General features: G+C 63.5%; 52 protein-coding genes, 1 tRNA gene and 1 pseudogene (2 of these 54 only partly in view). 11 read left to right on the top strand and 43 right to left on the bottom strand.

Annotated elements, in window-relative coordinates; genetic code table 11:
* The 3 genes from NLY37_RS21085 to NLY37_RS21095 form a co-directional block, all read right to left on the bottom strand.
* Nucleotides 1-939, bottom strand: partial view of a 4-hydroxyproline epimerase gene (locus NLY37_RS21085; protein ID WP_023742231.1) — the 5' portion only. 63 nt of this gene lie to the left of the window's left edge; 939 of the gene's 1,002 nt are visible here — the first part of the coding sequence; its start codon is at nt 937-939; the stop codon falls past the left edge of the window.
* Between the two features lie 13 nt (nt 940-952).
* Nucleotides 953-2,185 (bottom strand): NAD(P)/FAD-dependent oxidoreductase, encoded by a 1,233-nt coding sequence (locus NLY37_RS21090; RefSeq protein WP_084558990.1) that lies wholly within the window; start codon nt 2,183-2,185, stop codon nt 953-955.
* Between the two features lie 150 nt (nt 2,186-2,335).
* Nucleotides 2,336-3,229 carry a dihydrodipicolinate synthase family protein gene (locus NLY37_RS21095; RefSeq protein WP_023742229.1) on the bottom strand — a complete coding sequence of 298 codons (894 nt, stop codon included), beginning with the start codon at nt 3,227-3,229 and terminating at the stop codon, nt 2,336-2,338.
* Nucleotides 3,230-3,298: 69 nt separating this feature from the next.
* Here NLY37_RS21095 and NLY37_RS21100 point away from each other — a divergent pair, with 69 nt between their 5' ends.
* A complete protein-coding gene (locus NLY37_RS21100) occupies nt 3,299-3,988 on the top strand; it encodes a GntR family transcriptional regulator (protein ID WP_050588433.1) in 690 nt (229 codons plus the stop codon).
* Nucleotides 3,989-4,026: 38 nt separating this feature from the next.
* On the opposite strand, the gene NLY37_RS21105 is transcribed toward NLY37_RS21100, so the two are convergent.
* Entirely contained in the window at nt 4,027-4,326 is a 300-nt protein-coding gene (locus NLY37_RS21105; RefSeq protein WP_023736859.1) for a hypothetical protein, read from the bottom strand.
* A 202-nt stretch (nt 4,327-4,528) separates the two neighbouring features.
* The gene (locus NLY37_RS21110) at nt 4,529-6,025 is read right to left on the bottom strand and encodes a CoA-acylating methylmalonate-semialdehyde dehydrogenase (RefSeq protein WP_023688916.1); all 1,497 of its coding nucleotides are present in this window, start codon (nt 6,023-6,025) and stop codon (nt 4,529-4,531) included.
* Between the two features lie 365 nt (nt 6,026-6,390).
* Here NLY37_RS21110 and NLY37_RS21115 point away from each other — a divergent pair, with 365 nt between their 5' ends.
* From NLY37_RS21115 to NLY37_RS21125, 3 genes are all read left to right on the top strand, one after another.
* Nucleotides 6,391-7,272, top strand: a complete 882-nt coding sequence (locus tag NLY37_RS21115; protein WP_023742228.1) for a LysR family transcriptional regulator — start codon at nt 6,391-6,393, stop codon at nt 7,270-7,272.
* Between the two features lie 123 nt (nt 7,273-7,395).
* Nucleotides 7,396-7,836, top strand: coding sequence for a phospholipase A2 family protein (locus NLY37_RS21120; protein ID WP_023742227.1), 441 nt, complete (start codon nt 7,396-7,398; stop codon nt 7,834-7,836).
* Nucleotides 7,833-9,986 carry a phospholipase D-like domain-containing protein gene (locus tag NLY37_RS21125; RefSeq protein ID WP_023742226.1) on the top strand — a complete coding sequence of 718 codons (2,154 nt, stop codon included), beginning with the start codon at nt 7,833-7,835 and terminating at the stop codon, nt 9,984-9,986. The genes NLY37_RS21120 and NLY37_RS21125 overlap by 4 nt, the downstream gene beginning before the upstream one ends.
* Nucleotides 9,987-10,090: 104 nt before the next feature.
* Here the strand turns inward: NLY37_RS21125 and NLY37_RS21130 are convergent, their stop codons facing one another.
* The 8 genes from NLY37_RS21130 to rsfS form a co-directional block, all read right to left on the bottom strand.
* Entirely contained in the window at nt 10,091-11,347 is a 1,257-nt protein-coding gene (locus NLY37_RS21130) for a D-amino acid dehydrogenase (RefSeq protein WP_286440155.1), read from the bottom strand.
* 93 nt (nt 11,348-11,440) lie between these two features.
* Entirely contained in the window at nt 11,441-12,550 is a 1,110-nt protein-coding gene (alr, locus tag NLY37_RS21135) for an alanine racemase (RefSeq protein WP_031246289.1), read from the bottom strand.
* Nucleotides 12,551-12,820: 270 nt separating this feature from the next.
* Complete coding sequence (locus NLY37_RS21140; protein ID WP_023704925.1) at nt 12,821-13,336, bottom strand: RNA pyrophosphohydrolase; 516 nt, start codon at nt 13,334-13,336, stop codon at nt 12,821-12,823.
* A gap of 2 nt (nt 13,337-13,338) precedes the next feature.
* Complete coding sequence (locus NLY37_RS21145; RefSeq protein ID WP_023742224.1) at nt 13,339-14,520, bottom strand: divergent polysaccharide deacetylase family protein; 1,182 nt, start codon at nt 14,518-14,520, stop codon at nt 13,339-13,341.
* Nucleotides 14,521-14,703: 183 nt separating this feature from the next.
* Complete coding sequence (locus tag NLY37_RS21150) at nt 14,704-16,029, bottom strand: S41 family peptidase (protein WP_023668701.1); 1,326 nt, start codon at nt 16,027-16,029, stop codon at nt 14,704-14,706.
* Nucleotide 16,030: 1 nt separating this feature from the next.
* Nucleotides 16,031-17,389: a murein hydrolase activator EnvC family protein gene (locus NLY37_RS21155; protein WP_023742223.1), complete on the bottom strand. Its 1,359-nt coding sequence runs from the start codon at nt 17,387-17,389 to the stop codon at nt 16,031-16,033.
* 122 nt (nt 17,390-17,511) lie between these two features.
* Nucleotides 17,512-17,994 (bottom strand): 23S rRNA (pseudouridine(1915)-N(3))-methyltransferase RlmH, encoded by a 483-nt coding sequence (rlmH, locus tag NLY37_RS21160; protein WP_023668699.1) that lies wholly within the window; start codon nt 17,992-17,994, stop codon nt 17,512-17,514.
* Between the two features lie 62 nt (nt 17,995-18,056).
* Entirely contained in the window at nt 18,057-18,434 is a 378-nt protein-coding gene (rsfS, locus tag NLY37_RS21165; RefSeq protein ID WP_023668698.1) for a ribosome silencing factor, read from the bottom strand.
* 241 nt (nt 18,435-18,675) lie between these two features.
* Here rsfS and NLY37_RS21170 point away from each other — a divergent pair.
* Nucleotides 18,676-19,528: pseudogene (locus NLY37_RS21170) on the top strand (mechanosensitive ion channel family protein).
* Nucleotides 19,529-19,543: 15 nt separating this feature from the next.
* On the opposite strand, the gene NLY37_RS21175 reads toward NLY37_RS21170, so the two are convergent.
* The 5 genes from NLY37_RS21175 to obgE all read right to left on the bottom strand — a co-directional run bounded on the left by NLY37_RS21175 (nt 19,544) and on the right by obgE (nt 25,234).
* Complete coding sequence (locus NLY37_RS21175; protein WP_023742222.1) at nt 19,544-20,824, bottom strand: MFS transporter; 1,281 nt, start codon at nt 20,822-20,824, stop codon at nt 19,544-19,546.
* A gap of 73 nt (nt 20,825-20,897) precedes the next feature.
* Nucleotides 20,898-21,530: a nicotinate-nucleotide adenylyltransferase gene (locus NLY37_RS21180; protein WP_023742221.1), complete on the bottom strand. Its 633-nt coding sequence runs from the start codon at nt 21,528-21,530 to the stop codon at nt 20,898-20,900.
* Nucleotides 21,531-21,731: 201 nt separating this feature from the next.
* A complete protein-coding gene (locus NLY37_RS21185) occupies nt 21,732-23,018 on the bottom strand; it encodes a glutamate-5-semialdehyde dehydrogenase (RefSeq protein ID WP_023742220.1) in 1,287 nt (428 codons plus the stop codon).
* A 3-nt stretch (nt 23,019-23,021) separates the two neighbouring features.
* Nucleotides 23,022-24,200, bottom strand: coding sequence for a glutamate 5-kinase (gene proB / locus NLY37_RS21190; RefSeq protein WP_023742219.1), 1,179 nt, complete (start codon nt 24,198-24,200; stop codon nt 23,022-23,024).
* Between the two features lie 2 nt (nt 24,201-24,202).
* A complete protein-coding gene (obgE, locus tag NLY37_RS21195) occupies nt 24,203-25,234 on the bottom strand; it encodes a GTPase ObgE (protein ID WP_023693164.1) in 1,032 nt (343 codons plus the stop codon).
* 167 nt (nt 25,235-25,401) lie between these two features.
* On the opposite strand from obgE, the gene NLY37_RS21200 reads away from it, so the two are divergent.
* Nucleotides 25,402-26,265, top strand: a complete 864-nt coding sequence (locus NLY37_RS21200) for an endonuclease/exonuclease/phosphatase family protein (protein WP_023668690.1) — start codon at nt 25,402-25,404, stop codon at nt 26,263-26,265.
* Nucleotides 26,266-26,456: 191 nt separating this feature from the next.
* Here the strand turns inward: NLY37_RS21200 and NLY37_RS21205 are convergent, their stop codons facing one another.
* From NLY37_RS21205 to NLY37_RS21215, 3 genes are all read right to left on the bottom strand, one after another.
* A complete protein-coding gene (locus tag NLY37_RS21205) occupies nt 26,457-27,044 on the bottom strand; it encodes a GNAT family N-acetyltransferase (protein ID WP_023684119.1) in 588 nt (195 codons plus the stop codon).
* Between the two features lie 132 nt (nt 27,045-27,176).
* Nucleotides 27,177-27,446 carry a 50S ribosomal protein L27 gene (rpmA, locus tag NLY37_RS21210; protein ID WP_015315190.1) on the bottom strand — a complete coding sequence of 90 codons (270 nt, stop codon included), beginning with the start codon at nt 27,444-27,446 and terminating at the stop codon, nt 27,177-27,179.
* A 99-nt stretch (nt 27,447-27,545) separates the two neighbouring features.
* Entirely contained in the window at nt 27,546-28,253 is a 708-nt protein-coding gene (locus NLY37_RS21215; protein ID WP_023684118.1) for a 50S ribosomal protein L21, read from the bottom strand.
* Between the two features lie 367 nt (nt 28,254-28,620).
* Here NLY37_RS21215 and NLY37_RS21220 point away from each other — a divergent pair.
* Nucleotides 28,621-28,710 (top strand) — tRNA-Ser (locus NLY37_RS21220).
* Between the two features lie 141 nt (nt 28,711-28,851).
* Here NLY37_RS21220 and NLY37_RS21225 read toward each other — a convergent pair.
* Nucleotides 28,852-30,831, bottom strand: a complete 1,980-nt coding sequence (locus NLY37_RS21225; RefSeq protein WP_023684117.1) for a putative bifunctional diguanylate cyclase/phosphodiesterase — start codon at nt 30,829-30,831, stop codon at nt 28,852-28,854.
* 267 nt (nt 30,832-31,098) lie between these two features.
* Between NLY37_RS21225 and NLY37_RS21230 the strand changes: the two genes are divergently transcribed.
* Nucleotides 31,099-32,145 (top strand): class I SAM-dependent methyltransferase, encoded by a 1,047-nt coding sequence (locus NLY37_RS21230; protein WP_023684116.1) that lies wholly within the window; start codon nt 31,099-31,101, stop codon nt 32,143-32,145.
* Between the two features lie 276 nt (nt 32,146-32,421).
* Here the strand turns inward: NLY37_RS21230 and NLY37_RS21235 are convergent, their stop codons facing one another.
* A complete protein-coding gene (locus NLY37_RS21235) occupies nt 32,422-33,315 on the bottom strand; it encodes an SDR family oxidoreductase (RefSeq protein ID WP_023698216.1) in 894 nt (297 codons plus the stop codon).
* Nucleotides 33,316-33,441: 126 nt separating this feature from the next.
* Here NLY37_RS21235 and NLY37_RS21240 point away from each other — a divergent pair, with 126 nt between their 5' ends.
* On the top strand, nt 33,442-34,380 hold the full coding sequence (locus tag NLY37_RS21240) for an AraC family transcriptional regulator (RefSeq protein ID WP_023693170.1): 939 nt from the start codon (nt 33,442-33,444) through the stop codon (nt 34,378-34,380).
* Between the two features lie 743 nt (nt 34,381-35,123).
* On the opposite strand, the gene NLY37_RS21245 is transcribed toward NLY37_RS21240, so the two are convergent.
* The 10 genes from NLY37_RS21245 to uxaC all read right to left on the bottom strand — a co-directional run bounded on the left by NLY37_RS21245 (nt 35,124) and on the right by uxaC (nt 44,922).
* A complete protein-coding gene (locus tag NLY37_RS21245; protein WP_023742218.1) occupies nt 35,124-35,276 on the bottom strand; it encodes a hypothetical protein in 153 nt (50 codons plus the stop codon).
* A 396-nt stretch (nt 35,277-35,672) separates the two neighbouring features.
* Entirely contained in the window at nt 35,673-37,499 is a 1,827-nt protein-coding gene (gene recQ / locus NLY37_RS21250) for a DNA helicase RecQ (RefSeq protein ID WP_245270978.1), read from the bottom strand.
* 273 nt (nt 37,500-37,772) lie between these two features.
* Nucleotides 37,773-38,111: a cupin domain-containing protein gene (locus tag NLY37_RS21255; protein WP_023684110.1), complete on the bottom strand. Its 339-nt coding sequence runs from the start codon at nt 38,109-38,111 to the stop codon at nt 37,773-37,775.
* A gap of 10 nt (nt 38,112-38,121) precedes the next feature.
* Complete coding sequence (gene kduD / locus NLY37_RS21260) at nt 38,122-38,889, bottom strand: 2-dehydro-3-deoxy-D-gluconate 5-dehydrogenase KduD (protein ID WP_023742216.1); 768 nt, start codon at nt 38,887-38,889, stop codon at nt 38,122-38,124.
* Nucleotides 38,886-39,743 (bottom strand): 5-dehydro-4-deoxy-D-glucuronate isomerase, encoded by an 858-nt coding sequence (gene kduI, locus NLY37_RS21265; protein ID WP_023742215.1) that lies wholly within the window; start codon nt 39,741-39,743, stop codon nt 38,886-38,888. The genes kduD and kduI overlap by 4 nt, the downstream gene beginning before the upstream one ends.
* A 23-nt stretch (nt 39,744-39,766) precedes the next feature.
* On the bottom strand, nt 39,767-40,543 hold the full coding sequence (locus NLY37_RS21270; protein WP_023742214.1) for a FadR/GntR family transcriptional regulator: 777 nt from the start codon (nt 40,541-40,543) through the stop codon (nt 39,767-39,769).
* A 38-nt stretch (nt 40,544-40,581) separates the two neighbouring features.
* Nucleotides 40,582-41,862 (bottom strand): TRAP transporter large permease, encoded by a 1,281-nt coding sequence (locus NLY37_RS21275; protein WP_023684106.1) that lies wholly within the window; start codon nt 41,860-41,862, stop codon nt 40,582-40,584.
* Nucleotides 41,863-42,426: a TRAP transporter small permease gene (locus NLY37_RS21280; RefSeq protein WP_023688890.1), complete on the bottom strand. Its 564-nt coding sequence runs from the start codon at nt 42,424-42,426 to the stop codon at nt 41,863-41,865.
* Between the two features lie 70 nt (nt 42,427-42,496).
* Nucleotides 42,497-43,474 (bottom strand): TRAP transporter substrate-binding protein, encoded by a 978-nt coding sequence (locus NLY37_RS21285; RefSeq protein WP_023668677.1) that lies wholly within the window; start codon nt 43,472-43,474, stop codon nt 42,497-42,499.
* A gap of 38 nt (nt 43,475-43,512) precedes the next feature.
* On the bottom strand, nt 43,513-44,922 hold the full coding sequence (gene uxaC, locus NLY37_RS21290) for a glucuronate isomerase (RefSeq protein WP_023742213.1): 1,410 nt from the start codon (nt 44,920-44,922) through the stop codon (nt 43,513-43,515).
* Nucleotides 44,923-45,096: 174 nt separating this feature from the next.
* Here uxaC and NLY37_RS21295 point away from each other — a divergent pair, with 174 nt between their 5' ends.
* Nucleotides 45,097-46,605 (top strand): mannitol dehydrogenase family protein, encoded by a 1,509-nt coding sequence (locus tag NLY37_RS21295; RefSeq protein WP_023742212.1) that lies wholly within the window; start codon nt 45,097-45,099, stop codon nt 46,603-46,605.
* 28 nt (nt 46,606-46,633) lie between these two features.
* Here the strand turns inward: NLY37_RS21295 and lepB are convergent, their stop codons facing one another.
* From lepB to NLY37_RS21330, 7 genes are all read right to left on the bottom strand, one after another.
* Nucleotides 46,634-47,380, bottom strand: coding sequence for a signal peptidase I (gene lepB, locus NLY37_RS21300; protein ID WP_032892998.1), 747 nt, complete (start codon nt 47,378-47,380; stop codon nt 46,634-46,636).
* Nucleotides 47,381-47,905: 525 nt separating this feature from the next.
* Nucleotides 47,906-48,313, bottom strand: coding sequence for a F0F1 ATP synthase subunit epsilon (locus NLY37_RS21305; RefSeq protein ID WP_023668674.1), 408 nt, complete (start codon nt 48,311-48,313; stop codon nt 47,906-47,908).
* Between the two features lie 109 nt (nt 48,314-48,422).
* Nucleotides 48,423-49,994 carry a F0F1 ATP synthase subunit beta gene (atpD, locus tag NLY37_RS21310; protein WP_023698224.1) on the bottom strand — a complete coding sequence of 524 codons (1,572 nt, stop codon included), beginning with the start codon at nt 49,992-49,994 and terminating at the stop codon, nt 48,423-48,425.
* A gap of 70 nt (nt 49,995-50,064) precedes the next feature.
* Nucleotides 50,065-50,949 carry a F0F1 ATP synthase subunit gamma gene (locus tag NLY37_RS21315; protein WP_023668672.1) on the bottom strand — a complete coding sequence of 295 codons (885 nt, stop codon included), beginning with the start codon at nt 50,947-50,949 and terminating at the stop codon, nt 50,065-50,067.
* A gap of 34 nt (nt 50,950-50,983) precedes the next feature.
* Nucleotides 50,984-52,513, bottom strand: a complete 1,530-nt coding sequence (atpA, locus tag NLY37_RS21320) for a F0F1 ATP synthase subunit alpha (RefSeq protein WP_023684101.1) — start codon at nt 52,511-52,513, stop codon at nt 50,984-50,986.
* Entirely contained in the window at nt 52,513-53,073 is a 561-nt protein-coding gene (locus NLY37_RS21325; protein ID WP_023742211.1) for a F0F1 ATP synthase subunit delta, read from the bottom strand. Before NLY37_RS21325 ends, atpA begins: the two co-directional genes overlap by 1 nt.
* Nucleotides 53,074-53,319: 246 nt before the next feature.
* A complete protein-coding gene (locus tag NLY37_RS21330) occupies nt 53,320-53,715 on the bottom strand; it encodes an AGROH133_08824 family phage infection protein (protein ID WP_023742210.1) in 396 nt (131 codons plus the stop codon).
* A 138-nt stretch (nt 53,716-53,853) separates the two neighbouring features.
* Between NLY37_RS21330 and NLY37_RS21335 the strand changes: the two genes are divergently transcribed.
* Nucleotides 53,854-54,042 carry a hypothetical protein gene (locus NLY37_RS21335; RefSeq protein ID WP_023693181.1) on the top strand — a complete coding sequence of 63 codons (189 nt, stop codon included), beginning with the start codon at nt 53,854-53,856 and terminating at the stop codon, nt 54,040-54,042.
* A gap of 16 nt (nt 54,043-54,058) precedes the next feature.
* On the opposite strand, the gene NLY37_RS21340 is transcribed toward NLY37_RS21335, so the two are convergent.
* From NLY37_RS21340 to NLY37_RS21350, 3 genes are all read right to left on the bottom strand, one after another.
* Nucleotides 54,059-54,754, bottom strand: coding sequence for an aspartate/glutamate racemase family protein (locus tag NLY37_RS21340; protein ID WP_023742209.1), 696 nt, complete (start codon nt 54,752-54,754; stop codon nt 54,059-54,061).
* A gap of 110 nt (nt 54,755-54,864) precedes the next feature.
* Nucleotides 54,865-56,199, bottom strand: coding sequence for a lysine N(6)-hydroxylase/L-ornithine N(5)-oxygenase family protein (locus NLY37_RS21345; protein ID WP_023742208.1), 1,335 nt, complete (start codon nt 56,197-56,199; stop codon nt 54,865-54,867).
* Nucleotides 56,196-56,891 carry the 3' end of an IucA/IucC family protein gene (locus NLY37_RS21350; protein WP_050588432.1) on the bottom strand. It continues 1,125 nt past the right edge of the window, so only the last 696 of its 1,821 coding nucleotides appear in the window; its start codon lies beyond the right edge, outside the window; it ends in the stop codon at nt 56,196-56,198. The genes NLY37_RS21345 and NLY37_RS21350 overlap by 4 nt, the downstream gene beginning before the upstream one ends.

Consider the following 56,891-nt stretch of genomic DNA (forward strand, 5'->3'; position numbering starts at 1 on the left):
GGTCATCCGCGCCCAGCCGCCGATCGAGGGAATGATGGCCGGCTTGCCGGCAACAGTGACGTCCTTCTCGACCTTGCCCTTGAACAGCGAGCCGATGATCGATTCGTGGACAAAACTGTCGCCGGCCTTGAGCTTGCCCTTGGCATGGAACTGCGCCATGCGCGCCGAGGTGCCGGTGCCGCAAGGTGAGCGGTCGATCGCCTTGTCGCCATAGAAGACCGCGTTGCGCGCATCCGCGCCCGCCATTGTCGGCTCGCCCGTCCACAGCATGTGGGACAGCCGGTTGATGCCGGGGTTTTCCGGATGCACGAACGAGTACTTCTCGTTGAGCCGCTGCCGCACCACGGGGCTCCAGGCGATGAAATCGCCGGCGGAATAATCAGCCATGTCGCGAAAATTCGCCTGCGGCTCGACGATGGCGTAGAAATTGCCGCCATAGGCGACATCGACAGTGATCTCGCCAAGCTGCGGGCAGTCGACCGTCAGTCCCTCGGCATAAAGGAAGGACGGTACATTGGTGATGCGCACCTCCTCGACATAGTCGCCGACTTGCTTGTATTCGGCGATAACCAGCCCGGCCGGTGTGTCGAGCCGGAGCACGCCGGGTGTCTTCGGCTTGATCAGCCCATGTTCGATGGCCATCGTCACCGTGCCGATCGTGCCGTGGCCGCACATCGGCAGGCAGCCCGACGTCTCGATGAACAGGATGGCTATGTCGCAATCCTCGCGCGTCGGCGGATAGAGGATCGAGCCCGACATGACATCGTGGCCGCGCGGCTCGAACATCAGCCCGGTGCGGATCCAGTCATACTCCGCCAGGAAATGCGCCCGCCGCTCCATCATCGTCGACCCCTGAAGCAAAGGGCCGCCGCCGGCGACCAGCCGCACCGGATTACCGCAGGTATGGCCGTCGATGCAAAAGAAGGATTTTTTGGCCATGATTTCCTCGAACTCAAAACCGTTGCGGGCTGAAGGGAGCAAGATCGATCGGCGAAGTTTGCCCGAGAACAAGATCGCGGATCAAGCGGCCGCTGGCCGCCGCCTGGGTCAGGCCGAGATGGCCATGGCCAAAGGCGTAGACGACGTTGGACGCGGTGCGCGCCGTGCCGATGACGGGCAACGAATCCGGCAGCGACGGGCGATAGCCCATCCACTCGCGGCCGCCTGACGCGTCCAACCCCGGAAGGAACTGTCTGGCTTTTTCCAGCATGGCCTTCGAGCGCGCAAAATTCGGCGGCCGGTCGAGACCGCCCAACTCGACGGCGCCGCCGACGCGCAAGCCCGTGTCGAGTGGCGTGATGACGAAGCCATGGCCGGAAAAGATCAGCATTCGCTGCACGTCGAAAGCGGTCTTCGGCAGTGTGGTGTTGTAGCCGCGCTCGGTTTCGAGCGGGATGGTGTCGCCAAGCGCCTTCGCCAGCAGATGCGACCATGCCCCGGCGGCCACGACAAGATGTCTTGCCTGCCTGGTCGTGCCGTCGGTCAGCGTCAGCGTCGCGCCATCAGGATTGGCGGCGACGCGCTCTATGCGCGCCTTTTCGAAACGCGCGCCCAGCCTTTCGGCATAGGCCCACACCGCCTTGCCGAGCAGTTTCGGATCGGCGACGGTCTTCCAGCCCGGCACGAAGGTGCCCTTGATGAAGCGCGGCGACAGTCCCGGCTGCAGCCGCGCCAGTTCGTCGCCTTCGACATGGCGAAAGTCGATGCCGAAGCGCTGGCGCGCCGCCCAGCCCGGGAGGCCGGCCTGAAACTCGGCCTCGCTTTCATAAAGTTCCAGCGAACCGTCCTCGCGCAGCATCGGCCGCGTGCCGGAACGGTCGAGCAGTCCCATCCATTCGGCCTCGGCGAGCTTCATCATGTCTGCCTGAGCAGCAAGGCTCGCCTCATATTTTGCCGGTGCGCCGGCGCGCCAGAAGCGCAACAGCCAAGGCAACAGCTTCGGCAGATAGGCTGGCGGGATGCTGAGTGGCCCGAGCGGATCGGCAAGCCATTTCGGCAAGTGCCGCATCATGCCCTTATGCGCCAGCGGCAGCACGTCGGAGAAGGCGAAGCCGGCGGCATTGCCGGAGCTCGTCTCCTCGCAGATGCCGGTGCGGTCGAAGACCGTGACGCTGCGTCCGGCCTGGGCCAGCATGGCCGCCGCGCAGATGCCGACAATGCCGCCACCGACAATGGCGACGTCCATCCCTTCTCTCCGTTCACGGGGAGAAGGTGCCCGAAGGGCGGATGAGGGGCGGCGGCCCTCCTCTGTGTCCCTGGAATTTCCTTGCACGTCGGCGCTGCCCCTCATCTGGCTGCCGCCATCTTCTCCCCGTGCACGGGGAGAAGAAAGCCTTCAGAACTGCGGCAGCTTCGGCCGTACCGCCAGCGCGTCATTGATGATCTTCTCGACTGTCTTGCGGCGCTCGCCCGACAGCGGCTGGCGCGGCATGCGCACGCGGTCATTTGTGTCGATCGCGAGCACTTCGGCAAGCTTGATGTTTTGGACCAGATAGGTCGAGACATCGAGATCGAGCAGCGGCCGGAACCAGCGGTAGATCGAAAGCGCCTCCTCGCGGCGGCCCTGCTTCATCAGCTGGTAGATGGCGACGGTCTCGCGCGGGAAGGCGACGACCAGACCCGCCACCCAGCCGATGGCGCCCACCGACAGCGCCTCGAAGGCGAGATTGTCGACGCCGGTGAACAGATCGTAGCGGTCGCCGAAGCGGTTGATGATCTCTGTCGAGCGGCGGATGTCGTCGGAGGACTCCTTGATGGCGACGAAGCGCTTGTCGGCGGCCAGTTCCTCCATCTGGTCGACGGTGACGTCGACGCGGTAGGCGAGGCGGTTGGAGTAGATCATCACCGGCAGGTCGCCGGCCTGAGCGACGGCGCGCAAGGCGGCGACCGTCTCTTCCGGGTTGGTGTGATAGATCGGGCTCGGTACCACCATCAGCCCGTTGGCGCCTTCCCGGCTCGCGCGCTTTGCGATGCTCGCCGCCTCGCGGGTGCCCGCCTCGTTGACCGTCAGCAGCACCGGCTTGTTGCCTGCAACTTTCTGGGCCGTCTTCAGCACCTCGATCTTCTCGTCATGCGACAGCATCGGCCCTTCGCCGAGCGAACCGCAGACGATGATACCGTCGCAGCCTGCCTCCATCTGCAAAGCAAAGCAGCGCTCCATCTCGGCATGATCGAGGCGGTCGTCATCAGTAAACTTGGTCGTGACGGCGGGGAAAACTCCGGTCCACATGATCGTCTCTCCATCTGATATATCAGCCGTATATCTATTTGAAAACCGGCTGTCAACGCGGAATTCGTTATGATATATGTAAGATATATCAGGAGCCCACCTTTGATATCCAGTGAGACAGCATACCCCGAGCCGGCCGCCGCCAAGGCCTACCATGTACTCGAGCATATGATCGTGACGTTGGAACTGGCGCCGGCGAGCTTTGTCACCGAAGGCGCCCTCATCGAGAAGCTGGCGCTAGGACGCACGCCGGTGCGCGAAGCGATCCAGCGCCTCGCCTGGGAAGGACTGCTGGATGTCAGGCCACGCGCCGGCATCGCCATTGCCCCGCTTCATCCCGGCGACTGGCTGCGCGTGCTGGATGCCAGGCGCGGCGTCGAGGTGGTGCTGGCGCGCTCGGCCGCCCGCTTCGTCACCCGTGAGGCCGCCGACCTGTTTCATGAGGCAGCCCTTGCCATGCAGAAGGCCGTCATCTCGGGCAATGTGCTGGCCTTCATCCAGGCCGACAAGGCGCTCGACGAGGCCTTGGCGATGGCCGCCGACAACCCGTTTGCGGCCCGTCTGGCCGCGCCCCTGCAGACCCACAGCCGCCGCTTCTGGTTTCGCTACAAGGCCGACACAGGACTGGCCGAATCGGCTGAGCACCACGTCGCGCTAATCCGCTCGATCCTGGCTGGTGACGAAGAGGCTGCCGCCAAGGACGCCAAACGCCTTATGGCACTGCTGCGCGGCCATGCCGAAGTGGCCGCCACACGCTGAACTCCGTCTCTGCTCCAGACTTCCGGCCGGTTCTTTTATCAGGTGCCCGGCAAGACTGCTGCCATAGCCGCCCCGTCCCAGCCTTCGCCAGCCGTGATGATGCAGCTTTGGCCGTGTGTGTCGGTGGCCAGGATGGTCCAGGTGCCCTGGTCGGAGACGAAGATCTCAAGCACCACATTCGGGTTCACCAGGCCACGTGCGGCTTGGTTTTCATGGAACTTCTCGCCGAGCGCCTTGACCAGGTCGGTCCGCGCCGCGCATTGATCGGCTTTGGCCTGGGCGATGCCGGACATCGCGAACACCGCAAAGAACATAGCCGCCACAAGACGTCGTGTCATCTGACACCTCCTTGCGCCAGACGAGAACCCCGGCTGCTACCGGCGCTATTTTGATGGCCTGCACACGGCAGGAATGCAATTTAAGGCAGATGACAGGCTCTTGGTTCCATCGCTTGAACGTGATCGCCAATGTCGGTTTCGTACAAAGAAAGGCCCGGGACGTTGAACCCGGGCCTTCTTGCCGATCTTCGAAATCGTCCGGTCAGTTCATCGTCGGGATGACGAACTCGGCACCGTCCTTGATGCCGGAGGGCCAGCGCGAGGTCACCGTCTTGGTCTTGGTGTAGAAGCGGAACGCGTCCGGACCATGCTGGTTGAGGTCGCCGAAGGACGACGCCTTCCAGCCGCCGAACGTGTAGTAAGCGATCGGAACTGGGATCGGCACGTTGATGCCGACCATGCCGACCTGGACGCGCGAAGCAAAATCACGAGCAGCATCCCCGTCACGGGTGAAGATGGCCACGCCATTGCCCATCTCATGATCGTTGGCGAGCTTGATGGCGCTCTCATAGGTCGGCGCACGCACCACCGACAGCACCGGACCAAAGATCTCTTCCTTGTAGATGCGCATGTCAGCCGTCACATTGTCGAACAGGCAGCCGCCCATATAGTAGCCATCCTCGTAGCCCTGCATGGAGAAGCCGCGGCCATCGACGACCAGCTTGGCGCCTTCCTTGACGCCGGTGTCGACATAGCCCTTGACGCGTTCCAATGCCTGCGCCGTCACCAGCGGGCCGAAATCGGCGGACGAATCCGTCGACGGGCCGACTTTGAGGCTTTCGACACGCGGGATGAGCTTTTCCATCAGCCGGTTGGCGGTGTCGTTGCCGACGGGAACGGCAACCGAGATCGCCATGCAGCGCTCGCCGGCCGAGCCGTAGCCCGCGCCGATCAGCGCATCGACCGTCTGGTCCATGTCGGCATCGGGCATGATGACCATGTGGTTCTTGGCGCCGCCAAAGCACTGCACGCGTTTTCCCGCCGCCGTACCGCGCGAATAGATGTAATGCGCGATCGGCGTCGAGCCGACAAAGCCGATTGCCTTGATATCAGGATCGTCGAGGATGGCGTCGACGACGTCCTTGTCGCCATTGACGACGTTGAGGACGCCAGCCGGAAGGCCAGCCTCGAGGAACAGTTCGGCGATGCGCATCGGCACGCCAGGGTCACGCTCGGAAGGCTTCAGGATAAAGGCGTTGCCGCAGGCCAGCGCCGGGGCAATCTTCCACAGCGGGATCATGGCCGGGAAATTGAACGGGGTGATGCCGGCAACGACGCCGAGGGGCTGGCGCATCGAATAGACATCGATGCCGGGGCCGGCGCCGTCGGTGAACTCGCCCTTCATCATGTGCGGCGCACCGATGCAGACTTCGACGACTTCGAGGCCGCGCTGGATGTCGCCCTTGGCGTCGGCGATGGTCTTGCCGTGCTCGCGCGCCAGGAGATCGGCCAGTTCGTCATAGTCGCGAGCAACCAGTTCAAGAAACTTCATCAGCACGCGCACACGCCGCTGCGGGTTGGTCGCAGCCCATTTGATCTGTGCTTCCTTGGCGTTCAGCACAGCCGCACGCAGTTCCGCCGGCGACGCCAGCGCCACCGTGCCGCGCACCGAGCCGTCCATGGGCTGCATGACGTCCTGCTTGCGCCCGCTGGTCCCGGCGACATGCTTGCCGCCGATGAAATGACCGTATTCGATCATGGATTCTCTCCCTGAGTTTGTGATGAAGCATTCAACGCCTTTGCAGGCGCGAAGGCAACGCGAGGGGAAACGCAACCGTTGTGCAAGAAATAGACAACGAAGGACGAGTGTGCATTAATTGCCGCAAATTACAGATTGCTGAAAGGCCCGAAGGTTGCGCTCCGTCACACCCCCCTCTGTCCTGCCGGACATCTCCCCCGCAAGGGGGGAGATCAGATGTGGCCGCCGCCTTCGCAAATCTTCAACGCAGCAAAAGAGACGCAGGTGGCGGAGCTGCCAATCTCCCTCCTTGCGGGGGAGATGGCCGGCACGCCAGAGGGGGGTGGGCGGGAACGCCGCGTTCGCCGCTAGCCCGGACCACCCCCATGAACTGGGATGACGTCCGCATCTTCCTCGCCGTGGCCCGCGCCGGGCAGATCCTTGGCGCCGCCAAGCGGCTGGAACTCAATCACGCCACCGTCTCGCGCCGCATCGCAGCGCTTGAGGATGCGTTACGGACAAAACTGTTTCGCAGGCTTACCACCGGCAGCGAGCTGACGCCGGCCGGCCAGCGCTTTCTCGACATTGCCGAGCGCATGGAAGCCGACATGATCGCCGCGCGCTCCGCCGTGTCGGGCGAAGGCGACGATATCTCAGGCACGGTGCGCATCGGCGCGCCCGACGGGTTTGGCGTTGCATTCCTCGCCACGCGTCTTGGCGCGCTGACCGCGCTGCACCGCGAACTCACCATCCAGCTGGTGCCGGTGCCGCGTTCCTTCTCGCTGTCGCGGCGCGAGGCCGACATCGCCATCACCGTCGAGCGGCCGAGCGAAGGCAGGCTGGTGGCGGGAAAGCTGGTCGACTACACCCTCGGCCTGTTTGCCTCGCGCGACTATGCGCAGGCGCACGGCTTACCCGAGACCGCTGCCGAACTCGGCCAGCATACGCTGATCGGCTATGTCCCAGACCTGATCGTCAGCCCGTCGCTCGACTATGCGGCGGAGTTCAGCCCGGACTGGCGCGCCAGCTTCGCCATCTCCTCAGCGCTGGGCCAGGCCGAAGCGGTGCGCTCGGGCGCTGGCATCGGCATCTTGCACACCTTTGTCGCCTGCTCGATGCCGGAGCTGATCCCCGTCGACATCGTGACGCCTATCCGCCGCGCCTACTGGCTGGTCTATCATGAATCGGTCCGGCCGCTGCGCCGCGTGCAGATCGTCGCCAACTTCATCACCAAGGCGGTCGAGAGAGAGCGCGGGCTGTTTGTCTGATGGCCGCGCCGCCTTGCCCTCGCCACAAAATCGGCCAGTGTGGCAACAAGCGCGATGTCGCCTATCATTAAGGATTGGCTGCGCCGGGTGGGACACTTTTTTGCAAAGCTGGTGCGGATCAAAATGCGAGCGGTGCTCGCCATCTTGCCATTTGTCGCGCTTCCCGCCTGCGCCAATCCATGGACCGAAGTTCCGGAAGCCGAACTGCCCAAGCCGGTCCGCATCGCAATGGCCCGCCCGTCGCCTTTCGTCTTCGGCAATTATTGCGGTCCCGGCACCCGCACCGGCGACCTCTCGGCTCGCCCTGTCAATCGCCTCGACAGCGCCTGCCAAATCCATGACGCCTGCTACATCGCGCGCCATAATCATTGCGATTGCGACGGCGCGCTCGTCGCCTCGGCAAAGGCGATCCGTGATGACAAGACAGCGCCGAAAAAGATGCGCGGCGAGGCCGAGCTTTTGATCGCCACTTTCGCGCTTCCCGTCTGCAAGGTGTTTCCGCAAGGCTTCCTGCCGCCGCGCGATCCGGCTGAACTGAAGACGATGAACGGTGCGACCGGATGAACCGCGCCATCTGCCTGGCCTTGGCCGGGCTGGGGCTGGCGGCCCTTGCCGGTTGCGCCGCCCCGATCCGGCACAGCTGCGATTTCTTCCCCGATGCGAAGGATTGCGGCCGGCCGTCGGTATCGGCCGGCACGCCCGGACCGCAGACTGCAGCAGCAGCGTTTTTCGGCGATGCCGGTGCCAGCGACTATGAAAGGCAGTTTCTGGCGCTGCTCGCCCACAACCAGATCGGGGCCATCGACAGGGCGAACGGCACCGGTCCGTTCGGACATGACCGCCACGCCATCGCCAACCGCGATTTCCAGGCCACCTACCGGACGCTGGAACGGCTGGCGAAGCCGGTTACCGCCGAACAGATGCCGGCAGTGAGCGGCACAGCCGGCGAAGGCCATTTCAACGGCCGTTGGCGCGTGTCGCGGCAGACGCTCTATGTCGACGCCGCCGCGCGGCCCTCCGCGCCAAAGACGTTCAGCTTTTCCGGCCTGCAGGCGCGCTCGGTCGAGGTCGTGCTGCACCAGTCGGGCCAGCAGCCAGTCGACATATCAGGCGCCTGCGACGGCGCGCTGGCGATTCGCGCCGGCGGTGGCTCGCGCAGCGTGGCGAGCGGCGCCGCCTTCCGGCTCCGCCTGTCGGCCGGGCAAACCGCCAGCCTGTTCCCCAGCGATGGCCTGAACCGCTGCAGTCTCAAGCTCAGCTCCAGCCTGGCGCCGACAGGCGCCCCGCTCACCATCCTGCGCGAAGAGGTTGCCTATCCGGCGATAGCCGCGCTCGACAGCCGCTACGAGCGTTGTCCAGTGCCCGGTCCATCCGGCCTGGATGAACTCGCCCGCGTCTTCTATGCCGGCCGCTGGCTGTCGCAGACCTGTTCGCTGCCACTCGGGTCACCGCGCCTGTTACGCAAGTCGCGCGACGGCTTCAACGCCAAGGTCGAAGCGCTGCTCGGCGCGCCTTTACCCGACAGCGCCTTCGACAAGGCCGACCCCGAACTGCCGCTCGATTTCTCGCGCGCGCCGAAACTCAAGCTGGTCTATCTGTCGTCGCTGGAGTTCAAGGCCGATTTTTCCGGCCGCGTCATCGAGCGGCTGATCCGCCATCACGCAGCCCTCGGCACCAAAGTGCGCATCATGGTCACAGACGTGCTGGAGCGCGACAAGGACGATGCCCTGCTGCACCGGCTGGCGGCCGATTATCCCAATGTCGAGTTGCAGGAATATCGTTGGCGGGCCGACCACGGCGCGCCGGTCGACGAGCAACTGTCACAGCTGCACAAGACCCATCACGTCAAGATGCTGGCGACACTTGCCGAGGATCCCGCCCGCTCGCGCGTCATCATCGGCGGCCGCAACATTCATGACGGCTTCCTGTTCCACAAGCCGATCGACCTGTCGCGCTATCCGAACCTCGAGCAATACGGCAAGACCGACGGCCTCTCGCTCAACTACTATTCGAACTGGAGCGATTTCGACATCGAGTTTGCCGACCCGGCCACGGTCGAGACGCTGGCCGCGCATCTCTCGACATTGTGGCTGCGCGACGCCGACGCCAACATCGCAAGACCCTTCTCCATTCCGGTGCGCTCCGACAGCCGGCGCCCGCCGGGCACGGTGCGCCATTTCATTTCCGTGCCCTACGAGGACAACCATGCGCTCGAGACCTATTTCGTCGAGCTGATCGACACTGCCCGGCACCATATCGAGATCGTCAATCCCTACCTTAATTTGACGCCGAAGCTCAGCCTGGCCATCGAGCGGGCGCTGGCGCGCGGCGTCAGGATCGACATTGTCGGCCGCATCGACCTCAAGGGCGATATTGGCGGCAAGCTGCTGACCGCGCTCAACAAGCTGTTCGTCAAGAAATATGGCGACCGCATCAACATCCGCGAATTCAAGGCGCCCGATGTCGTGCTGCACTCCAAGATCATGATGATCGACGAAAGGCTGGTGACGATCTCGTCGGTCAATCTCAACAACCGCAGTTTCTTCCACGATCTGGAGAACGGCATGACGGTGCTCGACCCTGCCTTCTACGCCAGGATGCAGCCGGTCTACGACGACTATGTCGCCCATTCGAATCCGGTATCGACCAAGGTAATGATCCCCTGGGCCTACCGATGGCTGTTCTCGAAGGGTTGGGTGAAGGAGGCGTTTTGAGGGGCTGGCGAGGCTGAAGGAATGCCGTTCTGTAGCGATCCTTTACACCCCCTCTGTCCGGTAGGACAGAGGGGGTGCTGGCCCGCGAGCTTTAAAAAGCACCCCTACCTCAAATACCGCTCCGGCCCCAGCTCCCGCACATCGATATCAGGCACCTTGCTGGAGATGATGTCGGACAGCACCTTGGCCGAGCCGCAGGCCATCGTCCAGCCAAGCGTGCCGTGCCCGGTGTTGAGATAGAGGTTGGAGAACTCGGTGCGGCCGACCAGCGGCGACCCGTCCGGCGTCATCGGCCGCAGCCCGCACCAGAAGGACGCCGCCTTGAGGTCGCCGCCATCCGGGAACAGATCGCCGACCGAATGTTCGAGGGTGCGCCGGCGCGATTCATGCAGCCTGAGATCGAAGCCGGAAATCTCCGCCGTGCCGCCGACGCGGATGCGGTCGCCGAGCCTGGTGATCGCCACCTTGTAGGTTTCGTCCATCACCGTCGACACCGGGGCGGCGACCGCGTCCTTGATAGGAACGGTGATCGAATAGCCCTTGACCGGATAGACCGGGATCGGGCGCCTGAGCAGGCGCATGAAGCGCGCCGAATAGCTGCCCAGCGCCAGCACATAAGCGTCGGCCGCGCGCGAGCGCTGGTCGGTGCCGACGCTGACGATGCGATTGCGGTTCTTGGAGAAGCGCCGGATCTGCGTGCCGTACTCGAACGTGACGCCGCGCGCCACGCAGAGCTCGGCCAGCCGATCGGTGAACATCTTGCAGTCGCCGGTTTCGTCGCCGGGCAATCTCAGCCCGCCGACAAACTTTTCCCGCACGCCGGCCAGCGCCGGCTCGGCCCCAATGCAGCCTTCGGGATCGAGCAACTCGTAGGGAACGCCATATTTCTTCAGCACCTCGACATCGCCGCCGGTGCCGTCGAGCTGCTTTTGCGTGCGAAACAGCTGCAGCGTGCCCTTGGTCCGCTCATCATAAGCGATGCCGGTCGCCTCGCGCAGCGCCTTCAGCGTGTCGCGGCTGTATTCGGCGAGCGGCACCATGCGCGCCTTGTTGATGGCATAGCGATCCGCGGTGCAATTGCGCAGCATCTTGATGAGCCATGTCCACATATACGGATCGAAGGCCGGCCGCACCACCAGCGGGCCGTGCTTCATCAACAGCCACTTGATTGCCTTCAGCGGAATGCCGGGGCCGGCCCAGGGCGAAGCATAGCCCGGCGAGATCTCGCCGGCATTGGCGAAGCTGGTTTCCAGCGCCGGCCCTTTCTGGCGGTCGAATACCGTAACCTCGTGGCCGGCCTCAGCGAGATAATAGGCAGTGGTGACCCCGATAACGCCGCCGCCCAACACGAAGATCTTCATCGCATCACTCTCCACGACGACTTCCGTCAGAGGGCCGCCGCCTCCTGTCTGCCGGATTCTGCGGCGTCCGCCAAGGGGCGGCGTGTCGCGGCTCTATTCGTTGATATAGCGGCGGTGGAAGCGGGGGCCGAGACTGGTCAGGATTTCATAACCGATCGTGCCGGCATGACCGGCGGCGTCATCGACGCTCTGCGAGGGGCCTAGGAGTTCGACAAGGTCGCCCTCGCGCAGCCGGCCGGCCGGCAGGGCCGAGATGTCGAGTATGATCGAATCCATCGACACCCGCCCGACAAAGGGCAGTCGCACGCCGTCGAGCCAGGCAGCCGAAGCCGCGCGCCGGTGCCAGCCATCGGCATAGCCGAGCGAGATCGTGGCCGCGCGCAAGGGACCGCTGGCCAGAAACGCATGTCCGTAGCCGACGCCAGCACCCTTATCGATGCTGCGTGTCTGGATGATCTTTGCCTCGATCCGCACCACCGGCAGCATCGGGTTCGCCTCATCAGGCGTCGGATTGATGCCGTAGAGCGCAGCGCCCGGACGCGCGAGGTCGTACTGATAGCGCGGCCCAAGAAAGATGCCGGAGGAATTGTCGAGCGACGCCGGCGCCTTGGGCAGCATTTTGCGCAGCCGTTCGAACTCTTTGAGCTGCGCGTCATTGGCCGGATTGCCCGGCTCGTCGGCGCGGGCCAGATGGCTCATGACGAGGACGACATCGACGCCGGCGAAAGCATCGGCCGTAAGCGCCTCGACCTCTGCCGGCGCCATGCCCAGCCGCGACATGCCGCTGTCGACCTGGATGGCGGCCTTGAGCTTGCGGCCGGCCTTCTGGCCGGCTTTGCTCCACGCCGTCAATTGTCCGCCACTGTTGATGACGGGAACAAGGTCGGCAGCCACCGCTTCGGGTTCCGAGCCCGGCGGCAGCCCGTTCAGCACATGGATTTCCAGCTTCGGTCCGAGTGCGTCGCGCAGCGCGACACCCTCGGTGAGATGCGCGACAAAGAAGCTGTCGCAGCCTTCGGCAACCAGTGCCGCCGCCACTTGCCGCGCGCCGAGCCCGTAACCGTCGGCCTTGACGACGCCGGCGCAGCGCACGCCGCCGAGCTTTGCCTTGAGCCGCCGGTAATTCTCTCGGATAGCGCCGAGATCGATGGTGAGAATGGCGCCGGCCGCCGCTTCGCTGATCGTATCTTTGGCTTTATGCATCGCAGACCCGCTGAAGTCGGCGCTGCCCCTCATTGTCCTGCCGGATATCTCTCCCTATCCCTATACGGGGAATTGAGGAGCGGTCGGCGTAAAGCGGACGAAAAGCCAACTGCTTGGCTTTTCGAGTGACGAAAGCCGGCAGGCGGGTGAGGGGCAGCCCAGACGCTGCGCTAAGAGGCCATTGCCCGGCGTCGTTCATATGGGTCTCGTGGCTGCGGGTGTCCCGATCAATAAAGCACGAATCAGGTGCCGTGCGAACCGTCACATCAGCTAGGCTAGATGACGGAACGCCGCCACCACATCCTCATAGACCTTCCGTTTGAACGGCACGATCAGATCGGGCAGGTCCTGCATCGGCCGCCATGCCCATTCATCGAATTCGGCGGTGTGGCCGCCCGGCGGCGGATTGATCTGGATCTCTCTGGTCTCGCCGTGAAAGCGGTAGGCGAACCATTTCTGCGTCTGGCCGCGATAGCGGCCCTTGAGGGCGATGCCGACCAGATCGGGCGGCAGGTCGTAGTTGATCCAGTGCGGCGCCTCGGCCAGCAGCGTGACCGAGCGCATGCCGGTCTCTTCATAGAGCTCGCGTCCGGCCGCCTGCAGCGGCTCCTCGCCCTCGTCGATGCCGCCTTGCGGCATCTGCCAGAGCTGCGTGGTCCCGGCAAATTCGCTGTCCGGTTCGGCGATGCGGTGCCCGACCCAGACCAGCCCGTCGCCATTGAGGATCATCAGCCCGACACAGGGGCGGTATGGCAGCGTCTCGGGGTCGACAGGTTTCTTCGTCATGATCAGCCTTTTTCCGGGTCGATGGCCACCGCCGAGATCGGCACGATCTCGATGCCGCGCTTTTTTGCTTCGACCACCCACGACGCCACGGTATCGACGGTGAGGTCGAAGGCCGAGCCGATGCCGACGGCGGAGCCTTTGGCACGCGCGGTCGCTTCCAGCGCGTCGAGCTTTTTCAGGATGGCGCCGCGGTCCTGCACGGCGTCGATTGCCGTATCGCCGGCGACGAACGGCACACCGTCCTTCAAGGCGAGATCGGACGCCAGGCTCCGCGCGGACGAGCCGTCATCGACATAGGCAAGGCCGCGCTTGCCAAGCTCGGCCATGAACGGCCCCATCGCTGTCGCGTCGGCCGAAAAGCGCGCCCCCATATAGTTCATGACGCCGGTATAGTTGGTGGTCCGCGACAGCGCCCAGCGCAGATTCTTCAGATTGTCGTCCGGGCTTGCCGCCACTGTCAGCGTGTTGCGGCCGGGATTGACGTTGGGATAGTCGAACGGTTCGAGCGGCACCTGCATGACCACCTCATGCCCGCGCTGCCGTGCCGCCTGCATCCAGCGGCCGATGCTGTTGCCTTGCGGCGCAAAAGCCAGCGTCACTTCGGCCGGCAGCTTGGCGATCGCGGCCTGCGTGCCGGTCTGCGACACCGCAAGCCCGCCGATGACGATTGCCACGCGAGCGCCGCGCGAACCCGACCACGGCCGTGCATAGACATCGAACGGCCGCCGGCCGTCAGCGGCGCGAACCGGCAACGGGCCGGTGTCGCTGGCCTCGATCAGCGCCCTGTCGGGGATATGCGCGATCTTCAGGTTCTGGCCGATCGTCGACGGGTCGTGGATGACGATGGCTGCATTGGGCGGGCCATCACCCTCCTGGGACTGCACATGGATGATCTGCGGACCGCTGGCCTTGGGCGTTTCCGCCTTCGGCGCTGCCGCCGTCGCTTGAGCAGTGGGCGCTGCGGCCGCGGGCTCGGCCGCCGCCGTCACCTTCGGCGTCGAGACCGCGATTGCTTCCGGTTTGCGGAACGGCTTCTCGCGCAGCGCGATCGCGCCGGAGATGCCGACCGCGGCCAGCACGACCAGCGTCGCCGCGACGGCGCCAGCGCTGATCCCGCGCGACGCAGCACGCGGTCGGGCGGCCTGTCCGAGTGGGCGTTCGATGTCCTTGCCGCTGTCAGCCAAGCCGCATCCCCGGGCGCATGATCGGCGAAATCTTTTCGCCATGCGCAGATCCAAAACTGACGGCGCGTCCCCTGCGCCTTTTGAGGCACAGCGCCCAGCTGCCCCCGAATCAAACTGCCGGAACCTCACGGTCCCGGCAGCATTGCATCGCTTCGATTGGGCAGCCAGAGCTACCAGTCGATTTTACTGGTTAAGCACTGCCTTCTCCGGATTCGGCGGGAATGCCGGATCGGTCTTCTGGCCGCGCAGCAGCTGTTCGGCATAGATCAGCTGCAGATCGTCCTTCGGATCCGGCGGCACATAGGCAGCCGAGCCCGAGCCGGTATCGCTCTCGTCGGCCCCCTTGATGTGGCCCTTGAGGTCAGATTCACCGCGCGTCAGGTCCCTGCCCTGCAGTTCGGGCGGCAGCGGCTGGTCGACCTTGATGTCGGGCGTGATGCCCTTGCCCTGGATCGACTTGCCGGACGGCGTGTAATAGAGCGCCGTCGTCAGGCGCAGCGCGCCGTTCTCGCCAAGCGGGATGATGGTCTGCACCGAGCCCTTGCCGAATGACTGCGTGCCGACCACTGTGGCGCGGCGCAGGTCCTGCAGCGCGCCGGCGACGATCTCGGAGGCGCTGGCCGAACCGCCATTGACAAGCACGATCAGCGGCTTGGCGCCGATGTCGTCGCCTGCCTTGGCGTCGAAGCGTGTGACGTCCTTCGGGTCGCGGCCGCGGGTCGAGACGATCTCGCCACGGTCGAGGAAGGCGTCGGACACGCTCACCGCCTGGTCGAGCAGGCCGCCCGGGTTGAGGCGCAGATCGAGCACATAGCCCTTGAGCTTGTCGTTCGGCACCTGCTTCTTGATCGTGTCGATGGCGTTCTCGAGGTCGTCATAGGTCTTTTCGGTGAAGGAGGTGATCTTCATGTAGCCGATGTCGTTCTCGACCCGGAACTTGACCGCCTTGACCTTGATGATATCGCGCACCACCGTCAGCTCGATCGGCTTGTCGGCGCCTTGGCGCAGGATGGTCAGCTTGATCGGCGTGTTGACCAGGCCGCGCATCTTTTCGACCGCATCGTTGAGCGTCAGGCCGCGAACCTCTTGGCCGTCGATCTTGGCGATATAGTCGCCGGCCAGCACGCCTGCCTTGGCAGCCGGGGTGTCGTCGATCGGCGTGATCACCTTGACCAGATCGTTCTCCATGGTGACCTCGATGCCGAGGCCGCCGAACTCACCCTTGGTCTGCACACGCATGTCCTGCGCCTGCTCGGCATTCATGTAGGAGGAGTGCGGATCGAGCGAGGTGAGCATGCCGTTGATGGCGTTTTCGACCAGCGACTTGTCGTCCGGCGGCGTCACATACTGCGCCCGCACGCGCTCGAAGATGTCGCCGAAGATCGCCAGTTGCTTATAGGTCTCGGAGCCTGCAGCGTTCGCCGTCGAGCCGGGCGCGCCATAGACCAGGCTCATCGCTGACGCGCCCATCAGCGCACCGGCAATAAGAAGCGACAGTTTCCGCATCATTTCACGTCCTTCCAGAGAAGCGGTCCGCCCACCATGGGGTCGGATCGACGGGTTTTCCATCCTTGCGGAACTCGACATAGAGTTCCGGCGTGGCATTTCCATTCCTCGAGGCCGAGGTGCTTGCCACCCGGGCCTCTCCCATCGCGCCGACCGGCTCTCCTGCGAGCACCGACTGGCCAGACGCGACGCTGATTCTGCTCATCCCCGCCAGGACGACATGATAGCCGTCTCCCGCATTGAGGATCAAGAGTTGACCATAAGAGCGAAAAGGCCCCGCATAAAGCACATTTCCGTCCGCTGGTGCCGTGACGATGGCTCCCGATTGTGTCGCAACCATGTCGCCAAGCATCACCGCGCCGTTACCGTCATCGGCCCCGAAACGCAGCTTGATCTTGCCGGTGACCGGCAGCGAGACTTGCCCCTGAAGTGCCGAAAACGGCGCGGCGGCGGTGAGGCGGTTGCCTTCCGGCACGGGCAGCGAAGCCAGTTCCGTCGACGCGGTTGTGCCTGCATCGGCGTTATCGGCGTCGGGCTTATCGCTGTCGGCCGCTTTCTGCTCGCCTGCCTTGACGGCATCCGCCGCCTTGCGGCTCTTGTCGGCTTCAAGCGAAGCGATCAGCTCTTTCAGGCTGCCGGCCTTGGCCGCAAGCGCCTGGGACCGCTCCTTTTCAGCGGCCATCGCCGTCCAGGTGTCCGCCTCGAGCTTCCGCTTGGCTTCGAGCAGCATGGAGAGGCGTTTCTTTTCCGCCGTCTGCTCGCCGACCGCAGCCGTCAGCCGCGTCCGCTCGGCCTCGATCGAGGCCGTCACCCGGGTCTGTTCCCTGAGGTCGGCCAGCAATTTGTCGGTCTGCTGGCGCAGTTCCGGAACCACTGCGCCGAGCAGGATGGCGCTGCGCACCGACGACAGCGCGTCTTCCGGCTTGACCAGGATCGCCGGCGGCGGATTGAGCCCCATGCGCTGCAGCGCGCCCAGCACCTCGGCCAGCACGTCGCGCCGCGCCGCCAGCGAGACACGGATCTTCTGTTCCTCGCCCTTCAGTCCTTCGAGCCTGGCGCCGATATCCTCGATGTCCTGGCCGAGCTTCTGCTCGGTCATAGCCGACTGGATAAGCGCCGCGGTGATCGAGGCATGGTCCTTCTTGACCGAAGCAATGTCGGCGGCGAGCTTGGCCAGCCGTTCGGACGACAGCGTGATCTCGGCCGACACCTTCTCATATTCGGCACGGCTCAGATCGGGGTCGGGCGCCACGTCCAGCGTATTTTCGGCCCGTGCAAGCCCGAGCGACAGCAAAACCACCGCCGCAGCGATGCCGCAGCGCGCGTGCCGGAAGCCCGTTCGTGATTTCCCGTTGTCAGCCATTGAAGCCCGACTCTATGCGTGGCTTCGTTAACGAACCATCAACCATGATCGAACCGAAGCCTAGCACAAAACAGCCGCGCATTGGGGCGGAAATCCGGACGATTGACCCTCGACCCACTGATTTACGAACGGTGGTAGGGATGTCCCGAAAGAATCGTTGCCGCCCGATAGAGCTGCTCGCCCAGCATGACACGCACCAGTTGGTGCGGCCAGGTCGCCGCGCCGAACGAGACCATCAGCTCAGCCTGATCGCGAATCGACTGGTCGTGCCCGTCGGCGCCGCCAATGGCGATGACCAACGCCTTGCGTCCGCCATCGCGCAGCTGGCCGATACGGCTGGCGAAATCGTCTGAGGACAGGTTTTTGCCGCGTTCGTCGAGCAGGAACAGCGCCGTGCCCGGCTGCAGCTGTGCCTGCAGCTTCTGGCCTTCCTCGCGGCGGCGCTCATTGGCGTTCTGGGCTCGTCCCTCGGCGATCTCGGCGACACCAGAGAATTCAAACCCGATCGCCGGGCCGCTCTTGGCGAAACGCTCGAAATAGCGGTCGGCGAGCTCTCTCTCGGGGCCGGCCTTCATCCGGCCCACGGCATGAACTGCTATCTTCATCCCTGCCTCGGCGAGCTTTCAATCCATGTCGCACCCAGGATGGTTACGACATGAGACGAAGCTCAGTGCAAGGTCTCTTCCTCGAGGTCCGGCGCCTGCCACATCTTTTCAAGATTGTAGAATTCGCGGACTTCTGGGCGGAAGACATGGACGATGATGTCGCCTGAATCGATCAGGACCCAGTCGGCGCCGGACAGCCCCTCGACGCGCGCTGTGCCGAGACCGGCATCCTTGAGCGCCTTGAGGAGGTGGTCGGCGACAGCCGAGACATGACGGTGCGACCGGCCCGACGCGATGACCATATAGTCGCCGAGGCTCGATTTCCGCTGAATGTCGATTGAGACAATATTTTCGGCCTTGGAGTCTTCCAGACTGGCAAGGACTGTCTTGATGGCACGGGACACGGCGTCATCTACGCTGATCCTGGCCGGCGAAGGCATGATGTCAGCCTTCTTCCGCAATGCTGTTCTCAGTGTATTTCCTTTCGCAGCAAGAACAACCAAATCACCCACGAAATCAGGTGACACCCTATAGATAGGCAGAGTTCCCTTGCAGTTTCAAGACGGGAGGCCCTGCCAGCGCGAACGCGGTGCACGTCTTCCGGTTCCGGCGCCTTGAGAAAAATCGGAACCCATGGCCGCGGCAGGGGTTATCGACACACCCCCCAAACGGATTTTCCTGATGCCAATCGACCCCCAGAACACGCTTCTCACCGTGCAGGCTGGCGTTGCGCAACTCAGCACGCTGATCGTTTCCTTTTCCTTCTCCGCCATCGGCGCCATCATCCTGCTGGTCGTCGGCTATCTCGTCGCCGGGCTCGCAGAACGATCGATCTCAGCCGGCCTCGGCCATATCCATGGTCGACGCGACGCTGCGCCATTTCTTCTCGAAGATCGTGCGCTACGCCATCCTGATCCTGGTGGTCATCATGGTGCTCGGCCAGTTCGGCGTTCAGACGGCCTCGATCATCGCCGCCATCGGCGCCATCGGGCTGGCAATCGGCCTGGCGCTGCAAGGCACGCTGCAGAACATCGCCGCAGGCATCATGCTTCTGGCGCTCAGGCCATTCCGCATCGGCGAATATGTCGAGGTCGGCGCCATTTCCGGCACCGTCGAGGAAATCGGCCTGTTCGCCACCAAGCCCCGAACGACAGACGGCGTCTATGTGCTGGCGCCCAATTCGACGCTGTGGAACCAGCCGGTGCGCAATTTTACCCGCAACGGTGTGCGCCGCGGAGACATCACGCTGAGCATCGGCTCCTGGAACGACATCGACCTGGCGCAGAAAACCATGCTGGGCGTTGCCGGCGGCGAGCGCCGCGTCAAGCGAGAGCCGGCGCCGATCGCCTTCGTCGCCACGGTGGGCGATGCCAGCGTCGCCATCACCTTGCGCTACTGGACCACGGCGGCGGATTTCTTCGCCACCCAGATCGATCTCACCAAACGCGTCAAGCAGGCGTTCGACGCCGAAGCCATTTCGGTTCCCGCACCTCCGCCGGAGGCTCGACAGGAAACTGCCGCCACCAGGCAGTAGGAGCTGTGAAACCGTTCAGCGCTTATCTTCCGGGGCGTAGGCGAGCTCCACCGGCAGCGGCGCCTGCGCCGACATCGGCGCGAAACTGCTGGTCTCCGTAGCGGGGACGGCGCGCGTGGTGGCCACTCGCCACAGCACGAACAGGCAGAAGACAGTGGCGATGACGATGGCCACATAAATGAAGGCCTGCGTGCCATAGACAGCCGACAGGGCCGTCACGATACCCGGCACGATGAACCCCGACAGCGACCAGGCAAACAGCAACGAACTCGACAGCGCCACCATGTCGTCCTTGCCGGCGCGGTCGGCGGCATGCGCGCTGGCCAGCGAATAGATCGATTCCGAGGCGCCGTCCCAGACGATGTAGATCACCACGAGCACCATCAGCGCGCCGCCGTCGAAGCCGATGGCCAGAATACCGGCGACGATGGCCAGTGCCGCAGCGCCGGCCAGCACGTAACGGCGATCGGTACGGTCGGAAATCCAGCCGAGCGGTATCTGCAGGATCAGCGTGCCGACGGGCATCGCCGACAAAAGCAGCGCCACATCGGCCTGGCTATAGCCTTTGGCCGTGGCATGGATCGGTGCGAACCCGGCGATCGCCATCGACAGACCGCCGACGGCCAGCATGCCGGCCACGCCGACCGGCGAGATCCGCCAGGCGCGGCCAAGCGCCACGGAGGCTGCGCGAGGTGGCGGCGGTTGAGCCAACCGCGTCATGCCGACCGGCAGGATCGACACTGCGGTGAAGGCAATGCCGATCAGCGGCGCCTGCGCCGTCGCGATGTCGACCGCCGCCAGCAGGGCATAGCCGACGCCAAGTCCGGCGACATAGGCGACGTAAAACACCGCCATCACCCGGCCGCGAATGGCGTTTGCGACGGCATCGTTGAGCCAGCTCTGGGCGACGATGAACAGGCCGCATATTGCAAAACCGTAAAGCGCGCGCGCCGCGATCCACAGCAGCGGGTAGGTGCCGGCGCCAATGGCAGCATTCGACAGCGCTATCAGCGCCGACAGCACCATGAAGGCGCGGGCGTGCCCGACGCGGCGCACCAGCGGCCCGGTCAGGATACAGCCGGCAAGTCCGCCGGCAGACAGGCCGGTGATGATCAGCCCGGCCCAGGTCGGATCGAAGCGCTCGACGCCAAGCCGGACCGGGATATAGGCGAACATCAACCCGTTGCCGACCGCGATCAGCGCCATCGACACGATTACGCTGGCAATGGCGATCACGGGCGCCGGCGGGGCGCCATGATTGGGGCCGATGTCGGTCTGGTTCACTGAAGTGGCCATATCCGGCGCAGCATCGCCCAGCCAATCGCGAAAGGCCGCCGTAAAAGCGACATCGGCGATCTGGCCTTACGAGTTACCCCTTGGCTTGCTTGCGAATAGCACTCGATGACAGCGACGAACGCGGGCCGTGAATAAAAGTCCAGGCCGGCGCCTTCATGCGGGCGAGCCGGGGCGCGTCACCCTCGTCGACGCGGGCATAGTCGAAGGTTTTGGCCACGACCGAGGACAGGAAGGACAGCGTCGCGCCCGGGCGGTCGATGACGGCGATCGGGAAGGTCATGACGATCTGGCGCCAGCGCTGCCAGCGGTGGAAATCGCGAAGCGAGTCGGCGCCCATGATCCAGACGAAATCGACGCCGGGATTGCGTGCCTTGACCAACGCCAGCGCGTCGGCGGTGAAGCGGATATGATGCGCCGCCTCGAAGGCGGTGACCTTGATCTTCGGGTTCTTGGCAATCTGCTCCGACTGCAGCAGCCGGTCGCTCAGCGGCGCCAATTCCCTCGTGCTCTTCAGCGGATTGCCTGGCGTCACTATCCACCACAATTGGTCGAGCGCGAGGCGCCGCAAGGCAATTTCCGCCACCAGCGCATGGCCGGCATGCGGCGGGTTGAACGATCCGCCGAACAGGCCGACGGCGAGGCCTTTCTCGGCATGCGGCATGCGGAGGTAGTGCGAGGGGATGGCGGGCTGAAGGGACGACAGCATGGTGCTAGGCACCCCCCTCTGCCCTACCGGGCATCTCCCCCGCAAGGGGGAGATCAGCAGCTTCGGCAAAGGCACTTTTCTTGCAACGTTAGTGATTGGCGAAAGCGGAAGAAAAAGCTGATCTCCCCCTTGCGGGGGAGATGTCCGGCAGGACAGAGGGGGGTGTCTGGGCTCAATGCCTCAAGCCCTGACGCGAATGATTCAAGGCCTCACCTGTCCCGACCCGCGCACGCGGTATTTGAACGAGGTCAGCTGTTCGACGCCAACCGGTCCGCGCGCATGCATCTTGCCGGTGGCGATGCCGATCTCGGCGCCCATGCCGAACTCGCCGCCATCGGCGAACTGGGTGGAGGCATTGTGCAGGAGAATCGCCGAGTCGATCTCGTTGAAGAAGCGCTGCACAGCCTCTGCATCCTCGGCGATGATCGCCTCGGTGTGATGTGAGGAGAACGTCTCGATATGGTCGATGGCACCGGCAATCCCGTCTACCACCTTTACCGCGATGATGGCGTCGAGATATTCGGTCACCCAGTCGGCATCGGTCGCCGGCTTGGCGTCGAAGAACAGCTTCATCACTTCCTGATCGGCATGGATCTCGCAGCCGGCTGCGCGTAGCGCGTCGAGGATCGGCACCAGATGCGTGGAGGCCACCGCGCGGTCGACCAGCAAAGTCTCTGCAGCGCCACAGACACCGGTGCGCCGCATCTTGGCGTTGACGGCGATCCTGACCGCCATGTCAAGATCGGCCGAGCGGTCGATGTAGAGATGGCAGATGCCTTCAAGATGGGCAAAGACCGGCACCCGCGCCTCGCTCTGGACGCGCCCGACCAGGCTCTTGCCGCCCCGCGGAATGATGACGTCGAGATTGCCGGAAAGCCCTTTCAGCATCTCACCGACGGCGGCGCGATCGGTGGTCGGCACCAGCTGGATGGCATCCTCAGGCAAACCAGCGGCCTTCAGGCCCTCGACCAGGCAGGCATGGATGGCGGCGGATGAATTGAGCGAGTCCGAGCCGCCGCGCAGGATCACCGGATTGCCGGCCTTGAGGCAGAGTGCGCCGGCATCCGCCGTCACATTCGGCCGGCTTTCATAAATGACGCCGACAACGCCGAGCGGCGTGCGCACGCGCTCGATCTGCAGGCCGTTGGGGCGATCCCAGGCCGCGATCACATCGCCGACCGGGTCCCTGAGCTCGGCGATTTCACGGATGCCATCCGCCATGGCACGGGTGCGCGCCGGATCGAGCTTCAGCCGGTCCATGAACGAGCCGGACAATCCCGATTCGTGGCCATTCGAGACATCGATGGCGTTGGCGTCGAGAATGTCCTGCTCACGCGAAATGATCGCGTCGGCCATGGCGACGAGTGCGGCATTCTTGGCGGCGGCGGTCGCAATGGCCAACGGTCGGGCGGCCGCGCGGGCGCGGCGGCCGATATCAGCCATCAGCGCGACGGTGTCATCCCCGGATTGTTCATGCAGTTTCAGCATGGCTCATCCTCCGCTTACGTCGCCCCCGGCCCATAGCTGGCCGGCAGGCCGTATCTGGCCACCCGGATCGCTCACCACCAGATCGTCCCTGTGGATCATCGCCGAGCGCGCCTCGTAGCCGAGCACGGTTTCGATCTCCGCTGTCTTCAGGCCTGCGATCCTTACGGCATCGGCGGCATCGTAGGCAACCAGCCCGCGCGCGATCTCGCGTCCCTCGGGCGACAGGATCGCCACCGTGTCGCCGCGCGAGAAATTGCCGCTGACCAGCCTGACGCCTGCCGGCAGCAGCGATTTGCCCGACAACAGCGCGCCGATGGCGCCGGCATCGACCGTAAGCCGGCCCGCCGGTTCGAGCTGGCCTGCGATCCAGGTTTTGTAGCCTTTCACCGGGTTGGGGCTTGGTTTGAAGAAGGTGGCGCGCTCGCCACGTTCGATCGCCATTAGCGGCGACAGCCTGGTGCCCGAGGTGATGATCATGGCGGTGCCGGCGGCGGTGGCGATCTTGCCGGCATCGAGCTTGGTGCGCATGCCGCCGCGCGACAGTTCGGAAGCGGCCGCCCCCGCCATTGCTTCGATATCGGGTGTAATGCGGTCGACCACCGGAATGAATTTCGCAGCGGGATCGCGCGCCGGCGGCGCCGTATAGAGCCCGTCAATGTCGGAGAGCAGCACCAGCAGGTCGGCGCCCATCATGGTCGCCACGCGTGCCGCCAGCCGGTCATTGTCGCCATAGCGGATTTCGGAGGTCGCCACCGTGTCGTTCTCATTGATGACCGGCACCGCCTTCATCTTGAGCAGCGTCGAGATCGTCGCGCGGGCATTCAGATAGCGACGGCGCTCTTCGGTGTCGCCCAGCGTCAGCAGGATCTGGCCCGATTTCAGCGAACCCTTGCCCAGCGCATCCGACCACGCGCCGGCCAGCGCGATCTGGCCGACGGCCGCAGCCGCCTGGCTTTCTTCCAGCTTCAGCGCCCGTTTGCCGAGACCGAGAATGGTGCGGCCGAGCGCAATGGCGCCGGACGATACGACCAGGATCTCGGCGCCGCCATTGGCGAGCACCGCAATATCCTCGGCAAGCGAGGCAAGCCAGTCGCGCTTCAGGCCGCTGGTGCGGTCGACCAGCAAGGCCGAACCGATCTTGACTGTGATGCGCCGGTATTTTGTCAGCGATTGCGCCGTCATCGCTATTGGTCCCAGCGGGTCTCGACGGGAGCGGCAGCCCTGTCGCGCGCTTCGCCGACAACCGCCATCAGCGCCCGCAGCACCGCTTCGACGCCCTCGCCGGTGGCCGCCGACAGCAGCATCGGCGCGCGGCCGGCAGCGCGTTTGAGCGACGCAACCTTCTTCTTGCGCTCATCGGCGTCGAGGATATCGACCTGGCTCAGCGCCACGATCTCGACCTTCTCGATCAGCCCATTGCCATAGGCATCCAGCTCGGCGCGCACGGTCTTGTAGGCCTTTCCAGGATTTTCCTCCTGCGCCGAGACCAGGTGCAAAAGCACACGCGTGCGCTCGACATGGCCGAGGAACCGGTCGCCGATGCCGACACCCTCATGCGCGCCCTCGATGAGGCCCGGAATGTCGGCGATGACGAATTCGCGCGCATCGATGCGGGCAACGCCGAGACCTGGATGCAGCGTGGTGAAGGGGTAGTCGGCGATCTTTGGCTTGGCCGCGGTGACGGTTGCCAGAAAAGTCGACTTGCCGGCATTTGGCAGCCCGACCAGGCCGGCGTCGGCAATCAGCTTCAGCCGCAGCCAGACATTCATCTCTTCGCCGGGCTGGCCGGGATTGGCGCGGCGAGGCGCCTGGTTGGTCGAGGTCTTGAAATGCTGGTTGCCGAAACCGCCATTGCCGCCCTTGGCCAGCAGGAAGCGCTGGCCGACCACGGTCAGGTCGCAGATCAGCGTCTCATTGTCCTCGGCAAACACCTGGGTTCCGGCCGGCACCTTGAGCGTCACATCGGCGCCCTTGGCGCCGGTCATGTTGCGGCCCATGCCGTGGACACCAGTCTTGGCCTTGAAATGCTGCTGATAGCGATAGTCGATCAGCGTGTTGAGACCGTTGACCGCTTCCAGCCAGACATCGCCGCCGCGGCCGCCGTCGCCGCCATCCGGGCCGCCGAACTCGATGAATTTTTCGCGCCGGAACGACACAGAGCCGGCGCCACCGTCGCCGGAGCGGATATAAACCTTGGCTTGATCGAGAAATTTCATTGGACTACGCAGTTTCTGTTGGCCTTGCGGCTTTGCTCTAGATCTTGCGCCTTGCTCTAAACCAAGGCGCGGCCAAGGGCGAGGCCGTTTTGCGACTAAAGCGCCGGATGCCCTTTTGTCGGGGACGCGGTAGCAGTGTTCGCGGACGGAGCTTGAGGGGCGCGGGAATGAAGGTTGTGAGCTACAACATCCAGTACGGTATCGGTCTGGATGGCCGCTACGATCTCGGCCGCATCACCGAGGCGGTTCGCGGCGCCGACGTGATCGCGCTGCAGGAAGTGACCCGCAACAATCCGAGGAACGGCAACCGCGACATGGTCGCCGAGATCGGTGAGGCGCTGCCCGAATATTTTGCCGCCTACGGCAGCAATTTCGAGGTCAATGTCGGCTCGCGCCTGGAGGCCGGCCGCGCCATCACCACCACTTTCCAGCTCGGCAACATGGTGCTGTCGAAGACGCCGATCCATCTGTCGCGCAATCTGCTTTTGCCGCGCAGCCGCAGCCTTGAGGCGATGAACTTCCAGCGCGGCGCACTCGAGGCGCTGGTCGAGACCCCGCTCGGCTTCATCCGCTTCTATTCCACGCATCTCGACCATCGCAGTCCGGTTGAGCGCGCCAGCCAGATCCGTTTCCTGCGCCAGCGCCTGTTGAACTATGCCTTCGAGGGCGGCGGTCTCTCCGGCATTCCCGAGATCGGCCTGCCGGACCTGCCCTATCCCGAAGCCTTCATCGTCATGGGCGACTTCAACATGCTGCCCGGCTCGCCCGAATATGTCGAACTCGTCGGCCGCCCGGACCATGAATTCGGCATGCCCTTGACCGCCGATCTCGCCGTCGACGTCGCCCAGCGCCTGAACACACCAGACGTCGTCACCTGGGTCGATCCCACGCGACCCGAAGACACAAGCCGCCACAAGCGCATCGACTACATCTTTACCTCGGCCTCGCTCGCCGGATCGCTGAAGCGCCTGTGGGTCGACCCGCAAGCGGTCGGTTCGGACCATCTCCCGATTTGGGTCGAGATGGGCTGAGTTGAGCCCGATCCACAACCAACGTTTCCAAACCTGTCGTTTGGAGGCACGCGCCTAGGTGTTGAGATTCAGGTCAGGCCGAGCCGAAAACACTGGTTTTCGAGAACCGGAGCGGAGTGTACTTAAGTACGTGCACCGGAAGCGCATAAGACCCGCGTTTGCAGGCCGGCCTCACCTGAATATCAAAACACCTAGAAATGCACCCAGTTTCGAAGACTGATCCAGGTCTTTCTGTCCAGCCGGTACCGCTCGACCGGCACCTGGCCGGCGACGATCGAGTTCAGCATGCCCTGGCCGGCATACTGGAAGCCGCATTTGTGGATGACCCGGCGCGAGGCCGGATTGATCACCCGCGTCGAAGCCTGCAGCACGTGGATCGACGTCCGTTGGAAGGCAAGGTCGACCAACGCGTGCGCGGCCTCCGTCGCATAGCCGCGCTTCCAATAGGGCTCGCCGATCCAGTAGCCGAGTTCCAGCCCTCGATCGGTCATGTTGAGGCCGGCGCAGCCGACGAAAATATCGGTGCCGGCGAGCGTCAGGGCGTAGGCGATGCCGGCCCGGCGCGACCGGGTCATAGCCAGGAAGGCGCGTGCCTCGGCCTCGCCATAGGGGTGCGGCATGCGGGCCAGCATCTCGGCGACGTGACGGTTGTCGGCAAGCTCGACCAGTTGCGCGATGTCGGCTTCACACGGGGCGCGCATCACCAGCCGCTCCGTGGCCAGCACCGGGCAATCTATCGCGTAACTTTCGTCTTCGGTGTCTTCCGCTTCGGCAACCATTCGACGTCCTCCAGGCAAGAAAAAAGGGGAGATGGAAAACCCATCTCCCCTGATCCTTTTCCTGGCTCCATTCACTGGTTTGGCCAGACACCGGTTCCCGAGATGGGCGCCGGTTTTATAGTGCGGAACCGGCTACTCCGCGGCTTTGGTAATCGGGTTGACCGATACGTAGGTTCGGCCGTTGGCTTTTTTGTTAAAGGTGACTGCGCCGGTCTCGAGCGCAAAAAGGGTGTGGTCCGTGCCCATGCCGACATTGACGCCGGGATGCCAGGTGGTGCCGCGTTGACGGATGATGATGTTGCCCGGGATGACGGCTTCGCCGCCGAACTTCTTCACGCCCAGACGCTTGGAATGCGAGTCGCGACCGTTGCGCGACGAGCCGCCAGCTTTCTTGTGTGCCATCTAACTAACTCCGATGCGCCCTGGGGCGCTTGAATGGTCTTATGAACGCGTTCGCGTTCCGTTTCAAGTCCGATCCGGCGACCTTGTCGCCGGTTCGTTTTACTTCTTCGCCAGTTCCTTGGCCTGCTCGCGCCAGTCGTTGATCTGGTCGGTGCTGAAGGGCATGTGCGCGTCGATCTTGGCCACGTCCTTGTCCGACAGCTTGGCAAGCTGGGCGAAGGTGGTGATGCCCTGCTCGTGCAGCTGGCCGGCGGCAACCGGGCCGATGCCCTTGATCACGGCCAAATCGTCCGGCTCGCCCTTCGGCGCCTTGAACAGCGGCGCGGCGACGGCGGCCTCCGTCTTGGCTTCATCCTTCGGAGCAACCTCGGCTTTGGCTTCCTTCTTCGCCTTGGCTTCCTTCGTCGCGGCCTCGGCCTTCGCCTCGGGCGCTACGTCAGCCTTGACTTCCTTGGCTTCCACCTTGGCTGCGGCCTTCTTGGAAGGCTTGGCGCCACCCAGCAGGATCTCGGCGATCCGCACGGTGGTCAGAAGCTGGCGGTGGCCGATCTTGCGGCGCGAATTCTGCCGGCGGCGCTTCTTGAAAGCGATGACGGTGCGGTTCTTGCCCTGCTCGACGACTTCCGCCGTGACCAGAGCGCCATCGACGAACGGGGCGCCGAAGGTGACATTTTCGCCTTCGCCATGGGCGAGGACGCTGCCGATTTCGACGATATCGCCGACATTGGCTTCGAGCTTCTCGATCTTCAGGAGATCGTTGGCGGCAACGCGATACTGCTTACCGCCCGTTTTAATGACTGCGAACATTTTTTGCCTTTCGCTGTTCGGTCGGCCTCGATGAGCCGCGTCACGCGGTTCGGCCGTCTTTTTGTCAGTCTGCGGGTTCGAAAAACAAGCGGCGTGGAAGAACCCTCCACGCCGATTGCGCGCTTCCCCTAACCGAAGGTTCGGTACGAGTCAAGGCAAACGGCCGGATTCCTTGGCCATGCGGCCTCCTTGCCGCGCCCGATCCCTCTGGTCGAGACCGGTTGGCCTATCTGCCGACGTGGCCGCGGCGCAGCCCTCCCGGCAAAGCCCGCACAGGAAGCTGAATTTCCCCGCGGATTTGGCCTTGTAACCTGCCCGCCCAGCCGTTATCTAGTGCGCCGCGCCGGCAACGGCCGACCATGACCGCGGAGAGGTGGCAGAGTGGTCGAATGCACCGCACTCGAAATGCGGCATGGGTGCAAGCCCATCGGGGGTTCGAATCCCTCCCTCTCCGCCACCCTACGCCCTGCGGGCTTCGGGTGGCAGGCCACCCGGAACCGCATCTGGGCGTAGGAGTGTCGCCCGAAGCTACGAAGTAGCGTAGGGGGGACCGGAACGAAGCAGGATGCCCTCCGAAGCTTCAGCGTAGAGGCTGCCGCTAGGCAACAAGGCCTTGCCTTATTTGGTTAACCTCTTCGATCGGGACTGGATGCCCGGTGAGGAAGCCCTGCATCAAATTTACCCCCAGGCGCTGCAGCAATATGTACTGCTCCTCCGTTTCGACGCCCTCGGCGAGCACGACATGGCCGAGATTGCGAAGCAGCCCGACCATGTCCCGCAACAGGCTCAAGCCACGAGACGTCTGGCAATCGTGGAGGAAGCTGCGATCAATCTTGACCACGTCGAATTTGAAGCGGCGGAGCCATGTCAAGCCGGCAAATCCCGTTCCGAAGTCGTCCAGCCAGATCTGAACGCCGAGTTTTCGCAACCGCTCCACGTTTCTTACCGCTTGCGCCTCCAGAAAGATGTCACTGCCTTCGGTGATTTCGATGGCCAGTTTCTGGGGCGCAAGGCCGTGCCTGCCAAGAATCTCGGTGATCCGGAGTGAAAAGTTAGGAGCCTTGAGCTGAAGAACGGAGACGTTCACCGTCACGACCGAGCCCAATCCGTATTCCGCCATGTCACCGCAGGCTCGATCGATCAGCCACGTACCCAGTTCCACGATCGCTCCGGTCTGCTCGGCAACGGGTATGAATACGGACGGACTGATCATGGTGCCGTCGAAGTCGCATACCCGCATCAGACTCTCGTGGCCCAGCACGCGTCCCGACGCCAGCTCGCGAATTGGCTGGTAGGCGACAGAAACGAGCTGGTTGGAAACTGCCACCTTCAGCAGTTCTGAAAGATTTTCGCCGGAGCGATCCTGGCTGGTGGCATGCGGGTCGTAAATCGTGAACGTAGCCCGACCGGCAAACTTGGACGCGTAGAGCGCGCGGTCAGCTTCCTGCAGCAGGATTCTAAGCTCTATGCTCTGATCGGCGCGCGTCAACGACGCCCCGGCACTGATCGTTACGATGTTGAGCTTGTCGCCCCGATCAGGGTGGTAGATATCCAAATCCTCTACAGCGCGACAGAATTTCTTCGTTATCTCATGAAGGTGAGCCCGCCCGGTGACCTTGCAGAGAATGACGAATTCTTCTCCGCCATAGCGGGCCGCGATGGCGTTGTTGGCAGCCGCCATCTCGGAGAGGACATGGGCGAGTTTGATCAGGCAATCGTCGCCGGCCTGATGACCAAGTCCGTCATTGAACCTTTTGAAGTAGTCGACGTCGATCAGAATGAGCCCTATCTCGTCGTCGTCCGCGGCCCAGTCTTCGCGCAGCTCCGAGAATTCTCGAATGATCGCCCTGCGGTTCTTCATTCCCGTGAGCGGATCGGTGTCGGCGATTTCGGTTAGCTTTTGCCCCTTCTTGATAGCAGCCTGCTCCTGGAATTGTGCCCGAAGCGCGTGCAGGAAGGTCTGGTAACGCTCCAGGCTCAGCCGCCACGAAAGATAAAGCGACAAGACGAGGCAGTTCACGAAATAGGCCGACAACACGACCCGACCGGCGATGTCGGCCTGAAGGGAGAACATCGCGGCGTACACAAAGCTTGCGGCGACCGTCGCGGAGGCAAGGGCTGAAAGCCAAAAACGGAAGTTGAAGAACAGATTCGCACCCAGGATGAACACGGTGCCAAAAACCATGAAATGGGAGAGGGCATCCTGATGCTCTGTTCCAACAGCGGAGACGAGCCACCCAAGGGCACCGGATACAATCGCCAGCGCTGCTACAAGGTGCAAGGTGGCAAGGGCAAAGCCCCGTCGGGCGACAAATTCGACAAGCGCCAGGGAAGTGATCCCTAGCGTAACGCGCGTCAAAACAAGCCGGCCGGCGATATCCGGAAAAAGAAACCAATCGAAAAGGCCATAGGCCACATAGCTGAATACAGCAGCCGCAATACCCCATCGCACAAGGCTGCGATTCTCATCGGCATCCTTCTGCAGGAACAGTGTCAGGAGTTCCGGATCGGCGGAATGCCACCGCGGACGTCCAATCGCTGCCGCCACCTTCTGGGCAACGTCCTCGCTCAGTTGCATCGCAACGCTCCTCCGCGATCTGCAGTAGCGAATGCAACAGCCGACGTCGCCTGCGGTCGGGGAATGAAGACGTCCCTGTCCGCAAGAAAAGTCAGATGTCGCTAACCGAGGGTAAACGGGCGGTTCGGATTTAGCCAGTTTGCAGGATTGATGGCCGTTCCGTTGATTAAAATTTTACTAAAATTTTATTAAAATTGTTAGCATTGGTTGGCGGCGCACCTATGCTGCTGGCCGGGGACCGGGGCGGTAAACCGGAGAGTAAACGGCATGCCTATCAAGCCAAAACTGCAGCTCGACCAATACAGCCTGGTCACCACCAGGCTGATGAAGAAACATGTTGCGACCTCCGAAGAGGCGGCTGACTCCGACGAGTTGAGGGACAGCACGGCCCAGCTCGCCCTGATACTGGACCTTGCTCATCAAGCCTTTGCGCGAAACAAACCGGCCGCCCCCGTCGTCCATCGTTTGGCGGGGCGACTCCACAAGCTCCGCCGGCAGGTTGCTACCGCGGTTTGGCAGAAACTCGTTCCTTTGGCTCAGCAGCATCGGGTCGCGGAATATTTGCTCCAGGACCCGTTCACGCGGTGGTCGGTCGAAAAACCGCGCGGGTATTCGGGCGATGCAGGCCTGCTGGATATTTACTACAAGCATCCGATCGCCGACGAGATCGTGGCCTCGTCGACCTTACTTGGTCGGCAAATCTATGCGTACACCAGTGAAGCTGCCAGTTCGGTGGCGGGGCGCGAGCGGCGGGATATTCTGGCCAGGACCGTGGACGAGACGGCCAGCAGTGTGGAAAAGGCTGAGGTGCTGGCGATTGCCTGCGGCCACCTCAGGGAAGCCGAACGCTCCGACGCGTTGGCCAGGCATAAACTGCAACGTTGGATCGGCCTGGATCAGGACCCCGTCAGCGTAGCCACGGTGAACCACGACTTTGCCGGCACGGCAGTCGAGGCAGTCCAGGGTTCCGTACGCGGCATCCTACGCCGCGCCTACGCCCTTGGCACATTCGATCTCGTCTACGCATCGGGGCTTTACGATTACCTGCCGCGTGCCATCGGCGTCCGCCTGCTTCAAAGAGCCATGGAACTCGTCAAGCCCGGTGGCGAATTCCTGTTTGCCAATTTCAGCGACGAGATAACGACGGATGGTTACATGGAGACTTTCATGGATTGGCCGCTCATCCTACGTTCGGCCGACGATATGTGGGACATCATCAATGCCGCCCTCGGCGGGAGTCCTTTCGACGCGAAAGTCTACTATGGCTCGAACCGGAATATCGTTTACGGCAAGGTGAGGAAGGGCGATCTCTAACTAGGCGCGGGAATCGCGCGCGCATCCCCGTAACAAGGTAGGTCTGCCATGACGAGGCCATGCCTTCGCCGGCTTTCCGGCGACGGGCGAGCAGGTCGTCCGGGCTGCGGGCGGCCTACGCCGTGTTCGTTCTGCTTGCCGCCATACAGATGTGGCGGCGGTTCCAGCAGCACGACGGTGCTGCCCGCTCGGCGGGCTGCGTCTGGCCGTGTTGCTGGCACTGCCGCTGATCGCCAGGCTGTCGGTCGTGCAATGCAACGCGACTGGCCGGCCTGATCAGGCCTCGAAATAGCGGGCACGATCGAGATCGGCGATGAGCCCCGGCCCGGTCGGCTGCCATCCCAGCGCAGTGCGGGTCTGCTCACTTGACGCCGACAAGTCCCTGCCGATGAAATGCCCGAGAAAGCCGAAATGCGCAGCCGCGTCCTCGGGGCCTATGGAAGCGACCGGCAGGCCGAGCCGGCGGCCGATGATCTCGGCGATCTCTTTGCTCGCCACGCCCTGTTCGGCAACCGCATGATAGCTGACGCCGCCCGCCCCCTTCTCCACCGCCAGCCTGTACAGGGTGGCGGCGTCGAACCGGTGCACCGCCGCCCAGCGATTTGCGCCGTCGCCAACATAGGCCGAGACGCCCTTTTCACGCGCAATGGCAATCAGCATCGGCACGAAACCGTGATCGCCCTCGCCATGGACGGTCGGCGCCAGCCGCACCGTCGATGCGCGCACCCCGCGCGCTGCGAGCGCCACGGCCGTTGCTTCCGAAGCGCGCGGCATGGCGGCCGATGGAGGCGCGGGTTTGTCGTCTTCGGTTGCCGGCCTTCCCTGCGCAAAACCGGCGAGGCCGGAGGTGACAAGCAGCGGCCGCTCGGAACCCTCGAGCGCCGCGCCGAGCGTTTCGATGGCGCGCTGGTCAACTGCGCAACTGGCGGCGAATCTCGAAAAGTCGTGGTTGAAGGCCGTGTGGATGACGCCATCCGATTGGGTAGCGCCGCTGCGCAGGCTGTCGAAATCCTCGATATCGCCGCGATGCGCCTCGGCACCCGCGGCCACGATCGACTCCGCACCTGCTTCCGACCGCGCGAGGCCAAGCACCTGATGGCCCGCCCCGAGCAATTCCCGCACAACAGCCGAACCGACAAAACCGGTAGCCCCGGTAACGAACACACGCATGATGATTTCTCCTTGGTTTTTGTCGAACGCCGTACAGCCAGCCCGTTGCGAAGGAGATAGAAGTTTGAGATCATACGATCTATACTGTAAAATCCGAGATATCTTCGCAATCGTCCGAGAACGCTCATGGATCCGCTGTCAGACGTGCTGTCGCTACTGAAGCCGCGCAATTACCTGTCGGCTGGGCTGGAAACCGGTGGCGACTGGGCGATCCAGTTTCCTGACCAGCAGGCCGCCATCAAATGCGGCGCCGTGGTGTCCGGCCGATGCTGGCTGTCGGTCGAGGGCGTCCCTGACGCGGTGCGGCTGGACGTGGGCGACTGCTTCCTGTTGCCGCGCGGCCGGCCTTTCCGCCTTGCCAGCGATCTCGGCCTGCCGACGGTCGATGCGCGAACGATCTTTTCACCGGCGCGGACCGGCGGCATCACCGTCCATAATGGCGGCGGCGATTTCCTCCTGGTCAGCAGTCGCTTCACGCTGTCCGGCGACCATGCCGGCATCCTCTTGCGGATGCTGCCGCCCATCGTCCACATCCGCGGCGAGAGCGACCATTCGGCGCTTCGCTGGCCGGTGGAGCGGATGATGCAGGAATTGCGCCAGCGGCGTCCCGGCGGCTTTCTCATCGTCGAGCACCTCGCCCACATGATCCTGATCGAGGCCTTGCGCCTGCATATGACCGCGCAAGGCAATGTCGGCTGGCTGTTCGCACTCACCGACAGGCAGATCGGCGCGGCGATCGGCGCCATGCACGAGGACCCGGCGCATGGCTGGACATTGCAGCAACTGGCGGAGCGCGCCGGCATGTCGCGATCGACTTTTGCGCTCAGATTCAAGCAGACGGTCGGGGCCTCACCCCTGGATTATCTGACGCGCTGGCGCATGATGCTGGCCGGCGACAGGCTGATGCATTCCGGCGATCCGGTTTCCGTCATCGCGCTGGCGCTCGGCTACGAATCCGAAAGCGCCTTCAGCACGGCATTCAAGCGCGTCATGGGCTGTTCGCCGCGGCAGTACAGCCGCCGGGAGCCGGACCTGACTGCGCAGGCCGAACGCGAAGCCGCCTGAGGCGGCGATCCGAGCGCCTTGATTACCTTGCCCTTAGAGGCTGTAGCGCGAACGAAACTCGGTGAACGACATCGCCAGATTGTTCTCGTCCACATGGCCGGTGATTCCGTCCACACTGCGCGAGTCGAGTTGTAGCGGGCGAGCCAGAGCGGACAATTGCCGAAGCCGCTCGGATTTCCCAGCGCGCTTCGACCGCTGCGGCCCTTCTGCTCAAATCGATCCCTTGCTTGCTCCATGGCATGCGCTTGACAATCGACTGATTCGCAACCCTTCGGGGATATAAGTATTCCAGTTAACTTAGGGATAATCGGCAGGAGGAACTAGATTTCAGACGCTCAATTGGCACGAGCAAAATCGCGTTTTTCATGCTTTCAGAATGACTTGCTCGCGTGCTGGCGGTTAACCGGCACCAACTTCTCCGATTTCCTTGCCTCTACGGCTGGGTAGCGCAATAGGGTTAATTGCGCGATTGCTAATATGCCTATATCTTAGGCGGCGCGGGGGGGGGCCTCATATCTTCCCGCAGTGGCCGGTGCGGTGAAGCCCCACAAGCATGCCCAACCTGCACCGGCCATTCCCTATCTTTTCCAAGAGCTTCCGTGAAGCCTCTAGGACGCGTCGCGTTTCGGCGATGGTCGATTGCAGGGAGTCCAGTTGGCTCTCCGCTCGGAGCTGGCTACGGCGGGCGCTTTCAATGAACTGGTGGTCAGGTTCCCACCGGTCTTTCATCGGGCTTAGCCTCTCTACAGACGAACGAACTTGTCGAGATGCAGGCGTATCCGCTGGCCCTCAGCATAGGACAGCGCAAACGGTTCAATCACGAATGATCGGGTAATTTCCTGGTCTTCCTTGGCCACAGGAACGGACCATTCGCCGCCGGCTTCGACCACTTCCACGCAAGGCAATGCTTTGCGGATTGGACCCACGTTTCCACCACAGCCTCTATACGAAAAGCAATGGTAACCTCGAGTTTTATACTCCCGTCGAAAGCGGGTTTTCAACAACAAAGATGGTCTGAATCATACCATTCGGGTCAGGGATAGCGGCTGCCGACGTAGCGTCTCCAAGGCCGAGAAAACCGCCATCCGCGCGCAACAGCGGGTTTCCATAGTCACGGCTACATCCGAAGAATCGACCGCATAGATTCAGGAATGTGTGTTGTCGTCACGGTTCCATACAATTTGGAAGGCCATTCCCCTACGGCAGGGTAGCGCCAAAATGAAAGGATAAGCGGGCGGGCAAGTTGAAGGCGTACTGATGCCGGATCGGGCTTTGGTCCAGCAAAACCCCTTTCAGCCTGGCGTCTCGGAAAGGTGCGCGGCAATGGCGCTGACAAAAATCGCGCCGAACTCCTTGAGCTTGGCGGCGCCGACGCCATTCACCCCGGCGAAATCGTCGAGGTCTTGCGGACGACGCTCGGCCATGTCGATCAGTGTACGATCCGAAAACACCACATAGGCCGGCACCTGGCGTTCCTTGGCCAGACGCAGCCGCAGCGTCTTGAGCGCCGCGAGCAGCGACGCATCTACATTTTCGCTCTGGGGGCTCTGCCCGGCGCGAGCCGCGCGGCGCGCGGCGCGCGTGCGCATCTCGACCCGATACTGGAACGGCACCTCGCCCCGGCCGAGTGCGTGGCCCTTGTCCGCGATGGCCAACCCGCCATGGCCGGCCGGGTCCGGCATCAGGAAACCGTTCGCGACCAGCTGGCGAATCATAGATTGCCAAAAATCCTTCTTGTGCGCGGTGCCATTGCCGAAGGCTGCCAGCCTGTGATGCCCCCTTGCCGCGATCTTTTCAGTCTCGTGGCCGATGAGGATGTCGATGACATGGCCGGCGCCGAAGCGCTCGCCGCTCTGCGCCACCGCCGCCAGGATGAGGCGCGCCTCGGCGGTGCCGTCGGTGCGCGGCGCCTGTTCCAGGCAATTGTCGCAATTGCCGCAAGGGACCGCCTCTTCACCGAAATAACCGAGCAGCACCTGGCGGCGGCACTCGGCCGTCTCGCAATAGCCGATCAGCGTATCGAGCCGGCCATGCGAGCGGCGCTTGTGCTCAACGGCTGCGTCCTCGTCGTCGATGAACATGCGGCGCATGCGGATATCGCCGAGGCCGTAAAGCATATGCGCCTCAGCCGCCCGCCCGTCACGACCGGCACGGCCGATCTCCTGGTAATAGGCTTCCAGGCTGCCGGGCAGATCGGTGTGGAAGACATAGGCGACATCAGGCTTGTCGATCCCCATGCCGAAGGCGATGGTCGCCACCATGACGACGCCCGACAGGGTCATGAAGGCGTTTTGATTCGCATCGCGCGCCTCCTTGCTCATCCCGGCGTGATAGGCGAGCGCGGTCACGCCGTTCTTTTCGAGAAACGCCGCCATCTCTTCGGTCTTCTTGCGCGACAGGCAATAAACGATGCCGCTGCGTCCCTGATGGCGCCCGATGAAATTGAGCAACTGCCGCTTGCTGTCCTGTTTGGGCTCGATGGCAAGCTTGATGTTGGGCCGGTCGAAGCCAAGCACCTGCGTTTCGACACGCCCGCCAAACAGCCGTCTCTCGATGTCTGCCCGCGTCGTCTCGTCCGCCGTCGCCGTCACCGCAATGATCGGTACGTCGGGAAAGATGCCACGCAGTTGCGAAAGGTCTTCATATTCGCGCCGGAACGCCGGCCCCCACTGCGAAATGCAATGCGCCTCGTCGATGGCGATCAGGCTGACATCGAGCCTGGCAAGCGCATCCAGCATCCGCTCGGTCATCAGCCGTTCCGGCGCGAGGTAGAGCAGCCGCGTCTGGCCCGACGCGACGCGGCGCCATGCCGCGACATTGGCATCACGGTCGATCGAGGAATTGATCGTATCGGCGGCGACGCCGGCGAGGCGCAGTGCCGCGACCTGATCCTGCATCAGCGCCACCAGCGGCGAAACGACAATGGTCAGCCCACCCTTGACCAGCGCCGGAACCTGGTAGCACAGCGATTTGCCGGCACCCGTTGGCATGACGGCCAGCACATGGCGGCCGCCAAGCAGCGCCTCCATCACCGCGGCCTGTCCGGGACGGAAATCGTCGAAGCCGAACACGTCCTTGAGGACGCGCCGTTTGGGATCGTGCGTCGGCACGCTTGTCATCGATATCTGCATCACTGATGTTTTTGCGATCGGCCGCCCGAAGCAGCGGCGTGGCCAGAACGATTAGCGCAGCCCCTGCGTGACCACAACAAGCAGCAACACCCCACCGGCGATCGACCTGATTGGCATCGTTAAACCTATCTTCACCATGTTGCGGCACCGTCCAACCCTGCGGCGATGTTTCGAGTACCGCTGCGCCACGAGCGCACAGGCAACAACCCGCGCCTCCCCAGGAGGCGCGGGTTTCCTGTTTCTGGAATTGCCGAAAAAGGTTCAGGCCAGGAAATCGGCGCGGTGCGGGGTAAAGCTGTCGACCAGGCGCCCGGCCTCCAGCGCCTTGACGCCGTGCACCAGATTGGACGGCACGATGAAGCTGCCGCCGGTCTCGATGGTCGCGGTGCGGCCGTCGATGGTCACCTCGAAGCGACCTTCGGCGACATAGCTGGCCTGGACATGCGGGTGCGAATGCAGTGCGCCGACGCCGCCCTTGTCGAAGCCGAACTCGACCATCATCAGCTCATCGGTGGAGACGAGAACGCGGCGTCTGTTGCCGTCCGGCGTCGGCGTCCAGGCGCTCTCGCCGGGCTGTGCGAAAATCTTGGCTTCAATCATGACCATCTCCTCATCGCGCCAGCCAGCCGCCGTCCACGGGAACCACCGCGCCATGCATATAGTCGGACGCCGGCGCCAGCAGGAACACGGCGGCATCGCCTATGTCTTCCGGCCCGCCCCAACGTCCCGCCGGAATGCGCGCCAGGATGGCAGCACTGCGGTCGGGATCGGCGCGCAACCCCTCGGTGTTGTTGGTTTCGATATAGCCGGGCGCAATCGCGTTGACGTTGATGCCTTTTGCCGCCCATTCGCAGGCCAGCAGCCGGGTTATGCCGAGCGCGCCATGTTTCGACGCGGTGTAGGACGCGACGCGGATGCCGCCCTGGAAACTCAGCACCGAGGCGATGTTGACGATCTTGCCGCGCCGCCTCGGGTCGGTCAGCACGCGCCTGGCAAAACCTTGGCTGAGAAAGAATAGCGTCTTCAGATTGACGTCGATGACGTCGTCCCAGTCGGCCTCGGAGAAATCGACCGCATCGGCGCGGCGGATGATGCCGGCATTGTTGACCAGCCCGTCGATCGGGCCGGTCTTTTCCCAGACCTGGTCGAGCATCGCCTTGGCGGCCGCATGGTCGGCAAGATCGCATCGCACCGCCTCGAACTGGCCACCGGCTTCCGCGACTTGTCTTTCCGTGTCGTCCATCGCCGAGCGGCCGACACCGATGACGGTGCCGCCGGCGCGCGCGATCGAGCCGGCGATGCCCTGGCCGATGCCGGTGTTCGCGCCGGTGACCAGGATACGCTTGCCGGCCAGGCTGAAGGAGGAAGGGCCGCTCAACGCAATTCACCCAGCGGCACCGGGTCGACATCGGTGTAGTCGACATTGTCGCCGGCCATCGCCCAGATGAAGGCATAGTTCGAGGTGCCGGCCCCCGAATGGATCGACCAGCCCGGCGACAGCACCGCCTCCTCGTTAGCCATCACCAGATGCCGCGTTTCGTCCGGCTCGCCCATGAAATGGAAGACGCGCGCTGTCTCCGGCAGGTCGAAATAGAGATAGGCCTCCATGCGCCGGTCATGCACATGGCAAGGGATAGTGTTCCACACCGAGCCCGGCGCCAGCTGCGTCATGCCGACGACCAGCTGGCAGGTCTTGACGCCATCGGCATGGATGAACTGGAAGATCGAGCGCTCATTGCAGGTTTCCTTGCTGCCGAGGTCGAGCCGCTTGGCGTCGCCGATGCGGAACAGCCGGTTGGGATGGGTGTGATGCGCCGGGGCGCTGAGCAGATAGAATTTGGCCGGCGCTGCCTTGTCGGCCGACGCGAACGACACGTCGGTGCTGCCCATGCCGAGATAGAGCATGTCACGTGCCTGCAACTGGTGGGCCTCGCCATTTGCCGTCACCGAGCCGGCGCCGCCGATGTTGACGATGATCAGCTCGCGGCGGTCGAGAAAATTCTTGGTCCCCGTCGGCTTGATCGCCTCCAGCGGCAGCGCTGTCCCTTCCGGCACGGCGCCGCCAACGATCATGCGGTCATAATGGGTGTAGGTCAGGCTGATGCGTCCCTGCTGGAACAGGTCGTCAATATGGAAATTGTGACGCAGTTCGTCGGTGCCCATGGAAGCAGCGGCGACCGGGTCGATGGCGAAACGCGAGGTGAAATCGGTATGCGGGTGACTTTGAGTCATTGCTGCTCCAGCTGAATGAATGGCTATTTGGTTGCCGACGCCTTGACCGAGTCGGCGTAGTAGACCTGGCGGGCGTGCAGCCGCTCGCGGTAGCGCTCTTGGCTGGCGGTGAGATGAGCGCGCATCGCCTCGCGCGCGGCTTCGGCGTCGCCTGAGGTGATCGCATTCAGGATCACCAGATGCTCGCGTTGCAGCCCTCGCTGATAGCAGTCGGATTGCACCAGTTCGGTCGACCAGGGCGAGGTCACGTCGCAAGGAATGGCGCGGCGTCCGAGCACATCGAGCATCTCGACATAGAACGGGTTGTTGGTGGAGCTGGCGATTGCCCGGTGGAAGGCGAGATCGGCCGGGCCGGTCGGCTCACTGTTAAGAAGCAGCCGTTCGAATTCGAAGAACGCTTCCTGGATCGCTGCTTCCTGCGCGGCGTTGCGGCGAATGGCGGCGAGCCCGGCCGATTCGATTTCGACGGCCAGGCGCACTTCGAGCACATTGAGCGCGATGGAATCCTTGCTGCCCATGTCGGCGGCGAGCGCGCCGAACATCGTTGAGATGTGCTCGGTGACGAACACGCCTGCGCCCTGGCGCGCCTCGACCAGCCCGTCGGCGGCGAGCTTGGCCAGCGCTTCGCGGATGACGGTGCGGCTGACGCCGAAGGTCTCGGTCAGTTGTCCTTCGGTCGGCAATTTGTGGCCGGGCAGGATCTCGCCCGCCTGCAGCTGCTTGCGGATCGCTGCGACGACGGTCTCCGACAGTTTGGGTTTTCTCTCGACCCTGAGATCAACAGCGCTATCCGATGCCATATCGCACCCCTGTTTGAAGACGTCTATTTGAAGACGCCCTATTTGAACACGCTCGGCAACCAGAGCGAAATCGCCGGAATATAGGTCACCAGCCCCAGGACCACGATGCCCGCGCCATAGAACGGCCAGATCGAGCGCATCGCTTCCCAGACCGTAATCTTGCCGACGGCACAGGCGACGAACTGCACCGTGCCGACCGGTGGCGTGTTGAGCCCAATGCCGAGATTGAGGATGGTGATGACGCCGAAATGCACGGGGTCGACGCCGTAATGGGTGACCAACGGCAGGAAGATCGGCGTGCAGATGATGATCATCGGCCCCATGTCCATGAAGGTGCCGAGCAGCAGCATCAGGACGTTGAGCAGAAGCAGCACCACCAGCGGGTCGGTGGAGATGGCGTTCATGCCTGCGATCAGCAGCACCGGCACTTTGAGATAGGCCATCAGCCAGCTGAACGAGGCCGCCGTGCCGATGATCAGCAGCACCATCGAGGTCGTGCGAACCGCGCCCTTTGTGGCATGGACGAAATCGCCCCAGGCCATCGACCGGTAGACGAAGACGGTGACCAGCAAGGCGTAGATGATGGCGATGCAGGAGCTTTCCGTCGCCGTGAAAATGCCCGAGCGAACGCCGCCGAAGATGATGCCGATGAGCAGAAGTCCGGGGATGGCGATGACCGCCAGCTGGCCGACACGCGAGAAGCCGGGAAAGGCCTCGACCGGGTAGCCGCGGCTGCGGGCGACGAAATAGGCGGTGACCATCAGCGAAGCGGCGAACAGCAGGCCGGGCAGGATGCCGGCGGTGAACAGGTCGGCGATCGAAATCTTGCCGCCGCCGGCGATCGAATAGATGATCATGTTCTGCGACGGCGGCAGAAGCAGCGCGATCAGCGCCGCCATTGAGGTCACGTTAACGGCGTAGTCGGCGCCGTAGCCGCGCGCTTTCATCTGCGGGATCATCAGCCCGCCGACGGCAGCGGCTTCCGCCACAGCCGAGCCGGAAATGCCGCCGAACAACGTCGCGGCGATGATGTTGACCTGACCGAGCCCACCGCGGACATGACCGACCAGCGAGCCGGCAAAGGAAACGATGCGCTGCGCGATGCCGCCGCGCACCATCAGATCGCCCGCAAAGATGAAGAACGGGATCGCCATCAGTGAGAACGCCGACATGCCCGACTTCAATTGCTGGAACACCACCAGGGGCGGCAGGCCCAGATAAAGCACGGTGGCGAAGGACGCCGCACCCAGGCAAAAGGCGATCGGCGTGCCGGCAAACATCAAAAGCGTGAAGACGCCAAACAGGATCCAGAGTTCCATCTAGGCCTCCTGCACGGCCGGCATTTCCGGCACTTCCTCGAGATTGATATCCTTGTCGATGTCGGCGCCGGACCAGCGCAGCACGATGCGTTCGGCCGAGAACAGGCAGATCAGAAAGCCGCCGGCGACCAGCGGCAGATAGTCGAAACCGCCGGGAAGCTCGAGCGCCGGGATGATGGTCCGCCAGGTCAGCCCGACCAGCTTGCAGCCGTACCAGACCATGCCGAAGCCGAAGCCGAACGCGATCAGGTCGGACAGGGTGCGCAGCGCCCATTTGCTGCCCTTGGGCAGGATGTAGAGCAGCACGTCGAAGCCCATATGGTAATTCTCGCGCACGCCGACGGCAGCGCCCAGGAAAATGAACCAGTTCATCAGCATGATGGCGGTGACTTCGGTCCAGCTCGGTGACGCGTTGAGCACGAAGCGGGAAAACACCTGGTAGGCAACAAGCGCGGTCATGGCGACCATCCCGATGCCCGCGAGATAGAGCGCACCGTCGCAAATCTTCGAAAGCACCGCGCTGAAGCGCGGTGGCGCTCCGCTCCTGGCCGTTCCCGCAGTCATCCGATCCTCCCGGTCTTTCCGTCCCCTAAAAGCGATTGGCGGGGCGGCGCCATGCCGCCCCGCCAGAAAATCACTTGGTCGCCTGGATGCGCGTCGCGAGGTCCTTGAGCTCCGGCGTCTTCAGATACTTGTCGTAGACCGGCTTCATCGCATCGATCAGCGGCTGCTTGTCGATCTCGCTGACCTTGACGCCGGCCTTCTCGACGATCTCTCGCGACTTCTTCTCCTGCGCGTCCCACAATTCGCGCATCTTGACGACGCTATCCTTGGCCGCCTGCTTGACGATCGCCTGGTCTTCCGGCGTCAGTCTGTCCCAGCTCGATTTCGACATCACCAGCACTTCCGGCACGATCTGGTGCTGGTCGACGGTATAGTGCTTGGCGACTTCGTAGTGCTTGGCGGATTCGAAGCTGGGCCAGTTGTTCTCGGCGCCGTCGATGACACCGGTTTCGAGCGCCGAATAGACCTCGCCATACGCCATCGGCGTGGCATTTGCGCCAAGCGCGTTGACCATATCGACGAACACGTCGGACTGGATGACGCGGAACTTCATGCCTTTCAGATCGGCGATCGAGGTGATGTCCTTCTTGGTGTTGTAGAAGGAACGGGCGCCGGAATCGTAGAAGGCAAGGCCGACCAGATCATGCGTCTCGAAGGCCTTGAGGATCTCGTCGCCGATCGGCCCGTCCATGACATGGCGCATGTGCTCGACCGAACGGAACATGTAGGGCAGCGACGGCACGGCGGTTTCCGGCACGATGCCGTTGAACGGACCCATCGAGACGCGGTTCAGATCGATGACACCGGTCTGCGTCTGCTCGATCGTGTCCTTTTCCTCGCCGAGCTGCGCCGAATGATAGACCTCGACCGAATAGCGGCCGGCGGTGCGCTCCTTGATGAGCTCGCCGAGATATTTGACCGCCTCGACAGTCGGATACCCGTCCGGATGGGTGTCGGCCGAGCGCAGTACGGTCTGGGCGCCGGCAACGCCGATCATCAGCGAGCCGAAGGCGAATGTGGCTGCCACCAGTTTTGAAAAATGCAACATGACTGTCTTCCTCCCTTTTAAAATTCCACGCGCCCGGCTCACAGCCGGTACGCCTTCTTGGCAAGCGTGTAGGCAAGCTCCCGCGCCAGCTCATGCGCCTCGTCCTCACGCAGCCGGTGCTCGGCGACGAGACGGGCGAGAAAGGCGCAGTCAACCCGGCGCGCCACATCGTGACGGGCGGGAATCGACGGAAAGGCACGGGTGTCATCGTTGAAGCCGACGGTGTTGTAGAAGCCGGCGGTCTCGGTGGTCATCTCGCGGAACCGGCGCATGCCTTCCGGACTGTCGTGGAACCACCAGGCCGGCCCGAGCTTCAACGCCGGATAGACGCCGGCCAGCGGCGCCAGTTCGCGCGCGTAGCTGGTCTCGTCGAGCGTGAACAGAATGATGGAGAGGTCGCGCTCCAGCCCGACGCAGTCGAGCAAGGGTTTGAGCGCCGCGGCATAGTCGGTGCGGGTCGGAATATCGAAGCCTTTGTCGCGGCCGAATTTTTGGAAAACACCAGGCGAGTGGTTGCGCCATGAGCCGGGATGGATCTGCATGACCAGCCCGTCGTCGCGGCTCATCTTGGCCATTTCGGTCAGCATCTGGGCGCGAAACAGCTTGCGCTCGCGCTCGTCGTCCGAGCCGCGGCGGATGCGGTTGAACAGCTCTTCCGCCGCCGCATCGGAAAGATTGGCGGTCTCGGCCGTCGGATGGCCGTGATCCGACGAGGTTGCGCCGAAACTTTTGAAGAAGGCGCGGCGCTGGCGATGCGCGTCGAGATAGCCGACCCATGTGCCGGTGTCGCAGCCGGCGATCTCGCCCAGGCGATCGAGATTGGCAGAAAATCCTTCGAAGTCGGGATCGACGACGGCATCCGGCCTGTAGGCAGTGACGACGCGGCCCTGCCAGCCGCTGTCGCGGATCGTCTTGTGCCATTGGAGATCGTCGAGTGCGCCCTCGGTCGTCGCGATGACCTCGATGTTGAAGCGCTCGAACAGCGCGCGTGGGCGATAATCGTCGCGCTGCAAAAGCGCCGCGATGGTGTCGTAATGGCGGCTAGCGGTGCTGGCGTTGAGCGGCTCTTCGATGCCGAACAGATGCTCGAGCACATGGTCGAGCCACAACCGCGTCGGCGTGCCGCGGAAGAGGTAATAGTGCTCGGCGAAGCGCCGCCAGATCGCCCTGGGATCGGTCTCGACCGGCGAGCCGTCGAGGGTCGGGACGCCGAGATCTTCCAGCCGCACGCCCTGGCTGAACAGCATACGGAAAATGTAGTGGTCGGGCACCACCAGCAATTGCGCGGGATCGGGGAATGGCTCGTTGAGCGCATACCAACGCGGATCGGTGTGGCCGTGCGGGCTGATGATCGGCAGGTCCTTGATGCCGGCATGGAGATCGCGCGCGATCGACAGCGCGCGCCCTTCGGCGGCAAAAAGCAGATCCGGATCGGTCAGTCCCGCCACGTCGTTCCTCCAGGGGCGATATCGGTAGGATTGGAAAGAAATAATGTCAACATACAAAAACTGGATTGTTGTATGATGACTTTTAACCGGCGTCAGGTCATTGTGCGGCGGAAGAGCGGATGTTAGGCCGCTAGCAGATCCCGCCCCGCTCACCATCCAGCGACAAGCCGCGCCATGACCAGCAGACGCCTTTCCAACGCAACAGTGCAATCCTTGCCGGCCTCGGTCGCGGCCCCCCCCTATGATCGCGCCAGTGTCGCCCCAGGCATCGTCCATCTCGGCGTTGGAGCCTTCCACCGTGCCCATCAGGCCGCCTATGTCGATGACTGCCTAGCGGCCGGCGAGACCGGCTGGGGCATTGTCGGCGTCTCGCTGCGCAGCCCCGACACGCGCGATGCGCTGACGCCACAGGACGGGCTCTACACGCTGGCGGTGCGCGGCTGCGATGGCGAAGCGCTGCACATTATCGGCTCGATCCAGTCGATGCTGGTCGCGCCGGAAGACCCCGGCGCGGTGCTGGCCGCGCTGACCGACCCGCGCACCCGCATCGTCACCCTGACCATCACCGAAAAGGCCTATCTCAGGGCCGCCGACGGCAGCCTCGACGAAAACCATCCCGATATCGTCCACGATCTGGGCAATCCCGGATCTCCCAGGACAGCGCATGGATTCCTGGCGGAAGCGCTGGCGCGGCGCCGGGCCGCCGGCACGCCGCCCTTCACCGTGCTGTGCTGCGACAACCTTCCGGCCAACGGCGCAACGCTGCACCGGCTGCTGATCGCGTTTGCAAAATCGCGCGATGCCGGCGCTGCTGCTTCAGGCGACGCTGCCCTCGCCGGTCATATAGCCGATGACGTTGCATTCCCATCGAGCATGGTCGACCGCATCGTGCCGGCAACCACCGATGCCGACCGGGCGCGCATCGCGGTCGAACTCGGCCTCGAGGACGCCTGGCCGGTGATGACCGAACCGTTCCGGCAATGGGTGATCGAAAACAGGTTTCCAGCCGGCCGCCCGGCCTGGGAGAAATTCGGCGTCACCATGGTCGAGGATGTCCGGCCGTTCGAGGACATGAAGCTTCGGCTGCTCAACGGCGCCCATTCGGGCATCGCCTATATCGGCCTGCTCAGCGGCCACGTCACCGTCGACCGCGCCTTCGCGGATCCCGCGATCCGCGCGTTCGTCGACCGGCTCTGGGCCGAGGCCATCCCGACATTGCCTGGGGATGCCGGGCTCGACACGTCAGCCTATACGGCCGAACTTGCCGAACGTTTCTCCAACACCGCGCTGGCCCACCGCACCGCGCAGATCGCCAATGACGGCAGCCAGAAATTGCCGCAGCGCATTGTCGCTACCGCCATCGAGTGCATCCAGGCCGGCCTGGTCCCGGAGCATCTGACGCTGGTGATCGCCGCCTGGATCGCCGCCTGCGAGGCGCGCGGCAAGGACCTGCCGGAAGCCCACTTTACCGATCCGCTCGACGCGCCGCTGGCGGCGCTCGACGAACGACGGATGCTGGAACGAGTAGCGGCGGTGTTCGACTGGGCCGGCTTCGCCAGCGGCAAGCCCGAGCGGCAGACGCTGATCGAACTGGTCGCCGCTCATCGCGAGCATATCCTGCAAGGCGGGATCGTGCTTGCGCTCTCAGCGCTCGGCATACCGGAGCCGACAAACGTAGGCTGAAGCTGGTCCGGAACCGCCCATTTCAAGCCTATTGTCCCGCCGGAGCGTCCAGCCTCTGCCGCGACGAATACTCCGTGCCTTGCGAATTCCAGAACAGTCGCACTGCCTTACCGACCAGGTTTTCGGCAGGAACGAAGCCGACACTGAGCCGGCTATCGGAGGAATTATCCCTGTTGTCGCCAAGCACGAAATAGTGGCCTTCGGGCACGTCGAACACCCGCGTGTTGTCGGTTATTGAATTGTCCGTAAGACTGATGACGGAATAGGAAACGCCGTTGGGGAGGGTTTCACGTTGCAGTCTGGCGCTTTGGGGAGAGTCCTCGGAGCTGTACGGACCAACATCCTCGAGTTTGACCGCCACACCATTGATGCGAAGGATTCCGTCGACCATCTGGATTTTGTCGCCCGGCAGTCCAACGACCCGCTTGACGTAGTCGATGCTCGGATCCGCTGGAAATTTGAACACCACAATATCTCCGCGCTTCGGCTCGGCGGCAAAGATCCGGCCTTCGAAGGGCAGCAGCCCAAGAGGAACACTGTAGCGGCTGTAACCATAGGCAAACTTCGAGACGAAGAAATAGTCGCCGAGTTCCAGCGTTGGTGTCATGCTGCCTGCCGGGGTCGAAAACGGCTGGAAGAGGAATGTGCGGATCGCTAACGCGGCTCCGTAGGAGGTCAGCACGGCCAACAGCAGCACCGAAAGGCCGTGTGAATACCACCGGTTCGGTCTGTATCGTGACGCGAAAGGCACGACGAGCGCTACCCACAGGACCATGAGACCTAAACTGGAGAGATCCACCAGCCAGGCGAGATCGACCCCCGGCAGAACCGGGAATCCCACATATGTCAGCGCAATGCTTATGGCGCTGATCACCACCAGGCTGGCAACCGCCGGCCGGCCGGCGCCGATCCAAAGGAACCCGCCGAACGGACCGCCAAAGGCCGCGATCAGCGCCGTCGTCCACCGGGATCGCGAGGCCGCTTCCGGTTGCGTTGTCTGTTCCGTCATCGGCCACCCCAAATCGATAGACAGCCGGACTGTCGAACAACCAGAAAGCAGGGGCAAGCCCCGATCCGACTGTACCGCCGCAGCCAAATCGCGGTTCCGCCGGCGCCATCGCCTAATACAAGCTCATCTCGCCCTGACTGGCAGCCGGCATGCCGCCACCCGATCTGATCATGCTGGCTGCCCGCCCTGAAATCCCGCCAAGGCCCTGCGCCTATGCGAGACGATCCAGGATGGCGGCCGCAACAAAAAAGCCGGGCTGAGCCCGGCCTTTTCTTCAAGTCATTCTGCGGCTTACGCCGGCAGCAGCGCGCCTTCGAGCGTGGTAAGCTGGCTAAGGAACTGCTCCGCCTTGCTGCGGCTCTGGTCGTCCTTGGCGTCGGCGGCGTCTTCCTTGGCTTCCTGGATGCGGCGGGCGAGATCGGCGCGGTCGATATCGCCGACGGCGACCGCCGATTCGGCGAGCAGCGTGCAGCCGGCAGGGACGATGTCGGCAAAGCCGCCGAACACCACATAGCGTTCTTCCTTGCCGCCGGCGGTCTTCAGCGTGACGACGCCCGGCTTGATCGTGGTCATGACTGGCGCATGGTGCGCCATGACTGTCATTTCACCTTCGGCGCCTGGAATGACGACGGACTCGACCTGTTCGGAAACCAGGAGGCGCTCCGGCGAGACCAGTTCGAACTTGAAAGCTTCAGCCATGTCAATTTAGTGAGTAGGGAATAGTGAGTAGGGAGTAGGGAGAGGACAGCTGTCCTGATCACCCGGCCGCTATTCACTACTGACTACTGACTACTCCCTATTGCCTTGATTACGCTGCTTCAGCCGCCAGGCGCTGAGCCTTCTCGACCGCTTCGTCGATGCCGCCGACCATGTAGAAGGCGGCTTCCGGCAGGTGATCGTAGTCGCCGTTGCAGAGGCCCTTGAAGCCCTTGATTGTGTCGGCGAGGTCGACCAGCTTGCCCGGCGCACCCGTAAACACTTCGGCGACGAAGAACGGCTGCGACAGGAAGCGCTCGATCTTGCGGGCGCGGGCCACCGTCTGCTTGTCCTCTTCCGACAGCTCATCCATGCCAAGGATGGCGATGATGTCCTGCAGCGACTTGTAGCGCTGGAGGATCGACTGCACCTGGCGGGCGACGGCATAGTGCTCCTCGCCGACGACCAGCGGATCGAGCATGCGCGAGGTCGAGTCGAGCGGATCGACGGCGGGGTAGATGCCCTTTTCCGAGATCGCGCGGTTGAGCACGGTCGTCGCGTCCAGGTGGGCAAACGAGGTCGCAGGCGCCGGGTCGGTCAAATCGTCGGCCGGCACGTAGATCGCCTGCACCGAAGTGATCGAACCCTTGGTCGTTGTGGTGATGCGTTCCTGCAGCGCACCCATGTCGGTGGCCAGCGTTGGCTGGTAACCCACGGCCGAAGGAATACGGCCGAGCAGCGCCGAGACTTCAGAACCGGCCTGCGTGAAGCGGAAGATGTTGTCGACGAAGAACAGCACGTCCTGGCCCTGGTCGCGGAAATATTCGGCGACCGTCAGGCCGGTCAGGCCGACGCGGGCACGCGCGCCCGGCGGCTCGTTCATCTGGCCATAGACCAGTGCCGCCTTGGAGCCTTCGCCGCCGCCCTTCTTGTTGACGCCGGACTCGATGAACTCGTGATAAAGATCGTTGCCCTCGCGGGTGCGCTCGCCGACGCCGGCGAACACTGAGAAGCCGCCATGCGCCTTGGCGACGTTGTTGATCAGCTCCTGGATCAGAACCGTCTTGCCGACGCCGGCGCCGCCGAACAGGCCGATCTTGCCTCCGCGGGCGTAGGGCGCCAGAAGGTCGAGCACCTTGATGCCGGTGATCAGGATCTGCGCTTCCGTCGACTGTTCGACATAGGTAGGCGCCGGCTGGTGGATGGCGCGCATCTCGATGCCGTCGACCGGGCCTTCTTCGTCGACCGGCTCGCCGATGACGTTGATGATGCGGCCGAGCATGCCCGGGCCGACCGGAACGGTGATCGGCGCGCCGGTGTCATAGACGTCCTGGCCCCGAACCAGGCCTTCGGTGGAATCCATGGCGATGCAGCGCACGGTGTTTTCGCCCAGATGCTGGGCAACTTCGAGCACCAGGCGGTTGCCGACATTGGAGGTTTCGATGGCGTTCAAAATGGCCGGCAGATGATCACCGAACTGCACGTCGACGACGGCGCCGATGACCTGGCGAACCTTGCCGATGGCGCCGGTCTTCTTGACGGCAACGCTCGTCGTCTTCACTGCCGGAGCCGCGGCCTTGGCGGGCGCGGCCGCCTTCTTGGCCGGAGCGGCCTTCGCCGCTGCTGCCGGAGCCTTTGCGGCCGCCTTGGGGGCCGTCTTCGCGGGGGTCGCTGCTTTCGCCATCGTCTTTACCCTTCTCGTCCTTTGTTTCTCACGCTCCATCAGAAGGTCGATGACCTCCTGGCGGTCGCGCCTAGAGCGCTTCGGCGCCCGAAATGATTTCGATCAGTTCCTTGGTGATCTGCGCCTGCCGCTGGCGGTTATAGGTGATCGACAGTTTGTTGATCATGTCGCCGGCATTGCGCGTTGCATTGTCCATGGCGCTCATTTTGGCGCCCATCTCGCCGGCTGCGTTTTCGAGCAGCGCGCGGAAGACCTGGACCGAGATGTTGCGCGGAATGAGGTCGGTGAGGATCTCGCCCGGCTCCGGCTCGTATTCGTAGACGGCATTGCCACCGGCGGTCGCTTCGGCGGGAGCGGAAGCCACGCCGGCAGGAATGATCTGCTGCGCGGTCGGAATCTGGCTGATCACCGACTTGAACTGCGAATAAAACAGCGTGCAGATATCGAAGCCGCCTTCGCCGAACAGATGGATGATCTTACGGGCGATCGCATCGGCATTGACGAAGCCGAGCTTCTTGACATCGCGCAGGTCGACGCGGTCGATGATCAGCGAGGCATAGTCTCGGCGCAGAATGTCGAAACCCTTCTTGCCGACGCAGATGATCTTGACCTGCTTGCCGTCGGCCAGAAGCCGGCGGATATGGTCGCGGGCCAGACGTGCGATCTGCGAGTTGAAGCCGCCGCACAGGCCGCGCTCGGCGGTGCAGACGACGAGCAGATGCACATCGTCCTTGCCGGTGCCGGTCATCAGCGCCGGGGCATCGCCGCCGCCGCCGATCGCCTGCGTGATATTGGCCAGCACCGCACCCATCCGCTCGGAATAGGGACGCGCCGCCTCCGCTGCTTCCTGCGCGCGGCGCAGCTTCGCCGCGGCGACCATCTGCATCGCCTTGGTGATCTTCTGCGTCGCCTTGACCGAGGCGATACGGTTACGAAGGTCTTTTAATGAAGGCATGCTTCAAACCTGATCCCGAGCGTCCGGCTTCTTCTCAAGCGAAGGTCTTGGCGAAGGCGTCGATCTCGGCCTTCAGCTTGGCGCGCAGATCGTCCGACAGCGCCTTTTCCTTGCGGATGCCGTCCAGCACGTCCTTGCCGGCCGAGCGCATATGGCTGAGCAGGCCGTGCTCGAACTTGCCGACCTGGTTCAGCGCCAGCTTGTCGAGATAGCCGTTGACGCCGGCGAAGATCACCGTGACCTGCTCCTCGACCTTGAGGGGCGAGAACTGCGGCTGCTTCAACAGTTCGGTCAGGCGCGAGCCGCGGTTGAGCAGGCGCTGCGTGGCGGCGTCGAGATCGGAGCCGAACTGCGCGAACGCAGCCATTTCGCGGTACTGCGCGAGCTCGCCCTTGATCGAGCCGGCGACCTGCTTCATCGCCTTGATTTGCGCCGACGAACCGACGCGCGACACCGACAGGCCGACGTTGACCGCCGGACGGATGCCCTGGAAGAACAGGTTGGTTTCGAGGAAGATCTGGCCGTCGGTGATCGAGATCACGTTGGTCGGGATGTAGGCCGACACGTCGTTGGCCTGCGTCTCGATGATCGGCAGCGCGGTCAGCGAACCGCCGCCCAGATCGTCGTTGAGCTTGGCGGCGCGCTCGAGCAGGCGCGAATGCAGGTAGAACACGTCGCCCGGATAGGCTTCGCGACCCGGCGGGCGGCGCAGCAAGAGCGACATCTGGCGATAGGCGACGGCCTGCTTCGACAGATCGTCATAGCTGATCAGCGCATGCATGCCGTTGTCGCGGAAATATTCGCCCATGGTGGCGCCGGTGAACGGCGCCAAGAACTGCATCGGCGCCGGATCGGAAGCGGTGGCGGCGACGATGATCGAATATTCAAGGGCGCCGCGCTCTTCGAGAACCTTCACGAACTGCGCGACCGTCGAGCGCTTCTGCCCGATGGCGACGTAGACGCAGTAGAGCTTTTCCTTTTCCGGTCCGTTGTCGTGCACGGCCTTCTGGTTGAGCATCGTGTCGAGGATGATCGCGGTTTTGCCGGTCTGGCGATCGCCGATGACCAGCTCGCGCTGGCCGCGACCGACCGGGATCAATGCATCGATGGCCTTGAGGCCGGTCGACATCGGCTCGTTGACCGACTTGCGCGGGATGATGCCTGGTGCCTTGACGTCCACGCGCTTGCGTTCGGTCGCCTTGATCGGGCCCTTGCCGTCGATCGGATTGCCGAGCGCGTCGACGACGCGGCCGAGCAGGCCCATGCCGACAGGCGTATCGACGATGGCGCCGGTGCGCTTGACGATGTCGCCTTCCTTGATGTCGCGGTCGGCGCCAAAGATGACGACGCCGACATTGTCGGCTTCGAGGTTGAGCGCCATGCCGCGGATGCCGCCGGGGAACTCGACCATTTCGCCGGCCTGGACATTGTCGAGGCCGTAGACGCGAGCGATACCGTCACCCACGGACAGCACCTGGCCGACTTCGGAGACCTCGGCCTCCTTGCCGAAATTCTTGATCTGGTCTTTGAGAATTGCGGAAATTTCCGCGGCGCGGATGTCCATCAGCCGACCTCTTTCAGTGCAAGCTTGAGCGAATTGAGTTTGGTTTTGAGCGACGTATCGATCTGGCGCGAGCCCATCTTGACCACCAGCCCGCCGAGCAGCGACGGATCGACGGTAACAGTGATGGCCACGTCCTTGCCGGCGACGCCTTTCAGCGCGACCTTGAGTTCGGTCTGCTGGGCAGCCGTCAGTTCATGCGCCGAAGTGACCTCGGCTGATGTCTCACCGCGCTGTTCGGCAGAGATCCGGCGAAAAGCCTTGATCATGCCGGGCACCGCGAAGAGCCGGCGGTTGCGGGCGACGACGCGCAGAAAATTGCCGGTCAGGCCGGTGATGCCGGCCTTGTCGGCGATCGACGCGATTGCCTTGGCCTGGTCCTCGCTGGAGAACACCGGGCTGTTGATGAGGCGCGTCAGGTCGGCGCTGTCATCCAGCATCTTGGCGAAACTGTTGAGGTCGGCCTCGACCTTGGCCACCGAATTCGATTGCAGCGCAAGTTCGAACAGCGAACCCGCGTAGCGTTCTGCGACACCTGAGATTGGCGATGACGATTGAGCCACGGACCGTCTTTTCTCTTGTCTGAGGGGCCGCAGATTGTTGGCGCGAGCAAAAACTCTGGCTAAATCTTTGACCTTACTAAGTTTTTCCAAGCACGGAGGCGCGGCTTCCGCTATCCCCGGCCGAAAGTCGATTGCCGTCTAGCACAGGCATTTTAAGACCGCAATGCGTCGTCCCGCATGCTTTTCGGGCACTATTGTCGCATCCGGCCGCAGAGTTCAACCGAAGCCTTTGGATTGGCTGCCGATTCAGGGCAGAAAGGCGAAGACGAAGGCAAGCGGCAACGCGGCCAGGACGAGTTCGACGACGATCGACGCCCAGTTGAAAGGCGTGTTGGCGCCGTCCGACATAATCGACAGCAAACGGCCAAAAGCGGTGAACAGCCAGGAAAAGCCGAGTGCCATATAGAGCCACGGCTGCGCCAACAGAATGCAGCACAGGCTGACGCCGAGATAGAAGCCCGACATGCGGCCGCGCCCTTCCGCGATTGCCGCTGCCCTTTCGGGCCGGACCTGCAGCCGCAGAATCCGAAATGCCAGCCCTGGCGCGAGGAAAAACAGCAGACCGAGCGCCAAGGTGACGACGGCGCTGGACCAAGCCAGCCATTCGCCCTGGCTGGTCGGCCACGGAAACGCGAATTCCATCTTGCTTTCATCCCCTCACAGCAATGCCGGATGCATTGAATGTCGCTGCAAAAAGAAGTCAAGCGCGCGGCAGTTTCGGCGCGCAATTCGTGAAGGAGCGGAAGGCTGTTTAGGCCGCGCACGCGTCCGGCCAGCATCGTGGCCAACCTGTATTGTCAGGCGACGCCTCCCTCCTATCTGCAGGACCGGTTTTGCACAGCCAAAGGCCCCGACACCGGTCGCCTTTATTTCCTGACCGGGCACCTCAATCTGGCCGGCACGGAAGCAGATCGATGGAAGCTGAAAGTGGCCGGCAGCGGCAATGTCGCCGTGGCTGCCCAGCCCTGATCCTTGTTTTGACCCTTCAGGGCAGCATGAGTGCGACCGCCGCCTCAGCATGGATGCGCGTGGTGTCGAACACCGGAATGTCGAAATCGCGCTCGCCAATCAACATGGTGATCTCGGTGCAGCCCATGATGACGCCATCGATCTTCTCATCGCGCCGCAGACGGGCGACCTCGTCGATATAGGCCGCCTTCGATGCCGCGTTGACGATGCCCCGGCAAAGCTCGTCGTAGATTACCTGGTGCACCATGTCGCGCCCGGCCTGGTCCGGCACCACGGGCTGCAGCCCGTATTTCTCCCTCAGCCGGCCCTTGTAGAAATCCTGCTCCATGGTGAAGCGGGTCGCCAGCAGCGCCGGCCGCTTGACGCCGGCGCCCTTGACCGCGACGGCCGTGGCGTCGGCAATGTGGATAAGCGGGATCGACACCGCCGCCTGCACCCGGTCGGCGAGCTTGTGCATGGTGTTGGTGCAGATTAAAAGCCCCTCTGCGCCGCCCGCCTCCAGCTTGCGCGCCGCATCCGCCAGCAGCACGCCCGCACTGTCCCAGTCGCCATGATGCTGCCGGTCGGCGATTTCGGCGAAGTCGAAGGAATAGAGCAACAGCTTTGCCGAATGCAGCCCGCTCAGCCGCTCGCGCACGATCTCGTTGAGCAGGCGATAATAGATCGCCGTCGATTCCCAGCTCATGCCGCCGATGAGGCCAAGGGTTTTCATGCGCTGAGCCTCCAGCAGGACCGAACGATCTCTCTCACAGAAAAGCTTTACGGGTCGATGTCAACCTTAACGCGCGCCGTACCACGCTCTTCGGCCCGCCTCCACCAACATCACCGCGCGCCCGATTCGGTCATCCTCGCATTGGCGCCGAGATGATGCAGGCTTTGTATCGTGTGCCTTGAACTCCAGGCAACCGGCGGATCGGGCAGATCGAGATCGAACTGTGCCCGCCCGAGCAGCGAATTGACGATCTTGGCGCTGCGCCAAGCCATCAGGCTGAGCTGCGGCTCGGCTATGCCATGGCTGAGCCGGCCGGCATTGAGCGCGTAGATCCGGCGGTCGTCGGGCCCGTCCCATTCGACCTCGAAGCTGGCGTTGAGCCTGTAATGACCGCGCTCGTCCAGCGCGATCCTGTTCATGAGCGGCGCCATGCAATCAGGAATGGCAAAGGCATAGCCGGTGGCCAGAACCACCGCATCGACGGTGCGCGTCTCGATGGCGCCGTCGAAGCCGTTGCGCATGATCAGCCGGTATTCGCTGCCTTCCCGCGTCACGTTCAGCACTTCGCGGTGCGGCGTCATGTTGACCGCCGTCGTTTCCTCCGAGAGGTGCCGCAGCGTGTAAAGCTGGCGATAGATCGCCTTCAGTGTGCTCGTCGATGCGCCGTCACCGGCAAGCAGTTGCTGTTCCAGGATCGTCTCACGCCGCCCTTGCGGCAGCCGATGGAAGCTTTCGACATAGCCCGGCGTGAAGAGTTCGTCGGTGAAAGGCGAGTCGTCCAGTGGCAGGAAATTCGGCCGCATCGAGATCCACTCGATTTCGCGGCCGGCGAAGCGGTCGGAGGAGATCAGATGCAGAAGCACTTCGGCGCCGCTCTGGCCACCGCCGATCACGGCGACACGCTGTCCGCTCAGGCGATCGAGGCGGTTGGCGGCCTGGGCGTTGTGGAAGCATTGATCGGAGGCCGCCGCCCGCGCCCAGGCGGGGATGTTGGGCACCAGCCCGACGGCAATGGCGAGATTGCGCGCGTTCACCTGCTCGCGGCCGATACGCAGCCTGAAATTCGTTCCGTCGAAGTCGATCCGGTCGACGGCGCTGGCGAAGCGCAGCGAAGACAAGTTCTCGCCGACCCATCCGAGATAGCGGGCGAATTCCGGCCGCGGGATGGCTGAGAAATCCGCGTTGAGGAATTCATAGAACCGCTTCTGCGCGACCAGATAGGACATGAACGACCATGGGCTGGTCGGATGCGTCGCGGTGACGAGATCCTTGAGGAAGGATGTCTGCAATTCGACGCCCGGCAGCATCATGCCGGGGTGCCATTCAAGCCGCGTCGCCCTGTCGAAGAAGCGCGCGTCGACGCCGTCCACCGCATCGAGATGGGCGGCGAGGCTGAGGTTGAACGGCCCGATACCGATGCCGGCGAGGTCAAGCGTATGGGTCATGGCGAACTCCTTGTGGAGCTGGCTGGGCTGATGGGAGATCGCCGGGCTGACTCGGGGTTAAGCGGATTGTCGAGCGGTGTGCCGAGGTCGGGCAGAGGGCGTTCGCCGCTGTCACCGTACCCGATCGCGAACCGCACCTTGTTGATGGCGATGCGCGGAATCTTGGGCGCAAACAGATCGAAAAGCGCGAACCGTTCCGCCAGTTCAGGGTTCTGCGCCTGGTAGCGCCGGATGGCGCCGGCGAGGATGGCATAGAAAATCCTCTCGTCGAAGCGGTCCCAGGCGGCCAGCGCCTCGGACAGGAAGCGCAGGACGCTGACGATGTGGCCGGTCTGCAAATGCTGGAGAAGATGCGCCGGCGGCCGGCGCTTCAGCGTCGACAGGATTTTTCCGTCGAGGTCGGCCAGTTCGGGAAACGGCTGGTCGACGAGATCGAGGTCGCCCTGAAAGTCCTTGACCGCCACGCCGACGGGCGTCGCGCCATCGAGGATGATGGTGACGTTCTGGCCATGGGCGATGAAGCCGACGCCGTAACGACACATGAAGTGGTAGAGCGGCACGAAGGCCGTGGAGAACAGGCGATCGAGCCATGCCTCCGGACCAAGGCCGGATTGCTCGATCAAGGCGCTGGCGATCGGCCTGCCATGCGCGTCGCGCTGCGGCAGGGCGCCCATCATCATCGGCCGCTGGCC

It is taken from the genome of Mesorhizobium sp. C395A (assembly GCF_030323205.1).
GTDB lineage: Bacteria > Pseudomonadota > Alphaproteobacteria > Rhizobiales > Rhizobiaceae > Mesorhizobium.

Coding starts and splice junctions, on each gene's coding strand:
- NLY37_RS21090 (WP_084558990.1), bottom strand. CDS start 2,185: ATGGACGTCGCCATTGTCGGTGGCGGCATTGTCGGCATCTGCGCGGCG.
- NLY37_RS21095 (WP_023742229.1), bottom strand. CDS start 3,229: ATGTGGACCGGAGTTTTCCCCGCCGTCACGACCAAGTTTACTGATGAC.
- NLY37_RS21100 (WP_050588433.1), top strand. CDS start 3,299: ATGATATATGTAAGATATATCAGGAGCCCACCTTTGATATCCAGTGAG.
- NLY37_RS21105 (WP_023736859.1), bottom strand. CDS start 4,326: ATGACACGACGTCTTGTGGCGGCTATGTTCTTTGCGGTGTTCGCGATG.
- NLY37_RS21110 (WP_023688916.1), bottom strand. CDS start 6,025: ATGATCGAATACGGTCATTTCATCGGCGGCAAGCATGTCGCCGGGACC.
- NLY37_RS21115 (WP_023742228.1), top strand. CDS start 6,391: ATGAACTGGGATGACGTCCGCATCTTCCTCGCCGTGGCCCGCGCCGGG.
- NLY37_RS21120 (WP_023742227.1), top strand. CDS start 7,396: ATGCGAGCGGTGCTCGCCATCTTGCCATTTGTCGCGCTTCCCGCCTGC.
- NLY37_RS21125 (WP_023742226.1), top strand. CDS start 7,833: ATGAACCGCGCCATCTGCCTGGCCTTGGCCGGGCTGGGGCTGGCGGCC.
- NLY37_RS21130 (WP_286440155.1), bottom strand. CDS start 11,347: ATGAAGATCTTCGTGTTGGGCGGCGGCGTTATCGGGGTCACCACTGCC.
- alr (WP_031246289.1), bottom strand. CDS start 12,550: ATGCATAAAGCCAAAGATACGATCAGCGAAGCGGCGGCCGGCGCCATT.
- NLY37_RS21140 (WP_023704925.1), bottom strand. CDS start 13,336: ATGACGAAGAAACCTGTCGACCCCGAGACGCTGCCATACCGCCCCTGT.
- NLY37_RS21150 (WP_023668701.1), bottom strand. CDS start 16,029: ATGATGCGGAAACTGTCGCTTCTTATTGCCGGTGCGCTGATGGGCGCG.
- NLY37_RS21155 (WP_023742223.1), bottom strand. CDS start 17,389: ATGGCTGACAACGGGAAATCACGAACGGGCTTCCGGCACGCGCGCTGC.
- rlmH (WP_023668699.1), bottom strand. CDS start 17,994: ATGAAGATAGCAGTTCATGCCGTGGGCCGGATGAAGGCCGGCCCCGAG.
- rsfS (WP_023668698.1), bottom strand. CDS start 18,434: ATGCCTTCGCCGGCCAGGATCAGCGTAGATGACGCCGTGTCCCGTGCC.
- NLY37_RS21175 (WP_023742222.1), bottom strand. CDS start 20,824: ATGGCCACTTCAGTGAACCAGACCGACATCGGCCCCAATCATGGCGCC.
- NLY37_RS21180 (WP_023742221.1), bottom strand. CDS start 21,530: ATGCTGTCGTCCCTTCAGCCCGCCATCCCCTCGCACTACCTCCGCATG.
- NLY37_RS21185 (WP_023742220.1), bottom strand. CDS start 23,018: ATGCTGAAACTGCATGAACAATCCGGGGATGACACCGTCGCGCTGATG.
- proB (WP_023742219.1), bottom strand. CDS start 24,200: ATGACGGCGCAATCGCTGACAAAATACCGGCGCATCACAGTCAAGATC.
- obgE (WP_023693164.1), bottom strand. CDS start 25,234: ATGAAATTTCTCGATCAAGCCAAGGTTTATATCCGCTCCGGCGACGGT.
- NLY37_RS21200 (WP_023668690.1), top strand. CDS start 25,402: ATGAAGGTTGTGAGCTACAACATCCAGTACGGTATCGGTCTGGATGGC.
- NLY37_RS21205 (WP_023684119.1), bottom strand. CDS start 27,044: ATGGTTGCCGAAGCGGAAGACACCGAAGACGAAAGTTACGCGATAGAT.
- rpmA (WP_015315190.1), bottom strand. CDS start 27,446: ATGGCACACAAGAAAGCTGGCGGCTCGTCGCGCAACGGTCGCGACTCG.
- NLY37_RS21215 (WP_023684118.1), bottom strand. CDS start 28,253: ATGTTCGCAGTCATTAAAACGGGCGGTAAGCAGTATCGCGTTGCCGCC.
- NLY37_RS21225 (WP_023684117.1), bottom strand. CDS start 30,831: ATGCAACTGAGCGAGGACGTTGCCCAGAAGGTGGCGGCAGCGATTGGA.
- NLY37_RS21230 (WP_023684116.1), top strand. CDS start 31,099: ATGCCTATCAAGCCAAAACTGCAGCTCGACCAATACAGCCTGGTCACC.
- NLY37_RS21235 (WP_023698216.1), bottom strand. CDS start 33,315: ATGCGTGTGTTCGTTACCGGGGCTACCGGTTTTGTCGGTTCGGCTGTT.
- NLY37_RS21240 (WP_023693170.1), top strand. CDS start 33,442: ATGGATCCGCTGTCAGACGTGCTGTCGCTACTGAAGCCGCGCAATTAC.
- recQ (WP_245270978.1), bottom strand. CDS start 37,499: ATGACAAGCGTGCCGACGCACGATCCCAAACGGCGCGTCCTCAAGGAC.
- NLY37_RS21255 (WP_023684110.1), bottom strand. CDS start 38,111: ATGATTGAAGCCAAGATTTTCGCACAGCCCGGCGAGAGCGCCTGGACG.
- kduI (WP_023742215.1), bottom strand. CDS start 39,743: ATGACTCAAAGTCACCCGCATACCGATTTCACCTCGCGTTTCGCCATC.
- NLY37_RS21270 (WP_023742214.1), bottom strand. CDS start 40,543: ATGGCATCGGATAGCGCTGTTGATCTCAGGGTCGAGAGAAAACCCAAA.
- NLY37_RS21275 (WP_023684106.1), bottom strand. CDS start 41,862: ATGGAACTCTGGATCCTGTTTGGCGTCTTCACGCTTTTGATGTTTGCC.
- NLY37_RS21280 (WP_023688890.1), bottom strand. CDS start 42,426: ATGACTGCGGGAACGGCCAGGAGCGGAGCGCCACCGCGCTTCAGCGCG.
- NLY37_RS21285 (WP_023668677.1), bottom strand. CDS start 43,474: ATGTTGCATTTTTCAAAACTGGTGGCAGCCACATTCGCCTTCGGCTCG.
- NLY37_RS21295 (WP_023742212.1), top strand. CDS start 45,097: ATGACCAGCAGACGCCTTTCCAACGCAACAGTGCAATCCTTGCCGGCC.
- lepB (WP_032892998.1), bottom strand. CDS start 47,380: ATGGTCCTGTGGGTAGCGCTCGTCGTGCCTTTCGCGTCACGATACAGA.
- NLY37_RS21305 (WP_023668674.1), bottom strand. CDS start 48,313: ATGGCTGAAGCTTTCAAGTTCGAACTGGTCTCGCCGGAGCGCCTCCTG.
- atpD (WP_023698224.1), bottom strand. CDS start 49,994: ATGGCGAAAGCAGCGACCCCCGCGAAGACGGCCCCCAAGGCGGCCGCA.
- NLY37_RS21315 (WP_023668672.1), bottom strand. CDS start 50,949: ATGCCTTCATTAAAAGACCTTCGTAACCGTATCGCCTCGGTCAAGGCG.
- atpA (WP_023684101.1), bottom strand. CDS start 52,513: ATGGACATCCGCGCCGCGGAAATTTCCGCAATTCTCAAAGACCAGATC.
- NLY37_RS21330 (WP_023742210.1), bottom strand. CDS start 53,715: ATGGAATTCGCGTTTCCGTGGCCGACCAGCCAGGGCGAATGGCTGGCT.
- NLY37_RS21340 (WP_023742209.1), bottom strand. CDS start 54,754: ATGAAAACCCTTGGCCTCATCGGCGGCATGAGCTGGGAATCGACGGCG.
- NLY37_RS21345 (WP_023742208.1), bottom strand. CDS start 56,199: ATGACCCATACGCTTGACCTCGCCGGCATCGGTATCGGGCCGTTCAAC.